This is a genomic window from Streptomyces sp. NPDC054866, from assembly GCF_053610745.1.
Genome location: NZ_JBSGZA010000002.1, coordinates 111,170 through 161,104, shown reverse-complemented (window position 1 = coordinate 161,104; position 49,935 = coordinate 111,170). Strand labels below are relative to the sequence as shown.

The window sequence follows — 49,935 nt, the reverse complement described above, 5'->3', positions numbered from 1 at the left end:
TAACCCCTCCCGCGCGGGTTGGTGGGGGGGGGGGGGGGGCCCCCCCGCGGGGGGGGGGGCCCGGGGGGCCGCCGGGGGGGGGGGGGGGGGGGGCCCCCCCCCCCCCCCCCCCCCGCCCGTCGCCAGTTGATCTACCCGTCGGTAGCATCCTGGCTATGGCTGACATGGCACAGACGCAGCAGGTTGAGGACAGCAAGCAGGCCGCCCGCGCAGAGAAGAAGGCGGCCAAGCTGGCCAAGCAGATCGGTTCCTTCGCCCAGGCGCACGGCGGTGCCGAGGGGCAGGTCGCGTACATCGGGCACGAGGGCACCCGCATCGTCCTGGTCGGCGAGGACGGCGGCTGGGGCGACCTGGTGGCGCCCACCTACGCCATCGCGCAGAGCGCCGTCGAGAAGGCCGGGATCACCGTCCACGAGGACTTCGACGGTGACTTCGCGGCCAAGGTGAGGACCGGCCCCTACGAGTGGTCGCGCATGGCGGGCATTCAGCTCGGCGGCCCGAGCAACGGCTGAGGAGCCTGAGCCCTGCCGACGCGGCAGCGGACAGACTGGCCGAAAGCAACACCTGACGCCCGGGTCACCCGTTAGGACCGTAGGAGCACGGTCCGCCTACTGGGAGCCCGGATGATCGAAACGCCGTCCCTGGTGGACCAGTACTGCCACGGTGTGCTGCGTACGGAGCTGGGCCTCGGCACCTTCGAGGCCCACCTCGGCCGCGGCGAGGGGCCTCCCGCGCCCGGCACCACCTTCTTCGACACACAGACGGGTTTCGCCGTGCGCCGCTGGTGCCCGCCGCTGCTCGGCCTGGAACCGCACTGCCCGCCCGCCCGCTATCTCGCCCGGCGCCGCGACCTGGGCGTCCTGGAGTCGGGGCGGCGGCTGCTGCGGGGGAGCGGCATCACGACCTACCTCGTGGACACGGGGCTGCCCGGCGATCTGACGGGTCCGGGCGAGATGGCGTCCACCGGCGACGCCGACGCCCACGAGATCGTCCGCCTGGAATTACTGGCCGAACAGGTGGCCGACACCTCGGGCACCGTCGACTCGTTCCTCGCCAATCTCGCCGAGTCCGTGCACGCCGCCGCCGCGAACGCCGTCGCCTTCACCTCCGTCGCGGGCGTCCGGCGCTCTCTCGCCCTGGCCCCCGAACCGCCGGGACCCGGCGAGGTGCGGGGAGCGGCGGGCCGCTGGCTCGCCGGGCGGCAGGTGGGCGGGGCGCTCCAGGACCCCGTACTCCTGAGACATCTGCTGTGGATCGCCGTCGCGTCGGGGCGTCCGCTGCAACTGCACGCGGGGGCGGGGGACCCGGAGTCGTACTTCGGCGGCTTCGCGCGGGCGACGGCGGGGCTCGGCACCGATCTGGTCCTGCTGCACGGCTATCCGTACCACCGCAACGCTGCGGACCTCGCGGGCGTCTTCCCGCACGTGTACGCCGATCTGGGGCCTGCCCTGGTGCGCACGGGGGCCCGCGCGGCCGCCGTGCTCGCGGAGATCCTGGAGCTCGCGCCCTTCGGCAAGCTGCTGTTCTCCAGCGGCGCGCACGGGCTTCCCGAGCTGCACGTGGTGGGCGCGCGGCTCTTCGGGGAGGCGCTGGGGCGGGTGCTCGGCGGGTGGGTCGCGGAGGGGGCGTGGTCGCTGCCGGACGCGCAGCGCGTTGCGGGACTCATCGCGGCGGGCAACGCCCGGCGCGTGTACGGCCTTTCGGAGAGCTGACGGCTCAGACGGCCGACAGCTGGGAGTCGCCGGTCTGGGCCGGCACATCGGCGGTCGTGTACGGCCGTTCGCGCAGCGAGAGCAGCACGCGCATCACGCCGATCCACACCACGCACGAGCCGAACATGTGCAGGCCGACCAGGACCTCGGGCAGGTCCGTGAAGTACTGGACATAGCCGATCGCACCCTGGGCGAGCAGGATCAGGAACAGGTCGCGGGTGCGGTGCAGCGGGCCCTTGGGGGCGTCGACCGCCTTGAGGACGAACCACAGGGCGAACGTCAGCGTCACCACGATCCAGGCGAGCACGGCGTGCAGCTTGCTGACGGTCTCCCAGTCGAAGCCCATCCGCGGCACCTCGCTGGAGTCACCGGCGTGCGGCCCCGAGCCCGTCACGACCGTGCCGACCGCGATGAGCAGCACGGACGCCGCGACCAGGAACCACACGAGCTGCGCCACCGCCTTGCCGACCAGCGGGCGTACGTCGCCGTCGCCCTCGCGGGTGCGCTGCCACATCGTGACGGCGACCGCGATCAGGGCGGTGGAGAGCAGGAAGTGCGCCGCGACCGTCCACGGGTTCAGGCCGACGAGGACCACGATGCCGCCGAGCACGGCATTGCCCATGACCAGCCAGAACTGGACCCAGCCGAGCCGCGTCAGGCTGCGCCGCATCGGCTTCTGCGAGCGCGCCGTGATGATCGCCCAGCCGACGGCCGCGCACAGCACGTACGTCAGCATGCGGTTGCCGAACTCGATGTATCCGTGGAAACCCATCTCGTGGGTGGCCGTCAGGGACTCGTCGGTGCACTTGGGCCAGGTCGGGCAGCCGAGGCCCGAGCCGGTCAGGCGGACGGCGCCTCCGGTGACCACGATGCACACCGTCATCGCGAGCGAGATGAGAGCCGCGTGCCGGACGGTCCGCTGCTGCGGGGTCCAGCGTTCGGCGATGAAGGCGAGCGGGTTGCGCACGGCTTGAGCGGCGTCGGCTCGGGTCACGTTTGGCACGCGCCCATCGTAGGGGGCCGCTTGTGCACGGCTTCACGAGGGGGACGTATCCGGTGCTTCTGTGACGTGACTTACGCCGGCCGCCGCAGGCCGTCGGCTACTCCCAGCGGAAGAACCTGCCCGCCGCCCCGAGCCCCAACACCGCCCAGACCGCCAGGATCCCGAGGTTCCCCCACGGCATTCCCGCGCCGTCCTGGAGCACGTCCCGCAGACCGTCGGAGAGGGCCGAGATCGGCAGCAGGCCGAGCACCGACTGGGCCGCGTCCGGGAACTTGTCCAGGGGCACGACGACCCCGCCGCCCACGAGCAGGAGCAGGAAGACCAGGTTCGCGGCGGCGAGCGTTGCCTCCGCCTTGAGGGTGCCCGCCATCAGCAGGCCGAGGCCGGAGAAGGCCGCGGTGCCGAGGAGCAGGAGGAGGAGTACGGCGAAGGGGTTGCCCTGCGGTGACCAGCCGAGCGCGAAGGCGATCACCGTGAGGAGCGCGATCTGCAGGACCTCGGTGACCAGGACCGACAGGGTCTTCGCCGCCATCAGGGCCCAGCGGGGCAGCGGCGACGCGCCGAGCCGCTTGAGCACGCCGTAGCGGCGTTCGAAGCCCGTGGCGATGGCCTGGCCGGTGAACGCCGTCGACATCACGGCGAGGGCGAGGATGCCGGGCGCGAGGAAGTCCACGGCCTTGCCGTCACCCGTGTCGACGATGTCGACGGCGCTGAACAGCACGAGCAGCAGCGTCGGGATCACGACCGTGAGCAGCAGCTGTTCGCCGTTGCGCAGGAGCATCTTCGTCTCGAGTGCCGCCTGCGCGGCGATCATGCGGGGGAGCGGGGCCGCGCCCGGCTTCGGTGTGTACGTACCGGCGGCGCTCATCCGCGCAGCTCCTTGCCTGTGAGCTCCAGGAAGACGTCTTCCAGGGTGTGGCGTTCGACGGCGATCTTCTCCGGCATCACACCGTGCTGCGCGCACCAGGAGGTGACCGTGGCGAGCAGCTGCGGGTCGACCGTGCCGCTCACGCGGTAGGCGCCCGGGGTGAGTTCGGCCGCCGCCGAGTCCGGCGGGAGAGCCTTGAGGAGGGAGCCGACGTCGAGCCCGGGGCGCCCCGAGAAGCGCAGGGTGTTCTCGGCGCCGCCGCGGCACAGCTCCTCCGGGGTGCCCTCGGCGATGACCTTGCCCGCGTCGATGATCGCGACCTCGTCGGCGAGCTGCTCGGCCTCGTCCATGTGGTGCGTGGTGAGGATGACGCTGACGCCGTCGGCGCGCAGATCGCGTACGAGATCCCAGGTGGCCCGGCGTGCCTGCGGGTCCAGGCCCGCGGTCGGCTCGTCCAGGAAGACGAGCTCGGGCCGTCCGACCACGGCCATCGCGAGCGCGAGGCGCTGCTGCTGGCCGCCGGACAGGCGCCGGTAGGTGGTGCGTCCGCAGCTCTCCAGGCCCAGGCGCTCGATCAGCGCGCCCACGTCCAGGGGGTGCGCGTGCAGCTTCGCCATGTGCGACAGCATCTCGTCGGCGCGGGCCCCGGAGTAGACGCCGCCGGACTGGAGCATCACGCCGATGCGGGGCCGCAGCGCGCCGGCCTCGCGGACCGGGTCGAGGCCGAGGACGCGGACCGTGCCCGCGTCCGGCCTGCGATAGCCCTCGCAGGTCTCGATCGTGGTGGTCTTCCCCGCGCCGTTCGGCCCGAGGACCGCGGTGACGGTGCCCGCGCGGACCCGGAGGTCGAGGCCGTCCACCGCGGTCTTCTTGCCGTACCGCTTGACCAGTCCTGTGACCTGGACGACGGACTCATTTCCCATGGCGGGAAGTCTAGAGAGGGGGAGGAGGGGCGTGGCCAGGGGGCTGTCAGCCCGCCCACTCGGCCCGCGAGCGATGGGTCTCCAGCCACCTCTGTGCGTACGCCACCGCGTCGGCCACCGGGAAGAGCCGGGCCGTCGCCGCGCCCACCGTGCCGCGCACCACGGGCCGGTCCCGCTCGAAGTCCGAGCCGAGTTCGTCGAAGCGCTCCTCGGAGATCGAGGTCTCGCGCACCGTCGTCCAGCGGCGTCCCTCCGGGGTCATCACCGCGAAGGAGTTCTCGACCTGGGGGGCGGGGAGCCGGTACTCGGCCAGGTGGAAGGCGGTGCAGGAGTCGAAGCCCGCGCCGAGCAGCAGCACCCGGGCACCCGATTCCTCCAGGCGGGCCAGCGGGCTGCGCTCACCGAGGCGGCAGTCCAGCGCGTGCCCCTCCAGGAGAGCTGCCGCGCGGGGGCCGACTGCGGCGAAGGAGGTCTGCGGGTGGGCGCTGCGCAGGGCGCCGGGCCAGGTCCGTACGGTCTCGGGGATCACGCCGACGCCTCGGGTGGGGGCGGTGCGGGGGTCGTAGGCGGGGATGGACGCGCGGATCTCGGGCCACCAGGACTCGGGCACGGGCGGGTTCCCCCACTCGGCCGGGTCGGAGTTGTCGCTGGACTGCGTGGGGACCACCAGGGTGCCCTTTTGGCCCAGTACGTCCTGGAGTGCCTGGACGACGGCGACCGGGCCTCCGCTGACCCACCCGAGGGCGCTCAGTGAGGAGTGCACCAGGAGGGTCTCCCCGGGGCTCACACCGAGCTCGCGGAGGTCGGTCGCGAGGGACGCGCGCGTACACAAAGGCCCGGTGGGAGGGGGTGTCGACATGGTCAGGGAGTCTCCTCGCCCGGGCCCTCACGCGCCACCGTTTTGATCGATCAGTGATCATTTCCGCAGGTCAGCTTAGGTATGCCTAAGTGATGCAGCGCACCGCACCTTGATCCGGACGCGGGTTGTCAGGCTCTGAGGAATTACGCAACAATGGCGTTGTGAAAAACGTTGGCGAGGCTCCGCAGGAGGAACTCGCGACCGGGGAGCGATCGACACGCAACCGGGTCGCGCGCTCCATCCTGGACCACGGCCCCTCCACGGTGGCCGACCTCGCCGCGCGCCTCGGCCTGACCCAGGCCGCCGTGCGCCGGCACCTCGACACTCTCGCCCATGAGAACGTCGTCGAGCCCCGTGAGCAGCGGATCTACGGCGCACGCACCCGCGGCCGCCCCGCCAAGGTCTTCGCGCTCACCGACTGCGGCCGGGACGCCTTCGACCAGTCGTACGACAAGCTGGCCGCCGACGCCCTGCGCTGGATCAGCGAGCGGCACGGCGAAGGAGCGGTCGTCGAATTCGCCCGCGAGCGGATCACGGCCCAGGCCGAGGTCTACCGCAAGGCGATGGACGCGGCGCCCCCCGAGCGGCGCACGGAGGCCCTCGCGAAGGCGTTGACCGCCGACGGGTACGCTGCTACGGCTCGCAGCGCGCCGGTAGGTGAGCAGCTGTGCCAGCACCACTGCCCGGTCGCCCACGTCGCCGAGCAATATCCACAACTTTGCGAGGCGGAGACGGAGATCTTCTCCGCCCTCCTTGGGACACACGTCCAGCGGCTCGCCACCATCGCCCACGGCGACGGCGTCTGCACGACCTTCATCCCCCGCAACGCCCCGCAGCCCCCACAGACCACCGACAACGCATCCGCAAGCACGGCCGGGAGGAACCCCGCATGACGCTCCCCACGGAGACTGCCCACCCCGAACTCGAGGGTCTGGGCACGTACGAATACGGCTGGGCCGACTCCGACGTGGCCGGGGCCTCCGCCAAGCGCGGCATCAACGAAGACGTCGTCAAGGACATCTCGGCCAAGAAGTCCGAGCCCGAGTGGATGACGAAGCTGCGCCTCAAGGGCCTGCGGCTCTTCGACAAGAAGCCCATGCCCAACTGGGGCTCGGACCTGTCGGGCATCGACTTCGACAACATCAAGTACTTCGTGCGGTCCACGGAGAAGCAGGCCGAGTCCTGGGAGGACCTGCCCGAGGACATCAAGAACACGTACGACAAGCTCGGCATCCCCGAGGCGGAGAAGCAGCGCCTCGTCGCCGGTGTCGCGGCCCAGTACGAGTCCGAGGTCGTCTACCACCAGATCCGCGAGGACCTGGAGGAGCAGGGTGTCATCTTCCTCGACACGGACACCGCCCTGAAGGAGCACCCGGAGCTCTTCAAGGAGTACTTCGGCACCGTCATCCCCGTCGGTGACAACAAGTTCGCCTCGCTGAACTCCGCCGTGTGGTCCGGCGGCTCGTTCATCTACGTCCCCAAGGGCGTGCACGTCGAGATCCCGCTCCAGGCCTACTTCCGCATCAACACGGAGAACATGGGTCAGTTCGAGCGGACCCTGATCATCGTGGACGAGGACGCCTACGTTCACTACGTCGAGGGCTGCACGGCGCCGATCTACAAGTCGGACTCGCTGCACTCCGCCGTCGTCGAGATCATCGTGAAGAAGGGCGGCCGCTGCCGCTACACGACGATCCAGAACTGGTCGAACAACGTCTACAACCTGGTCACCAAGCGCGCCGTGGCGTACGAGGGCGCGACCATGGAGTGGATCGACGGCAACATCGGCTCCAAGGTGACGATGAAGTACCCCGCCGTCTACCTCATGGGCGAGCACGCCAAGGGCGAGACGCTGTCCATCGCCTTCGCGGGCGAGGGCCAGCACCAGGACGCCGGTTCCAAGATGGTCCACATGGCGCCCAACACCTCCTCCAACATCGTCTCGAAGTCCGTGGCGCGTGGCGGTGGCCGCACCTCCTACCGCGGTCTCGTCGAGATCGGCGAGGGCGCGGCCGGATCGAAGTCGAACGTCCTGTGTGACGCGCTGCTCGTCGACACGATCTCCCGCTCGGACACGTATCCCTACGTGGACGTCCGCGAGGACGACGTGTCCATGGGTCACGAGGCGACCGTCTCCAAGGTCTCCGACGATCAGCTCTTCTACCTGATGAGCCGCGGTCTGACGGAGTTCGAGGCCATGGCGATGATCGTCCGCGGCTTCGTCGAGCCGATCGCCAAGGAGCTGCCCATGGAGTACGCCCTGGAGCTGAACCGGCTGATCGAGCTGCAGATGGAGGGCTCGGTCGGTTAAGACCGGCCGACCGTCCCCCGCAGCGACTGACTTCTTGACCCAGAGAGAGAGCACGACGACAGCCATGGCTGAGGCTCAGAACATCCCGGTGGGATCCACCACCGCCGGATCGATCGCGGTGGCCGCCGAGTCCACCGTCGCGACCCGCATGAGCGCTCCCCCGTCCTTCGACGTGGCGGACTTCCCGGTCCCCCACGGTCGCGAGGAGGAGTGGCGGTTCACGCCGCTCGAGCGCCTTCGCGGGCTGCACGACGGCACGGCGGTCGCCACCGGCGGCATCCGCGTCGAGGTGAGCGCCCCGGCGGGCGTGACCCAGGAGACCGTCGGCCGTGACGACGCGCGCGTGGGCAAGGCGGGCAAGCCCGTCGACCGCGTGGCCGCGCAGGCCTACAGCTCCTTCGAGAAGGCCTCGGTGGTGACCGTCCCCAAGGAGACGGTCCTGACCGAGCCGATCCGGATCGCCGTGCACGGCGAGGGCGGCACCGCCTTCGCGCACCAGGTCATCGAGGTGGGCGCGTTCGCCGAGGCCCTCGTCGTCATCGACCACACCGGTGACGCCGTGCTCGCGGCCAACGTCGACTACCTCCTGGGCGACGGCGCCAAGCTCACCGTCGTCTCCGTCCAGGACTGGGACGACAAGGCCGTGCACGTCGCGCAGCACAACGCGCTGATCGGCCGGGACGCCTCCTTCAAGTCGGTCGTCGTGACCTTCGGTGGCGACGTCGTACGCCTGCACCCCCGCGTCGAGTACGCGGGCACGGGCGGCGAGGCCGAGCTCATCGGCCTGTACGTCACCGACGCCGGCCAGCACCAGGAGCACCGCCTCCTGGTCGACCACAACCAGCCGCACTGCAAGTCGAACGTCGTCTACAAGGGCGCGCTCCAGGGCGACGACGCCCACGCGGTGTGGATCGGCGACGTCCTCATCGAGGCCGCGGCCGAGGGCACGGACACGTACGAGATGAACCGCAACCTGGTTCTGACCGACGGCGCCCGCGTCGACTCCGTGCCGAACCTCGAGATCGAGACCGGCGAGATCGTCGGAGCGGGCCACGCCTCGGCGACCGGCCGCTTCGACGACGAGCAGCTCTTCTACCTCCAGTCGCGCGGTATCCCGGAGGACGAGGCGCGCCGCCTGGTCGTCCGTGGGTTCTTCGCCGAGCTGATCCAGCAGATCGGCCTGCCCGACATCGAAGAGCGCCTCCTCACCAAGATCGAAGAGGAGCTGGAGGCGTCGGCCGCATGACCTATGTACGCGCCTGTGGCCTGAGCGAGCTGTCGGAGGACACCCCGAAGCGGGTGGAACTCGACGGCACGCCGGTCTCGGTCGTCCACACCGAGGGCGAGGTGTTCGCGATCCACGACATCTGCTCGCACGCGAACGTCTCTCTCTCCGAGGGCGAGGTGGAGGACTGTCAGATCGAGTGCTGGCTGCACGGCTCCAGCTTCGACCTCCGCACCGGCAAGCCGTCCGGCCTTCCCGCGACGCGCCCCGTCCCCGTATACCCCGTAAAGATCGAAGGGGACGATGTGCTCGTCTCCCTCACCCAGGAGTCCTGAGGCACATGGCAACGCTTGAAATCCACGACCTGCACGTCACCGTCGAGGCCGACAACGCCACGAAGGAGATCCTCAAGGGCGTCGACCTCACCGTGAAGCAGGGCGAGACGCACGCCATCATGGGCCCGAACGGCTCCGGCAAGTCGACGCTCGCCTACTCCATCGCGGGTCACCCCAAGTACACGATCACGCAGGGCACCGTCACCCTCGACGGCGAGGACGTCCTTGAGATGTCCGTCGACGAGCGCGCCCGCGCCGGCATGTTCCTGGCCATGCAGTACCCGGTCGAGGTCCCCGGCGTCTCGGTCTCCAACTTCCTGCGTACGTCGGCGACGGCGATCCGCGGCGAGGCCCCCAAGCTGCGCACCTGGGTGAAGGAGGTCAAGTCCGCGATGGAGCAGCTCCAGATGGACCCGGCCTTCGCCGAGCGCAACGTGAACGAGGGCTTCTCCGGCGGTGAGAAGAAGCGCCACGAGATCCTCCAGATGGAGCTCCTCAAGCCGAAGATCGCGATCCTCGACGAGACGGACTCCGGCCTGGACGTCGACGCCCTGCGTCAGGTCTCGGACGGCGTCAACCGCGTCCGTGAGACCGGCGAGGTCGGCACCCTGCTGATCACGCACTACACGCGCATCCTGCGCTACATCAAGCCCGACTTCGTGCACGTCTTCGCGAACGGCCGCATCGCCGAGTCCGGCGGCGCCGAGCTCGCCGACAAGCTCGAGGCCGAGGGCTACGAGGCTTACACGAAGGGTGGCGTATCCGCGTGACAGTGGCCCACCAGGGGCTCTCCGGCCTCCTCGACACCGAGGCGATCCGCAAGGACTTCCCGATCCTGGATCGCACGATCCACGACGGCAAGAAGCTCGTCTACCTGGACAACGCGGCGACGTCCCAGACGCCGCGCCAGGTGCTCGACGTACTCAACGAGTACTACGAGAAGCACAACGCCAACGTCCACCGCGGTGTGCACGTCCTCGCGGAGGAGGCCACGGCGCTCTACGAGGGCGCCCGTGACAAGGTCGCGGCGTTCATCAACGCGCCGAGCCGCGACGAGGTGATCTTCACCAAGAACGCTTCGGAGTCGCTCAACCTCGTGGCCAACATGCTCGGTTGGGCCGATGAGCCCTACCGCGTGGACCACGAGACCGAGATCGTCATCACGGAGATGGAGCACCACTCCAACATCGTGCCGTGGCAGCTGCTCTCGCAGCGCACGGGCGCGAAGCTGAAGTGGTTCGGTCTCACGGACGACGGCCGGCTCGACCTGTCCAACATCGACGAGATCATCACGGAGAAGACGAAGATCGTCTCCTTCGTCCTGGTCTCGAACATCCTGGGCACGCACAACCCGGTCGAGGCGATCGTCCGCCGCGCGCAGGAGGTCGGCGCGCTCGTCCTCATCGACGCCTCGCAGGCAGCCCCGCACATGCCGCTGGACGTGCAGGCACTTCAGGCCGACTTCGTGGCCTTCACCGGCCACAAGATGTGCGGCCCGACGGGCATCGGCGTCCTGTGGGGACGGCAGGAGCTCCTTGAGGACCTCCCGCCCTTCCTCGGCGGCGGCGAGATGATCGAGACCGTGTCGATGAGCTCGTCGACGTACGCTCCCGCGCCGCACAAGTTCGAGGCGGGTACGCCCCCGGTCTCCCAGGCCGTCGGCCTGGGCGCGGCCGTGGACTACCTCTCCGCGATCGGCATGGACAAGATCGCCGCTCATGAACACGCGATCACCGAGTACGCGGTCAAGCGCCTCCTGGAGGTCCCCGACCTCCGGATCATCGGCCCGGCATCGGCCGAGGACCGCGGCGCCGCGATCTCCTTCACGCTCGGCGACATCCACCCGCACGACGTGGGCCAGGTCCTGGACGAGGAAGGCATCGCGGTCCGTGTGGGTCACCACTGCGCCCGCCCGGTCTGCCTGCGTTACGGAATTCCTGCGACCACGCGAGCGTCGTTCTATCTGTACTCCACGCCCGGCGAGATCGACACTCTCGTCGACGGCCTGGAGCACGTACGGAACTTCTTCGGCTGAGGGGCTGACCGGGAACGTGAAGCTGGATTCGATGTACCAGGAAGTCATCCTGGACCACTACAAGCACCCTCACGGGCGCGGTCTGCGCGATGGCGACGCCGAGGTGCACCACGTCAACCCGACGTGCGGCGACGAGATCACGCTGCGTGTGAAGTACGACGGGTCGACGATCGCCGACGTGTCGTACGAGGGCCAGGGCTGCTCCATCAGCCAGGCCAGCGCGTCCGTCCTGAACGACCTTCTGGTCGGCAAGGAGCTCGCCGAGGCGCGGAAGGTCCAGGAGGTGTTCCTGGAGCTGATGCAGTCCAAGGGCAAGCTGGAGCCGGACGACGCGATGGAGGAGATCCTTGAGGACGCCGTCGCGTTCGCCGGGGTCTCGAAGTACCCGGCGCGTGTGAAGTGTGCTCTGCTGAGCTGGATGGCGTGGAAGGACGCGACGGCGCAGGCACTCGGTACCGACGACGTCGCTGAGAGGAAGACCGCATGAGCGAGAACGAGACCCTGACCAAGCCGGCCTCCGAAGAAGAGGTCCGCGAGGCGCTGTACGACGTGGTCGACCCCGAACTGGGCATCGACGTCGTCAACCTCGGCCTGATCTACGGCATCCACGTCGACGACGCGAACATCGCCACGATCGACATGACGCTCACCTCGGCGGCCTGCCCGCTGACGGACGTCATCGAGGACCAGGCGAAGTCCGCCACCGACGGCATCGTCAACGAACTCCGGATCAACTGGGTCTGGATGCCGCCGTGGGGCCCGGACAAGATCACGGACGACGGCCGCGAGCAGCTTCGGGCGCTCGGGTTCAACGTCTGAGACACGTACCCATGGTTCGGCCCCCCGCGCTTCGGCGCGGGGGGCCGAACTTGTTTTCAAACTGCTTCTACGTTTCTACGTTTCTACGGCGCGGGCCGCGGGGCCGATGAGGCTTCCGTCAGGGTGTGCGCCAGGCCCTCCTTGCGGATGCGGCGGTCGATGTACAGCAGGGCGGTCACCAGCGGCAGGAACACCGTGGCTGCCAGCTGGGTGAGGAAGCTGCCGACCAGGCCGAGGACGGCGTACAGGCCGAACTGGGAGCGCAGTTGGTCCAGGAGGTAGGCCGACGCGGAGTCGTCAGGGTCGACCGGGGGCGGGGTGGGCGCGGCGAACTGCAGGGGGAGGCGCAGGGCGAGCGAGACGCCCACCACGATGAGGCCCGCGAGCAGCGAGATGCCGAACGTGCGCCACCAGGCGCCGCGCACCAGCCGCACGGAGCGCCGCAGCGCCGTGAAAGGGCCCGCCGTCTCGAAGACCGCGGCCGCCGGGGCGAAGGCGAACAGGACGTACAGCCAGGCCGCGAGCGGCATCGTCACCAGGAACAGCGGGAAGACCAGGCCGATGGGGATGAGCGACTGGGTCATCATCAGGAAGAGGACCGAGAAGAGGAGCAGCGCGAAAGCGGCCACCGGCAGCATCAGGATGAGCGAGAGCAGCAAGGTCACCGCCAGCACGGACGGTGTCCGTGGCCACGCTCTGCGCCAGACCGCGCCGAGCGTCGCAGGGCGGCCGAGTACCGCTTCGTGCAGCGTGGCGGCGCACGAGGCCTGGACGAACGAGTTGACGACCAGCGTGGCGAGCATGAACAGCAGCCACGCCAGGCCGAACGCGACGAGGATCGGCCTGCCGTCGTCCCAGGAGAAGTCCGCGCCCGGTTCGTACATGGCGCTGACGTGCTCCTGGGTCGCGACGTAGGCGAGCCCGAGGGCAGCCACGAGACCGACGGCGAGCAGGCCGTAGGCCGCGGCGGCGGTGCCGAACAGCGGCTTGGCGTAGTGCCGCATCGTCGCGAACGCGCCGCCGATGATGTGGTTGGCGCCGAGCGGCGCGAGGGGGACGACGCCAGGCTTCGGCGGCGGTGGCGGCGGTGCCCAGCCCCAGCCAGGCGGCACGCCGTACGGACCCGGCGGATACGAACCCGGCGGATGCGGCCCTGGATGCGGCCCTGGATACGGCCCCTGGGGTCCCCACCCCGATGTGTCTGACATCGCTCTCCCCCCACAGTGATCGCGTCACCTTAACCGGTTTCCCCGCCGACGTTGCGTACGCCCGTACACAACGTTATGTACACTCGTACACATGGGATACGGACTGCTGGCCGCGGCGATCGCGGCGGAGGTGGCCGGGACGACGGCCATGAAGTACAGCGAAGGGTTCAGCAAGCTCTGGCCCTCGCTGATCACCGTCGTGGGATATGTGATCGCCTTCACGCTGCTCGCGCAGACACTGAAGACGCTGTCCGTCGGCACCGCCTACGCGATCTGGGCGGGGATCGGGACCGCCGCGGTCGCCGCCATCGGGATGCTGTTCCTGGGGGAGTCGACCAGCCTGGTCAAGGTCGCGGGGATCGGCCTCGTGATCGCCGGTGTCGTCGTGCTCAACCTCGGCGGTGCGCACTGATGGCCCGCCGGTACGACCCCGAGCGGCGCCAGCGGATCATCGACGCCGCGATCCGGGTGGTGGCGGACAAGGGGATGGGCGGGCTCAGCCATCGCTCGGTCGCCGCGGAGGCCGACGTACCGCTCGGTTCGACCACGTACCACTTCAAGACACTCGACGAGCTGATGGTGGCCGCGCTGCGGCAGGCCAACGAGGGCTTCGCCAAGGCCGTCGCCGCGCGCGGTGCGCTCGACGACCCGCGGGCCGACCTCGCCGACGAGCTTGCCGCCATGCTCGGGGAGTGGCTCGCGGGCGACCGCACCGAGCTGGAGCTGGAGTACGAGCTCTATCTTGCCGCCCTGCGCAAGCCCGCGCTGCGGCCCGTCGCCGCCGAGTGCGGCGACGGGTTCGCCGAGGTCCTGCGGCGGCGCACCGACCCCGTCACCGCGCAGGCGCTGGTCGCGCTCGTGGACGGCATCTCTCTGCAGGTGCTGCTCACGGGGGCGCGGTACGACGAGGCGTACGCGCGCGAGGTGTTCAACCGGCTCCTCCCGGCGAAGGGGGCGGACGGCACCGCGCCGGAGCCCGGACCCTGAGACCGGTTCGCTCGGGAGCCCGGACCCTGAGACCGGTTCGCCCGGGTGGTGTGCCGCCGGTTAGGTTTTCCCCATGACCGACACGAACGCTTCCCGCACCACCGGCGCCGTCGCCGCAGGCCTCGCCACCGTCACCGCCGACGGCACCGTCCTCGACACCTGGTTCCCCGCGCCCGAGCTCGTCGCCGAAGCGGGCCCCGCAGGCACCGAGCGGCTCACTGCCGAGCGCGCCGTGCAGCTGCTCGGCGAGGGCGCGGCCAAGGCCATCGGCCAGGACGCCCGCCGCGGCGTGGAGACCATCGCCGTACGTACGGTCATCGCCTCCCTGGACGAGAAGCCGGTGGACGCCCACGACGTCTACCTGCGCCTGCACCTGCTCTCGCACCGCCTGGTCAAGCCGCACGGTGTGAACCTGGACGGCCAGTTCGCCTTCCTGGCCAACGTCGCCTGGACCTCGCTCGGCCCGGTCGCCGTGGACGACGTCGAGAAGGTTCGGCTCAACGCCCGCGCCGAGGGCCTGCACCTCGCCGTGACCTCCGTCGACAAGTTCCCGCGCATGACGGACTACGTCACCCCGAAGGGTGTCCGCATCGCCGACGCCGACCGCGTGCGGCTCGGCGCGCACCTCGCCGAGGGCACGACCGTCATGCACGAGGGCTTCGTGAACTTCAACGCGGGCACGCTCGGCACCTCCATGGTCGAGGGCCGCATCTCCGCCGGTGTCGTCGTCGGTGACGGCTCCGACATCGGCGGCGGCGCCTCCACGATGGGCACCCTCTCCGGCGGCGGCAACGTCCGTATCGTCATCGGCGAGCGCTGCCTGATCGGCGCCGAGGCGGGCGTCGGCATCGCGCTCGGCGACGAGTGCGTCGTCGAGGCCGGGCTCTACGTCACCGCCGGGTCCCGCGTGACCATGCCCGACGGGCAGATCGTCAAGGCCCGCGAGCTCTCCGGCGCCTCGAACATCCTCTTCCGCCGCAACTCGGTCACCGGCGCCGTCGAGGCCCGCCCGAACAACGCGGTGTGGGGCGGCCTGAACGACGTGCTGCACAGCCACAACTGAGCACCGCTGAAGCGACAGAGCGCCTTCCGGATCTTCCGGAGGGCGCTCTTCGCGTGGTGAGGGCGAATCCCGCGGGTGCAGGCATAGCCGACGGCATCCGGGACCGTCTTCATGGGTGAGGGGGGCAGCAGGCCCGCCAGGGAGCGAAGGTGACGATGGATGCGCAGGCACAGGAGAGCTTCCGGGAGTTCGTGGAGACCCGGACGTCGGCGCTGCTGAGGACCGCCGTCCTGCTCAGCGGCGGCGACCGGCACGCGGCCGAGGACCTGCTGCAGAACGCGCTGGTCAAGGCCGCGGGCCGCTGGCACAGGATCGACGACCCGGAGGCGTACGTCCGGCAGATCCTCTACCGGCAGCAGGTCAGCCGCTGGCGCCTGAAGTGGCCCCGGCGCGAAATGGCCGTCGCCGAGCCGCCGGAGAGCGCCGTACGGGACGGCGCGGGCGCCGCCGAGCTGCGGATCGTGATGCGGGCCGCGCTCGCCCGGCTCACCACGCGGCAGCGCACCGTACTGGTCCTGCGCTACTTCGAGGATCTGCCGGAGGCCGACGTGGCCCGGCTCCTGGGCTGCTCCGTCGGCACCGTGCGCAGCACCACGCACCGCTCGCTCGCCAAGCTGCGCGGTCTCGCCCCCGAACTGGCGGCGCTCGACGGGCCGGATTCCGGCACCGGCCGGCAGCCGTCCCGTGACCACTCGTCCGCGTCGCCCGTGTCGTCCGTGTCGTCCGTGGAGGTACAACAGTGAAGGTCGAAGAGCTGGTCCGCGCGTCGCTCAGGGAGCAGGCGGACGACGGCGTACGGCCCCCGGCCGGTTTCGCCGACCGGGTGCTCACCGTGAGGCGGCGCCGCAGGACCCGGGCCATCGCGGGCCTCGCGGTCGCCACGGCCGCGGTGGTCGCCGCCGCGGTGGGCGTTCCCGCGCTCGACGGGGGCGGCGATGACGTACGCCCGGCGAGCGAAAGCCAGCCCGGCGATGTCGTCGCCCACCCCGACCAGTCACCGCCCCGCGACCTGATCGCGGCGGGGAACACCGCGCTCGCCGCGTTCTACACGACCAGGACCACCGATCAGCCGGACGGCGACCAGCTCCTCACCCGCACCTACGGGCTGCTCGACCAGAAGACCGGGAAGTACGAGAAGGCGCCCAAGAAGTGGGCCTGGATCGACGTAGCGCCCGGCATGCGGACCGCCGCCGTCCTGGAGGGCGAACTCCCCGCGAGGCGCATCGGCCTCCTCGACCTGATCACCGGCAAGGTGGAGCGCTGGATCCCGGTGAATCACCAGGTGGCGGGCGTCAGTTGGTCCCCGGACGGCAGCAAGCTGGTCGCCACCGCCTACAGCAAGAACCCCGACCGGCTGATCGACCTGCCCGGCGACCACCCCGACAACGACCCCCAGCCGCACGGCAGTCGCACCGGGTTCTTCGTCGTCGACGCCTCGTCGGGCGACGTCGGCACCTTCCGTGAGCTGCCCCAGAAGACCGCGGGCGACTTCGGCTTCTTCGACGGGAACCCGCGCGAGGACCTGCGCTGGAGCCGTGACGGCAAGCTGCTCTACGTACAGCTGGCGACGGGTGGCGACGGCGAGAACCGCGCCTGGTACACGCTGAGGGGCGACAAGACGAAGGCGCCCGCGGCCGAGCGGTACGCGGGCTGGCCCGAGGCGGGCCTGTCGCCCGACGGCAAGCTGCTGGCCAGTGACGGCGACGCCAAGGGCTCACCGGTCCTCGACCCGGGGACCGGCAAGGAGATCACCAAGGTGCCGGGGCAGCAGCTGCTCGCCTGGGCCGACAACAAGCGGATCATCGCCTGGGGCTGCGACCCCAAGAAGTGCAGCGGCAAGGGCGAGTTCCGCAACCAGCTCCTGCTGGTCACGGTCGGCAGCAAGAAGGTCGTGCCGCTCAGTGACTTCCGTAAGGCGTCCGATGCCTATCCGGGGCGCTGGAGCCCCATGTTCGCCGCCCGCTGAGCCCTACCGGAGCGCCTCGTACGCCGCCACAAGCCCGTCGGTCGCCTCGCGGCCGGCGGGTCGCAGCGGTGCGCGGACCGGGCCGCCGGGGAGGTCGAGCGCACCGAGCAGCGCCTTGGAGGTGACCGTGCCCGGAAGGCCCGATCCCATCATCAACTCGATGAGCTCCATGGCCTGTTGCTGGAGCAGCCGGGCCCGCGCCGTGTCGCCCGCGTCGAACGCGTCGAGGATGGAGCGGAGTTGGCGCGGCACGACGTTGGCCACCGTGCTGATGTAGCCCGCGCCGCCCACCGCGTACAGCGCGAGGATGAACTCGTCGCAGCCCGTGTAGTACGCCAAGTCGGTCCGTGACATCACCTTCTGAGTGCCCATCAGGTCGTACGCGCAGTCCTTCACGGCGACGATCCGCGGATGCTCCGCGAGGCGCAGCATCGTCTCCGGCTCGATACGCGTCCCGGTGCGCCCCGGGATGTCGTACAGCGCGAGCGGAAGTCCCGACGCGTCGGCGACCTCCAGGAAGTGCGCCTCGACGGCGTCCTGCGGCGGCTTGCTGTAGTAGGGCGTGACCACCAACAGGGCGTCCGCGCCCGCCTTTTCAGCCTGGAGCGCCATCTCGACGGTGTGCCGGGTGTCGTAGCTGCCGACGCCTGCGACGATCGAGGCCCGGTCGCCGACCGCCTCGGCGACGGCGCGCACGAGCGCGGCCTTCTCGCTGTCGGACGTGGTGGGGGACTCGCCGGTGGTGCCGGAGAGCACGAGCCCGTCGCAGCCGTCGGCCACCAGGCGCTCGGCGAGCAGCTGGGCGCCGTCGAGGTCGAGCAGACCGTCGTCCGTGAAGGGCGTGACCATCGCGCAGAGGGCGCGGCCGAGAGGAGGAGGCGCTGATGAGGGTGAGGTCATAGAGGCAGTGTCGGGACGCCGACGCTGAAGCTCCACTTAATTCTTCTACGAGATGCGCGGAAGGAACGCTAAGAGGTGGCCGCGAGCAGGGCGGGACCTAGTGCCAACTCGCCCCCGTATGGGCCACCATGGGCCGACGGTAGTCGACGGACGGCCGCGCGGCGGCCGGCCACAGGAGGCGTCATGAGGCTGGGCAAAGCACTCGCCACCGGGATGGCCGAGGAAGACCCGCAGGAGCGGCTGCGGCGACAAGACCTTGAGCAGCGCGCGGAACCCGAGCCCGAACCGGCGGTGACGGCCGAGGAGCCCGCGGCCGAGGTCCCCGCGGTCCGATGAGGCTGCGGCTCCCCGCGGAACGCCCGAAGGAGCCGCCGACCGGATACAAGATCGCCCGGCTCGCGCTGTCCCAGGACGGCGCGAGGGCGGGGTTCACCGGCGTCTCCCTGGGCGCGGCCCTGCCCTACGGCGCGCTCGACGAGGCCCACTGCGTCTACGGGCGGCGGCACGCGGCCCCGCACCGCCGCTGCGACTGCGGCTTCCACTGCGTCCACGAACGCGCCGCCGCGGAGGCGCTCCTGTGCACGGCCGAGCACCGCGGGGCCGCGCTCCTGGAGGTGACGGTGCTCGGCGCGTACATCCGGTTCGAGCGCGGCTTCCGGTACGCGCGGCAGCGGGTGCGCGCGGTGACGGTGCGGCCGTGCGGCTGCGGGGCGCGGGCCTCGGTCCTCATGGACGCCGGGTGGGGCAGGCCCGGGTGGCGGGTGGTCGAGGGGGCGTGCGGATCCTGCGCGGGCAGGCGTACGTCGCTGCGGCTCGCGGAGTTCGCCCGCCTCGCCGGGGAGGGCCTCACCGTCACGGGGGCGCGCCCCGAGTCCGTGCCGGGGTCGCCCTCCGAGGCCATGGGGGTGCCGGAGCTGGTCGCGGAGGCGGCGCTGCTCCAGGCCCGGCTCGACCTGTTCCAGGGCGAGTTGGCGCGCCTGGCGGGGGAGGAGCGGAGCTAGCGGCGAGGGGTGCGACGCGGAGTGTGGCACGGCGGTCACCACCGCGTTGACGTGCCCTGACTCCGGGGGGAGGCTCTGGCCATGACGACGCATTCGTACGCACGCTACGTCGCGATCGGCGACAGCCAGACGGAAGGGGTCGGCGACGGCGACGAGACCCACGGCTACCGCGGCTGGGCCGACCGGCTCGCCGAGATCCTGGCCGAGGGGAACCCGGAGTTCGGATACGCGAACCTCGCGGTACGGGGCAGGCTGACGGCCCGCATCAAGGCGGAGCAAGTGGCCCCGGCCCTCGCGCTGCGCCCGGACCTGGTCACGGTCATGGCGGGCATGAACGACCTGGTGCGCCCCGGCTTCGACGCGACCCGGGTGGCCCGCGACATCGAGGACATGTTCACCGAGCTGACCGCGGCGGGCGCGCGCGTGGCCACGGTGACATTCCCGGACATCGGACGGATCTCGCCGCTCGCGCGCAGGGCGCTGCCCCGCGTCCTCGACCTGAACGCCCGCATCCGGGCTGCGGCGGACCGCCACGGGGTCGTCGTCCTGGACACGTTCCCGCACCGGGTCACCACGGACCCCCGCCTGTGGAGCACCGACCGCCTGCACGCGAGCCCGCTGGGGCACGCCCGGATCGCCGCCGGCATGGCGGACGCGCTGGGCATCCCCGGCCACGAGGACTGGATACGGCCGCTGCTGCCCCCGCCGCCTCCGGTGTCCACGCTGCGGGCGGTGGCGGCGGAGGCGGCGTGGTTCGGGGGGTTCATGGGCCCGTGGCTGTGGCGGCGCGTCAGAGGGCGCTCGTCGGGCGACGGGCGCGAGGCGAAGCGCCCGGAACTCGTCCCGGTGGCCTCTCCTGAACGGGCTTGACCTCAAGCAAACTTGAGGTCGCAGTGTGTACGTGACTGGGCGCAGCGCCCTCTCGCACACACCGAAGGAGCAGGTCATGAAGGCACACGTCGACGCCACCACCCTCCCCGACCCGGCCCGCGCGGACGGCGGGCTCGTCTTCCTCAGCACATGGAGCACGGGTACGCCGGAGCGGCAGCGGGCAACGGTCGACGCGATCGCCGAGGCCTGGCGGAGCCGTCCGTGGCCGCACGAGGGGCTGCTCTCGTACACCGTGTACGCCGGTGCGGACGGCTCGACGGTGGCGCACCGCTCGCACTGGCGGGACGACGAGGCGTACCAGGACTTCTTCGCCCACGGCAGGGACGAGCGGAACGCCGAGATCGACGAGGCCGTGCCGGGCATCGAACGGCTCGGGCTGCACAAGACGCGGCTGCGGGACGGCGTCGCGCGGGCGGCCGGTGACGACCGGGCGGCCGGGGCGATCGTGATCACCGAGGGCGAGGCCGAAGTTCCGGAGGCGGCGCCGGGCCTCATCTCCGTCCACTTCCACGTGACGACGGACGGCGAGCGGGTGATCAGCTACGCGGAGTGGGAGAACGGGGAAGGGCTGCCCGAGGAGGGCAGGTACCGCTTGGCGTACGCGATCGAACCGCGTTGATCTCTCACGGTTCGTACCGCTTCCCCGGCCCCACCACCGCCCTGGACGGGAAGGGGCGTCGGTGGGATGTTGAAGCGATGGGGGACGCCAGGGGGGAGTCGTCATGACCGAGGGCAAGGAGTTCGAGATCGCGCGGGAGTTTGAGGTCGACGCCTCACCTGTCGAGGTCTGGGACGCGTTCACCACCGGCACCGGCGGCTGGCTGTGGCCCATGGCGGAGTACGAACCCCGGGAGGGCGGCGCAGCCCCCTTCGGCGGTGTCGTCACCCACTGGGAGCCACCGCACCGCCTCACCGACCGCGTCGACGACCCCGAAGGCCTCCCGCCGGGCCAGACCCGCAACCAGCTCGACCGCACGATCGAGCCCCGCGACGGCGGCCGCCGCTCCTGGGTGCGCTACGTGCACAGCGGCATCCTCACGGACGACTGGGACAGCCAGTACGACGGAGCCACCAAGCACACCGACTTCTACCTGCACACCCTGCGCCAGTACCTGACGTACTTCACGGGCCTCCCCGTCACCTTCACCAGCCTCGAAGGGCCCGCCCCCTCCGCCGCCCCGGAGGCCTTCGCCAAGCTGGGCCGGCGCCTCGGCCTCCCCGACGACGCGGCGGAAGGCGCCCGCGTACGCGTGGACGCCCCCGGCGAATCCCTCGACGCGATGGTCGACTTCCGCAGCAGGCACTTCATCGGCCTGCGCACGGACACCGCGCTCTACCGCTTCTTCGGCCGCAACCACTTCGGTGCCCCGGTGGGCATCAGCATCCACGACTTCGCGCCGCAGGCGGACGCCAAGGGCACCGAAATGGCGTGGCGGGACTGGCTGCTCAGGCTCTACGCGTAACCCCTGGCTACGGCTTGAACCTCAGCACCTGCGGATCGTGATCACTGTTCTGCTCGGCGAACTCCGCGTTGATGTGCACGCTGTCGTACGCGAAGCCGTCGCCCACTCCCGGACTCGTCAGAATCTGGTCGAGGACCTGGGAGTTCCCCTGGTAGACGTACGAGTAACGCTCCGACCGGGGAAGGGACTTCACGGCGGACTTCAGCGCGCCGCCCTCCTCCAGCGCGGCCGTCGTCGCCGAGAACTCGAAGTCGTTCACGTCCCCCACGACCACCACGTCCGCGCTCTTCTGCACCTTCCGCACGTCCCGCACGAAGGCGTTCACGGCCTGGGCCTGCCGCAGCCGCTTCGCCTCCGACGACCGCACCGGCGGCTGGTGCCGTGACGTGAGGCCCTCGTCGCCGCCCTTCGACCCGAAGTGGTTGGCGACCACGATCACACTGCGCCCCCGGAAGGTGAACTCTCCGGCCAGCGGCTTGCGGCTGTCCGCCCACGCGGTGTTCGCGGGGTCGATGCGCCCGGGGGAGAGCGTCAGGGCGGCGCGCCCGCCGGAGGAACGTACGACATCCGTGCCTGTCGTCGCGTCCCCCTCGCCCCGGTCCGTGAAGGAGACACGCTCGGGGTTGAAGAGGAACACCTGGCGGATGTTCCCGCCCGGCTCCCCGCCGTCCTTGTTGTTCTCCGGGGCGATGGAGCGCCACTCGTACCGGGGCCCGCCCGCGGCGACGATCGCGTCCGCGAACTTCTTCAGGGTCGCCTCCGCCGAGACGGTCCCGTCGTTCTTCGCGCCGTTGTCGTCCTGGATCTCCTCCAGGGCGAGGATGTCGGGCGAGGCGAGATTCGAGACGACGGCACCGGCCAGCGCGTCGAACTTCGTCTGCGGATCACCGGGGTCGAGGTTCTCGACGTTGTACGTCGCCACGGCGAGCTCACCCTTGGCCTGGCGCCGCGTCTTCTCCCGCACGAGGCCCTTGTCCGTGACCTTGCCGAGCGTCCGCGCGACCAGCGTGTAACCGCCGAACTGGTTGAAGTCCAGGGGTCCTTCGGCGCCACCGGAAAGCGCGTCGCCGACGTTCGCCTTCGGGAAGGGCCGCTCGGAGACCGGGGCCAGCTGCTGGATCTGAAGGCGTCCGGTGTTCTGGTCGTCGTAGGACTTGTACACCGTGCCGCCGCGCCGGTTCGGGTTCTCGTGCGGCTTCACGGTGACCCACAGCTCCGAGTACGGATCCGTGGCGCCGACCACGCGCGAGGTGCCGACGCGTACGTTCATGCCCTCCAGGGACTCGTACAGGTCCAGGGCGTACGAGCGGGGCTTCAGGGGCAGTGCGTTGATGCTGCCGCCCTGTGCGGGGTCGCCGTCGGGCGCGTACGCGGAAGGCACCGACTTGGCGTTCACCGTGACGGGCGCGGGCAGCGCGTTGCCGGACGACTCGACCGTGACCGTCGGCTTGGTGAGCTGGGTCAGGGACTGGTTGCCGGACGACTCGCCGCCGGGCACGTACTCGCCGACGGTCCCGGAGACGCGGACCGCGTCACCGGCCTTCACGGTCAGCGCGGCCGACCCGGTGTAGACGAAGACGCCCTCGCTGGTCGCGGGGTCGGCGTCGGCCTTCGGGTCCTGGATCCAGAAGCCCTTCGAGCCGTACGTACGGACGCCGGTCACGATGCCCGTCACGTCCGTGACCTGCTGACCCACGAGGGGCGAGAGGCGGGTGGTGCCCTGGATGTCGTGGACGCGCACGTCGGCGGCGGACGCGGACGAGGAGCTCACGGCGAGCAGACCGGCCGCGAGGGCGGTCGCCACGACGGTGGAGACGGCGGCGGATCTCACGGCGGGCCGGGTGGCACGGGATATGTGCGGCATCAAGGAACTCCGGATGAGGGTGAGGTCGTATGAAGCGGGTGAGAGCGTGCGGGGTGGACCGGTGGGCGCCCAGCGCTCTACGCGCGTCAATCTCTTGTGTGCCCAGGGGAGTTGTCAAGGTTCGGCGGGTGTTCTCACCGTGTATGTCTTCTGACAGGGACATGAACCGGGCGGCATGCGTCCAAATCCGTCTAGGCTTCGACCCAGCGACCCGTTGCATTGCCCCGGAGGAGAACCAGCCCATGTCCGTAAGTCCCGCCACCCTGCCGCCGGTGCTGCTGCACTCCGAAGCGGAACTCGCGCGGGCCGCGCTCGCCACGCCGCTGCTCTCCCGCGCCGCGCGGCTCGCCCGCTGGGCGGGCCCCGAGACGCGCGTCGGCGCGGGCGGTGAGCTCGTCGAGGAGCAGCTGCCGGCCGCCGCGGCCGAGCTGGGCCTCGAAGCGGACGACCCGGACGCCGCCGCGTACGCGAGCGAGGCCTGGCGCGTGGCCGTCGACACGGGCCTGGTGGACGTCACGGACGCGGACGAGCCGGCGGGCCCCGACGGAGCCGACGCGCCGGGCACGGTGACCGCGGGCGAGGACCTCGCCGCGCTCACCTCCGGCAGCCCGCAGGACATCCTGGCCGTCTGGCTCGGCGCCCTGGACACGGTGTACTCGGACGCGACCGTGCCCGACATGGACAACCTCCTCGACGTCCTGGAGGAGAACGGCGAGATCGACTTCGAGGAGCTCGGCTGGGACCCGCAGGCGGAGGCGGACTTCCTGGACGGCGTGCTCGGCAACCTCTACCTGCTCACCGCGGGGGAGGCCGGGGCGGGCGAGGGCCCGGTGCCGCTGCCCGCGCTCGCCGCGTCGATGATCGTGCCCGACGACATGGGGGAGCCGACGGACGACATCCTGGAGCAGGTGTCGGACGCGATGATGAAGCTCGACGACCAGTTCCGGCTCTTCGAGCCGCTCGGGCTCGTCGAGTACCAGCCGGTCGACGAGGCCCTCATGGTGGACATCGACGAGGCCGAGGCGCCGCTGCCTGACGACGACGAGGACGTCACCCGGTACGGCATGGTCAAGCTGACCCCCCTCGGGGTGTACGGCATCCGGGCGCGGATGCTGGAGGCGGGTGTGGACGCCCCCGCGGTCGGTGATCTCGCGGACAAGGGCGCCGACGCGCTGCTGGAAGGGACGGCCGGTTTCCCGCAGGCCGCCGCGCAGGCCGAGATCGAGCAGTGGCTCGCCCGGCACGAACCCCTCGCCGCGGCACGGGAGTTGCTGGCCGCCGCGCGCGGCGGGGACGAGGGGGCGCCGCTCAGGCGGCTCCGGTGCCAGCAGGCGCTCTCGCTGGTGGGCGGCGAGGCGGAGCCCGCGCTGCGTGAGGTGCTCGACGACGCGGAGCTCGGTGGGCTCGCCCGGGTGTGGCTCGCCGAGCACGGGGCGGCCGACGTGCCCGCGCCCTCCGAGGCGATGGTCTTCTGGCTGACCATCGACACGATCGCCGCGCAGCTCGCCGCCGAGGGCAACTCCGATGAGCTGCAGGGTCTCGTGGAGGGCCTCTCCGAGCAGCACAGCGGGTTCTTCGCCGCGGCCTGGCGGGTCGAACACCCCGCCACCGCGGACGTGTTGGAGGCGATGGGGCGGCTGCACCCCGACAAGAAGGTGGCCAAGGAAGCGCGCAAGGCGGCGTTCAAGGCCCGTTCGCAGCAAGGGATCTGACGCGCCGAAGCCGGTCGGGCCGGGATCCCGGCCCGACCGGCTCGGTGCCGGTTCAGCTCAGCACTGACGTGGCGTCAGCACTGGTACAGCGTCGTGTGCTTGAACGACGACGTCCCGCCGTTGAAGCCGTACGTCCCCCGGTATGCCGGAGGGTTCTGGTACTCGCCGACGATCGTGATCGTGTCGGCGCAGGAGCCCTGGCCCACGCGCTTGGCGTCCAGGCGCATCGTGTCGCCGATGAGGCCACCCGTGATGTCCCACGGAGCGCCGCAGATGCCGGAGGTGATCTGGCCGCCGGTCACCACGTGCGGGTAGGTGTTCGGGTTGAACTTCACCTCGATGGCGAAGGTGATCGCGCCGTTGTGCAGCTCCAGCTTGCAGGTGGTGGCCACCGCCTCGGCGGACACGTCCTGGGGCGCGGCGAACGCCTCGTCGCGCGTCTTGACCTCGGCGCCCTGCGGGTTGTGGAAGCGGTGCTCCGCGCGGGCCTGGCCCTTCTGCTTGCGTGCCTGAGTGGTCATGAAAGCCCTCCTCTCGTGGTGCGACCGGTCAGGCCAGCTGTTCGGAGACCTCGACCCGCAGCAGCGCGCGGACGTTCTCCAGGTGGTTGAGCACGGTGACGGTCGAGGAACCGGCGAACAGCAGTCCCATCGCGACGTTGTCGAGCGAGGTCACCAGGGACCCCGAGTCGCCGCCCGCCGAGATGTTCGTCGTCAGGATCTGGTCCTTGAAGCGGGCCGTGCCCGCCGTGCCGTAGTTGACGTCGATGGTCGCGTCGACGGCGATGATCCGGCCGAAGGAGATGTTGGTCGTGCGGCCGGTCTTCTTCACCAGGTCGCCGACCGCGACGTTCGCCTTGCGGCGCCAGGCGCGCGGCGCGCCGCTGCAGTACGTCTCGCGGGTCGCGTCCTGGAAGTCGACGGTGCCGAGCGCCGCGTCGACGACGTTGTTGTGCCGCTCCAGCGGAATCTGCGGGGCGAACTGGATCGTGATGAAGCGCTCCAGGGTCGCGATGCGGTCGGCCGGGTCCTGGCCGCCGTCGAAGACACCCGGCTGCACGATCGCGCTGCCCAGCTGGGCGCGGTTGGAGTCGGCGAGCACGTGGTTGTTGGAGAGGATGTAGAACTTCGCCGGTACGCCGAGGCCGGGGCCCGGCGGGTCGACCGAGGCGCCGGGCAGGAAGTCGTAGACCACGCTGCCGAGCGTGCCCGCCGTCACGCGTACGTTGCCGACCGAGAAGCCGGAGGGGCACGGGCGCATCCGGCGCTTGAGGAGCTGCGGCTCGAACGCGCCGAGTCCGCCGAGCTCTTCGAGCATGGGCTGCGAAAGGCCCGCGAGCTGTTCGCTCACGCCGCCGTCCGGGCCATAGGTCGCCGAGCGGTCGTCCGTGCGGCCGCCCTTGCGCTGCTGGCGCTGCGCGGCGACGTGGCCGACGGCGACGACGTCGGTGGGGGTGCCGTCGTCCATCTGGGAGGGGATGACGTCCCGCTCCGGGAGCATGGACTCCGGAACCTTCTGGGTCACGAACACGATGACCGCGGGTTCACCGGTGGGCTCTCCGTCGATCCACTTCACGCCGTGGCCGAAGCCGACGACGTTGGCCAGCGACGTCTGGGGGCCCAGGAAGTCTCCTGTCGCCTGCTGGCGCGAGCTGTCGCTGAGCTGACCGCCGGTGGGTCCTCGCATCAATTCGGGCTGGCTCACCACGCCAGACCACCTCTTCCCCTTGGTTGAAGGGTGGAGTTCCGGTCGGCTCGCGCAGGCCGTCCTACTGGGCCGCGGGCTCACCGATGGCGAGCACGCGCACGGGGACGCCTTCGAGCGCTTCCGGAATCACGTCTTCGTCCCGGAGCCGGTCACGGGGCACCTTGCGGGTGACGAACACGACGATCACGTCCGCCCCGGTGTCCTCGTCCTTCCCGATGCCGACGCCGGTGACATTGGCCAGCTTCATCAGCCGGTCCTCATGGAGGCTGCGTGCCTGCTGTGCGTCCACGCGGCTCGCCTCCCCCAACGGGTGATGCAGGTAGGTGATGTCTATTGCCGTGTGGATGGCGGGTCAAGGCATTCCACACGAAATCTTGGCTTTACGGGCGATCCGCGCCTGTTGACCTTGTCTACGAAGATTCTTCCGACCACTGGCTCAGGAGGCCCGGGAACCTCCGCCTCACGTGCGCAGATGTGAGGCGCCGTTGAGGTCGAGGACCGTGCCCGACGCCCACTCCGCCACCGGGGACGCGAGCCACAGCACCGCCGCCGCGATCTCCTCTGCCGTGCCCGCCCGCCCGAACGGACTCTGCGCGCGGATCGCCGCGCCCTCCTCCCCGCTCAGCCGGTGCGCGACCCTCTCCGTCTCGAAGAAACCGGGCGCGACCGACGCCACCGCGATCCCGTACGGCGCGAGCGACACCGCGAGGGACTGGCCGAGCGCGTGCACGGCCGCCTTGGTCGCCCCGTACGCCGGGTGGTCCGGCTCCCCGCGGAACGCGCCGCGCGAGCCGATGTTCACGATGCGGCCGCCCGTGCCCTGGTCGATCATCCGGCTGGCAGCCAGGTGGCTGAGGTTCGCCGTGGCCAGGAGGTTCACCGACACGTGCCGCTGCCAGAGCGCCGCCCAGTCCTCGTACGACGTGTCGGCGAGGGGGTGCGGCAGGTTCACGGCGGCGTTGTTGACCAGGACGTCCAGACCGCCGAGCGCACCGGCGGCCCGCCCCGCGACGTCCGCCGCGCCCGCCGGATCCGACAGGTCCCCGCCCACCAGCGCATGGCCCTCGCCCTCGAGCGAGGCGAGCGTCGCGCGTGCCTCGTCCTCGCGCGAGCCGTAGTGCACCGCGACGCGGTCGCCGCTCGTGGCGAAGGCCTGCGCGAGGGCTCTGCCCAGACCTCGGGAGGCCCCGCTGATCAGGACACGGCGACCGGTGGCGGGCAGGTTCATGGAAGGTGGCCCCTCGACGTCGAACAGCGTTCAACCGCTGTTTATACGCGAGCGAGAACGTGACGCCGACAGCAGCCCGGCCGAAACTGGAAGTATGCAGGCCGAGAGTCGCAGCACGTACACAGTCAGCCCGTAGCCCGCTCGTACGCGCCTCAGGAGACATCATGTCGCTCACTCGCAGGGACTTCGCCAGACGCTCCGCGGTCACCGGTGCGGGGGTCGCGCTCGCCGGCAGCGTCGGCGCGCTCGCCACCGCACCCGGCGCGCTCGCAGCCGAGGAGACGACGGAGGACGGGGCCGACGTGCTGGGAGGCGCCCCCGGCTACGGCCCCCTCGTCCCCGACCCGAAGGGCCTGCTCGCGCTGCCCGCCGGATTCTCGTACCGCGTCCTCACGCACAGCGGGAAGACGAAGCTGGAGACCGGCGAGTTCACGCCGTCCAACCACGACGGTACGGCCACCTTCGAGGGCCCGCGCGGCGTGACGCTGCTCGTCAACAACCACGAGCTGAGCGGCCCCCGCTCCAAGTGGAAGCACCCGGTCCCGCTCACCGAAGGCCTCGTCTACGACCCGGCCGCGTCCGGCGGCTGCACCGTCGTCGAGGTCCGCCGCGACGGACACGTCGCCGAGTGGGTCGGCATCGCGGGCACCGCCACCAACTGCGCGGGCGGCAGCACTCCCTGGGGCACCTGGCTGACCTGCGAGGAGACCGAGGACAAGGCCGGCCAGAACGGCATGACCAAGGACCACGGCTACGTCTTCGAGGTCGACCCCTACGACCGGCGTGCCAACCGGGCACCCAAGCCGATCAAGGCCCTTGGCCGCTACGCCCACGAGGCCGTGGTCGTCGACCCCAAGCGCGGCCACCTCTACCTCACCGAGGACGCCGACGAGCCCAACGGCCTGCTCTACCGCTGGACCCCGCCGCAGGGCTTCGAGCACGGCCGCGGCAAGCTGCGCGCCCTCGCCGACGACGCGGGCGTCCTGAAGGCGCCCAAGTGCTACGACTCCGGCGGCCGTTTCGTGGACGACCTGTCCCGCGCCACCAAGATCGGCACCGTCTACGGCGTGGACTGGGTCGAGGTGCCCGACCGCGACGCCCGCACGGTCCCGGTGCGCGAGCAGTTCGACGACGGCGACATCACGCGCGCCCGCAAGCTCGAAGGCATGTGGTGGGGCGACGGCGGCGCCTACATCGTCGCCTCGTACGCCCGCGACGAGAGCCCGGTCCAGCACGACGGCCAGGTGTGGTTCTACCACCCGGCCCGCCGCACCCTCACCCTGAAGGTCCTCCTCGGCGTCAACCAGGACCCCTCCCGGGACGGCGCCTTCGACAGCCCGGACAACATCACCGTCTCCCCGTACGGCGGCCTCGTCATCGCCGAGGACGGCAACGGCATCCAGCACCTCTTCGGGGCCACCGAGCGCGGCCGTACGTACCCGATCGCGCGCAACGAACTCAACGCGGGCACGCCCGAGAAGCCCTCCTACAGCGAGTTCGCCGGCGTCACGTTCTCGCCCGACGGCAAGACGCTCTACGCCAACATCCAGTCACCCGGCATCTTGCTGGCGATCACGGGACCGTGGCGGCGCCAGCGCCACTGACGGAAATTCCCGGGTGTCGGACGAGGTGGCGAGCGTCGTCGCGGCGAAGCTCGCGGACCCGGCGGAGGTCGCGAAGTCGCGGCAGTTCCCCTTCCGCTACCTCGCCGCGTACCAGCACGCGCCGTCGCTGCGCTGGGCGTACCCGCTGGAGCAGGCGCTCGGCCACTCGCTGGCCAACGTGCCCGCACTGCCCGGCCGTTCGCTGACCCTGGTCTTGAGCGCTTCGGCAGCCTGGGCGGCACGAACACCACCGAGGCGGTGCGCCGTTTCTGCAAGAAGCACGACCGCGCGAGTCCGGCACGGGCAACCGCCATGTGTTCGGGGGGCTTTCGGACGCGGCCTTCCGGATGGTGACGCTGCTCGAAGCGGGGGCTTCCAGCGATTGGCCGTGGGTTCGGAAGTGAGGCACCGGAGGGCGGGGAGAGGGCGGGGAGTTGACTTCTCCCTGCCCTCAAGCCCCTTGTCCGCAGCGGGAATTGGTATCTAACATTTCAGTGCATGGGAGCCATGCAACCGGTGCGCCGCACCCTCCTCAGGGACCAGGCGTACGCATCGATCCGTGACGCGATCGTCGGCGGTGACATCCCGCCGGGCAGCGTCGTGCGGGACGCCGACCTCGCCGCGTCGCTCGGCCTGTCCCGCGCGCCCGTCCGTGAGGCGTTCGCGCGGCTCGTCGACGAAGGCCTCCTGGAGACCAAACCGCAGAGCCACACCCGCGTGACGCCGCTGGACGCGGCCGACGTCAGGGACGCAGCCGCCGTCGTCCGCGCCATGCACGAGCTGGCCGCCCGCAGCGCGGTGCCCCGCCTGGAGCCCGCGCACCTCTACGCCATGCGGCAGGCCAACCGCCGGTTCGCGGCGGCCGTCGCGTCCGGCGACGTGGAAGAGGCACTGCGGGCCGACGACGACCTGCACGGCGTCCTCGTCGCCGCCTGCGGCAACAGCGCGGCGGCGGCCACGATCGCCCGCTACACCCCTCTCATCCGCCGCCTGGAGAGGCAGCGCTTCGGTGAGGGCGTGACCTGCGGCTCCGCCGAACTGCACGAGCGTCTCATCGACGCGTGCGCGGACGGCGACCCGGAAGCGGCGGCGGCCGTCACCACGGAGATCTGGCGCGTCCTGGAAGACCTCGCCCACCCCTGAACCTCCCGGAGGCCCCCGTGCCCGCAGCGTCCGCACCGTCCGCGCCCCTCGACTCCTACGCCCGCTACCCCCTCCTCTTCGGCCCCTCGCCCGTCCACCCCCTCGACCGCCTCACCCACCACCTCGGCGGCGCCACGCTCTGGGCCAAGCGGGAGGACTGCAACTCCGGCATCGCGTACGGCGGCAACAAGACCCGCAAGCTGGAGTATCTGGTCGCCGACGCCCTCGCCCAGGGCTGCGACACCCTCGTGTCGATCGGCGGCGTCCAGTCCAACCACACCCGCCAGGTCGCGGCCGTGGCCGCCCGCGCCGGGCTCAAGTGCGTGCTGATCCAGGAGAGCTGGGTCGACTGGCCCGACTCCGTCTACGACAAGGTCGGCAACATCCTCATCAGCAGGCTCGCGGGCGCCGACGTACGCCTCGTACGCGCCGGATTCGGCATCGGCATCAAGGAGAGCTGGGAGCGGGCGGTGCGCGAGGTCGAGGAGGCGGGCGGCAGGCCGTACGCGATCCCGGCGGGCTGCTCCGAGCACCCTCTCGGTGGCCTCGGCTTCGCGGGCTGGGCGTACGAAGTGGCCGAGCAGGAGGAGGAATTGGGGGTGTTCTTCGACACCGTCGTGGTCTGCTCGGTGACCGGGTCCACACAGGCGGGCATGGTCGCCGGGTTCGCCGCGCTCGCCGAGGAGGGCGGCCGCCCCCGCCGCGTTCTCGGCATCGACGCCTCCGCCGATCCCGGCCGCACCCGCGAGCAGATCGCCAGGATCACGCGCGGGACGGCCGAACTCATCGGCGTACAGGCACAGGTCAAGGATGCCGACATCGAGCTGGACGCGCGCTACCACGCGGGCACCTACGGGCTCCCGGACGAGGCCACCCTCGACGCGATGCGGCTCGCCGCCCGCACGGAGGGCATGGTGACCGACCCGGTCTACGAGGGGAAGTCGATGGCCGGGATGATCGACCTGGTGGACAGGGGAGAGATCCCGCGCGACGCGACCGTCCTGTACGCCCACCTCGGCGGGCAGCCCGCCCTGAATGCCTACAGCGCCTTGTTCTGATCGGGGCGCCTGGGGCACACATGTGCGCGCGGTGCCATGGGGCAATTACGTAACGCTACGGGGAATGGGAAATTGTGTGTCGGTTTGATGCCGATGTGAGGACCGTGTGAGCTCGGAGCATGGTGCGCCGGGGTCCGGAGGGCGCATACTCAGAACATGACGAGGCCCCCCGGTACCCGACGCCACCTGCCGAACAGCCCCTTTAACGTTCCGCCGCCGCCCGCACCGCCCATCGAGCAGTTCGCCGTGGGCGACCGGGTCTCGCACGACCAGTACGGACTCGGACGCATCGTCGGAGTCGAAGGCGAGGAAGCGGTGGTCATCGACTTCGCGGGCCGCCAGGGAAGGTTCCTGAGCCCGTACCCCAAGCTGGCCAAGCTCTGATCCGCTGATCTGCGTACGACAAAGGGGCGGCCGCCGGGAGGAGTCCTCCTGGCGGCCGCCCCTGCACATGCCCGCCGCGGCTACAGCGCCTGCGCCGCGGGCTTCACCATTCCGCGCACGGTCCGTGACTTCACGAAGTCACCCATGGCGGTCATTTCCCACTCGCCCGTGAACTGCTTGATGAGCTTGGCCATCATGACGCCCGTCTGCGCCTCGGCGTTCGTGAGGTCGAAGCGGACGAGCTCCTCGCCCGTCGCCGCGTCGAGCAGACGGCAGTACGCCTTGGCGACCTGGGTGAACTTCTGGCCCGAGAACGAGTTCACCGTGAAGACGAGACCCGTCACGTCCTGCGGCAGACGGCCCAGGTCCACGACGATCACCTCGTCGTCTCCGCCGCCCTCACCCGTGAGGTTGTCGCCGGAGTGCTTGATCGCGCCGTTCACGATCGACAGCTTGCCGAAGTAGCAGCTGTCCACGTGGTTGCGCTGCGGGCCGTACGCGATGACGGAGGCGTCGAGGTCGATGTCCTTGCCGCCGTACGCGGGCTCCCAGCCCAGGCCCATCTTGACCTGCGAGAGGAGCGGCTTGCCGCCCTTGACCAGGGACACGGTCTGGTTCTTCTGGAGGCTGACCCGGCCCTTGTCCAGGTTGATCTTCCCGGCACCGGGCGTGGGCGCCGGGGGAGCGGCGGGCGCGGCCGGTGCCGCGAGGCGGGGGTCCGCGACCGGCGGGGGCGGGCCCTGAACCGGGGCGCCGGACGGCGGCGCCATCGGGGCGGCGGGCGCCGCGGCGGCCGGAGCGGCCGGGGCAGCGGGCTCCTCGACCGAGACACCGAAGTCCGTCGCGATGCCGGCCAGCCCGTTCGAGTACCCCTGACCGACGGCGCGCGCCTTCCACGCGCCGTTGCGCAGATAGACCTCGACGATCACCAGGGCGGTCTCGCCGCCGAGCTGCGGGGGCGTGAACGTGGCGAGGACGGAACCGTCGTCCGCGTTGCGGATGGTGGCGGTGGGCTCGATGCCCTGGAAGGTCTGGCCCGCCGCGTCCGGGCTGGCGGTGACGACGATCTTCTCGATGCCGGCGGGCACGGCGGTGGTGTCCACCGTGATCTTGTCGGGGGTCGTACCGCCACCCGACTGGTAGGTCACACCGGGGCCCGAGGGCTGGTTGAAGAAGATGAAGTCGTCGTCGGAGCGCACCTTGCCGTCGGCGGTGAGCAGCAGGCCCGATACGTCGAGCCGCACCGGAGCGGCGACGTCCACCGCCACGCGGGGGGCGGAGAGGGGGATGTTCGAGCCGGGTGTCATAGCGGTCATGTCCGGGGTAACGAACGTCCCGGCTTTGCCGTTCCCTTACCTACAGAACTTTTCTTCCCCAACCCCGCCCCTTCCCGAAAACCCGCGGCGCCTGAGGACCGGGGGCTGGGGCGGAGCCCCAGCCCCACAGGGTCCGCCCCTACGGCAGCACCACGATCTTCCGGCCGACACCGGAGGCGAACCGCTCCAGAGCTTCGGGGTACGCCGTCAGCGGCATCCGGTCGCTGATGAACACGTCCGGGTCGAGGACGCCGCAGGCGAACAGCTCCGCCGCCCGCTCATAGCTGTGCAGCACCGCCATCGAACCGGTGATGGTGATCTCCTGGTTGTAGATGCGGTACGGATCGATGCTGACCCGTGTCGCGTAGTCGGCCACCCCGAACTGCAGGAACGTGCCGGCCTTGGCGACTCGCCCCAGACCGTCCTGGATCGCGTTCGCGTTCCCCGTGGCGTCGACCACGATGTCCCATCCCTGCGGCCGGTCGAGCTCGTCGGCGCCCGCGGCCGATCCCGAGACGCCCAACTGCCGCGCGGTGGCGAGGCGGTCCGGGTTGAGGTCCACGACGTCCACGCTCGCCGCACCCGTCCGCTTGGCGAGTTCCAGCATCATCAGGCCCATCGTCCCGGAGCCGTAGATCAGGACGTGGGCGCCCAGCCGGACGCGGAGCACGTCGTAGCCGCGTACCGCGCAGGACAGTGGTTCGATGAGGGCCGCGTCCTGGGTGCGTACGTTCTCGGGGAGCCGGACGCAGTTCGCGACGGGCGCGACCGCGTACTGGGCCGCGCCGCCCGCCGTGGTGACGCCGATCGCGGCCCAGCGCTCGCAGAGGTTGTTGTGGCCGGTGCGGCAGTAGCGGCACTCGTAGCAGTAGAGCGAGGGGTCGACGGCCACCCGGTCGCCGACCGCGAGCTCCGTGACCTCGCGGCCGAGCCCCACGACCTCCCCGGCGAACTCGTGCCCCGGCACCACCGGCAGCGTGGGCGCGAACTCGCCCTGCAAGATGTGCAGATCGGTCCCGCACAGACCGCACGCGGCGACCTCGACGACGACCTCGCGCGGCCCCGGAGTGGGGTCGGGCACCTCGCCGACGACAGCCTTGCCGACGGACTCGATGATGGCGGCCTTCACTTGACGGCTCCCAACGACAGGCCCTGGACCAGCTTGTCCTGGGCGGCGAACCCCGCGGCGAGCACCGGCAGGGAGATCACGAGCGACGCGGCGCACACCTTGGCCAGGAACAGGCCCTGGCTGGTGATGAAGCCGGTCAGGAACACGGGCGCGGTCTGGGCGACGACGCCCGTGAGTACCCGCGCGAAGAGGAGTTCGTTCCAGCTGAAGATGAAGCAGATCAGGGAGGTCGCCGCGATCCCCGGCAGCGCGATGGGAGCCACCACGCGCGCGAGGATGGTCGGCAGCCGAGCCCCGTCGATCTGCGCGGCCTCGATGATCGCGACCGGCACCTCGGAGAGGAAGGACTGCATCATCCACACCGCGATCGGCAGGTTCATCGACGTGTAGAGGATGACGAGCAGCCAGATGTTGTCGAGCATCTCGGCGTTCTTGGCGAACAGGTAGATCGGAAGGAGGCCCGCCACGACCGGCAGCATCTTCGTCGACAGGAAGAAGAACAGGACGTCCGTCCACTTCTTCACCGGCCTGATGGACAGCGCGTACGCGGCAGGCAGCGCGAGGACGAGCACAAGGAGGGTCGACGCGACCGACGCCACGGTGGAGTTGATGAGCGCGGGCCAGGGGCTCGCGCCGCCGCCCGTACCGAAGAAGTCGCGGTAGCCGTCCAGGGTGAGCGAGGCGGCGAGCGAGGGCGGATTGGTCGCGGCGTCCTCCTCCGAGTGGAAGGAGGTCAGCGTCATCCAGGCGATCGGCAGGAAGAACAGGAGGCCGATGAGCCAGGCGGCGAGGCCGAGGCCCGCAGAGCCACGGATGGGGAAGCGGCTCCCCGGCTTGGTACGTATACGCGTCACGGCAGTGCTCATGCGCGGGACGCCTCCTCACGGAACAGGGACGAGACGACCCGCAGCGCGAAGGTCGCGATGATGATGGAACCGATGACCACGAGGACACCGGCGGCGGACGCCAGACCGTTCTCGTGGGCCTGGTAGAAGCTCTGGTAGACGGTGTAGGGCAGGTTGGCGGTGCCCAGGCCGCCCGAGGTGATCGTGAAGACGGCGTCGAAGTTCTGCACGATGTAGATCGAGCCGAGCAGCGCCCCGAGCTCCAGATAGCGGCGCAGGTGCGGCAGCGTCAGATAGCGGAACACCTGCCAGTTGCCCGCCCCGTCCATGCGGGCCGCTTCGATGAGCTCACTGTCGCGGCTCTGCAGCCCCGCGAGCAGGATCAGCATCATGAAGGGCGTCCACTGCCAGATCAGGGAGGCCTCGATGGCGATCAGCGGGGTGTTGGAGACCCAGTCGGGCTGGGTGGCGCCGTCACCGCCCACCCAGTGCAGCAGGCCGTTGAAGAGCCCGTACTCGGGGTTGTAGAGCACGTGCTTCCACAGCAGCGCGGCGGCCACGGGCACCAGCAGGAACGGCGCGATGAGCAACGTACGCACCAGGCCGCGCCCCCGGAACTTCCGGTCGAGGAGCAGGGCGAGCCCGAGGCCGATGACGAGGCTCGCGAGCACGACGGTGGCCGTGAGCACGATGGTCGTCAGGACGGACTTGCGCAGGTCGGGGTCGGTGAGGACCTCGGAGTAGTTGTCGAATCCGGCGAAGCTGCGGGCGTCGGGGTAGAGGGCGTTCCAGTCGAAGAAGGAGATCACCAGCGTGGCCACGAACGGCAGCTGGGTGACGACGACCATGAAGATCAGGGCGGGCAGGAGCGGGGCCCTGGTGGCCCAGGCGCGCAGCCGTCCTCCGGGGGGCTTGGCTCCGGACACGCGTACGGTCCTGGGCGCGACGGTGGTGGTACTCGCGGTGGCGGTCATCGTCCCTCGTACTCCTCGGCGATCTTCTCGGCGAGCTTCTGTGACTTCTTGAGGGCCGATTCGACGGACTGGCGCCCGGCGATGGCCGCGCTGATCTCCTGGGAGACCTTCGTGCCGAGGTCGGTGAACTCGGGGATGCCGACGAACTGGATGCCGGGCGCGGGCCGGGGCTGCACGCCCGGGTCGCGCGGCCTCGCGCCCTCGATGGCGGCGTGGGTGACGGCCTGGAAGGCGGCGGCCTCCTCGCGGTACTCGGGGTTGGCGTACGTGGAGGCGCGTTTGCCCGCGGGGACGTTGGACCAGCCGATCTTCTCGCCGACCAGCCGCTCGTACTCCTTGCTCGACGCCCAGGAGACGAACTTCCAGGCCTTGTCCGGGTTGCGCGAGGCCTTCTGCAGGCCCCAGGCCCAGGTGTAGAGCCACCCGGAGCTCTTCGTCTTCTCCACGGGCGCCGGTACGTAGCCGATCTTGCCCTTGACCGGGGACTTGGCGGATTCCAGTGAGCCTGCGGCGGCCGTGGCGTCGTACCACATGGCGGTCTTGCCCTGGGTCAGGTTGTTCAGACACTCGGCATAGCCGGACTGGGCGGCTCCGGACTCGCCGTGCTCGCGAACGAGGTCTACGTAAAAGCGAGTTGCTTTCTTGAACTCGGGTGAGTCGAGGCGGGCCTTCCACCCTTTGTCGAACCACGTCCCTCCGAAGGTGTTCACCACGGTCGTCAGGGGCGCGATCAACTCGCCCCAGCCCGGAAGCCCGCGCAGACAGATGCCCTTCATCCCGGACTCGGCGCCGTCCACATCCGCCGCGAGCTTGGCCACCTGCTGCCAGGTGGGGCGCTTCGGCATGGTCAGACCGGCCTTCTTGAACACGTCCTTCCGGTACATCAGGAAGGACGACTCTCCGTAGAAGGGCTGTCCGTAGAGCTTGCCGTCGTCCCCTGTGAGGGACTGGCGCATGGACGGCAGTACGTCCTTCTCGTCGTACGCCTTGTCCTTGCGGGTGTACGAGCCGAGTTCGTGCAGCCAGTCGTTCTTGGCGTAGATCGGGATCTCGTAGTTGCTGAGCGTGGCGACGTCGTACTGGCCCGCCTGGTTGGCGAAGTCCTGGCTGATCTTGTCGCGGACGTCGTTCTCGGGCAGGACCGTGAAGTTCACCTTGATGCCCGTTTCCTTGGTGAAGTGGGCGGCGGTGAGCTTCTGCAGTTCGACCATCTGCGGGTTGTTCACCATCAGTACGTTGATGGAGTCGCCGCCTGAACCGGTCCCGCCCGCCCCGGCCCAGCAGCCGGAGAGCAGCGGGGCAAGCAGCGTCCCTGCGGCTGCCGCGGCGAGCGCGCGCGGCCTCCGTCGGCTCTGGGTTCGCATGAATGCTCCTGGACGTATAGGGACGTATGGGGTGTATTGGGGGTGGGCGAGGGCGTGCGGGATCACGAAAGGTGCCGGGGGATGGCGAGCGGGGCGGACGGGGGGTGAGTCAGACGCGGATGACCTGCGGGCCCTGGAGCGAGTAGCGGTGCGCCTCGGAGGCGGGCAGCTGCGTACTCGTGACGATCGCCTCCACCTCGCCGACGTGCGCGAACCTGCAGAAGCTCGTCGCACCGAACTTGGTGTGCACACCCGCGAACACGGTGCGCCGCGAAGCGCGGATGGCCTGCGCCTTCACCTCGCTGACCGCGGGGTCGGGGGTGGTCAGGCCGTGCTCGCGGGAGATGCCGTTGGCCCCGATGTAGGCGAGGTCGATCACGAACCCGGCCAGCATGCGCGTCGTCCAGTGGTCGACGGTCGCGAGGGTGCCGGGGCGGACGCGGCCGCCGAGGAGGAGCACGGACATGTTGTCGGCCTCGGCGAGGGCGCCTGCGGTGGCCAGGGACGCGGTGACGATCGTCAGGGAGCGGCCCTTGGCGGCTTCGGGGAGGGCCTCGGCGATGAGCTGCGGGGTGAAGCCTTCGTCGACGAAGACGGTTTCGGCGTCGCCGAGGAGGTCGGCGGCGGCGGTGGCGATCCTTCGCTTCTCCGGGACGTGCATGGTGGTGCGGAAGGCGAGGGTCGTCTCGAAGCCGGCGCTCTCCACGGGGTACGCGCCGCCGTGGGTGCGGCGGACCAGGCCGTGGTCCTCCAGGGCGCGGAGGTCGCGGCGGACGGTTTCCTTGGCGACGCCCAGCTTGGTGGCGAGTGCGGTGACGTCCACGGAGCCGGAGGTCCGTGCCGCCCGGACGATTTCCCGCTGGCGCTCTTCCGCGGTCATGGCTGCCGCCTCCTTCCCTCGCTGTGCCCGTTCGGGCCTCTGGGGGAAAGTTCTACAGCGGGGGGCGGTACGTGAACAGGCTCGGAGCGGGGGTGATGGTGCCCGTCTCTGCCCGTTTGGCGGGGCCATGGCCTGTGGTTCGGGCTCGGGGTGTGCCCGTTCGGGGGGTGGGGGGTGCCCGTTCGGTGCCCGGGTGGGGGTTCGGGGCTTTCTTTTCCCCAACCCCGCCCCTTCCCAAAAACCCGCTCGGCGCGGGGGCCTTGCGTGCCGTTGATCACCGGCTTCGCCGAGTTCGTCCTCAAACGCCGGACGGGCTGGAATTCCCGCCGGTCCGGGGAAATCTTTCAGCCGTCCGGCGTTTGAGGACGCCCCCGCGCAGCGGGTTTTCGGGAAGGGGCGGGGTTGGGGAGGAATCCCTTAATACGGCCACACCGGCGGGCTAGTGCAGAAGTGACCCCCCAGATTCGCGTGGTCCGGGTTCCCGGGATCCAACTCCCCCTGCTCAGCGACCAGCTTCTCCGCATACTGCTCAGAATCATCCCGCGGCTCATAACCCAGCGCCCGCGCCGACGAAAGATCCCACCACAGCCGCGTGTTCGCGGACGACCCGTACACCACCGCATGCCCCACCGCGGGAGCGGTCAGCGCCGCGTGGAAGAGACGGGCCCCGTCGCCGGGACTCATCCAGACCGACAGCATCCGCACACTCGTCGGCTCCAGGAAGCACGAACCGATCCGCACCGAGACCGTCTCCAACCCGTGCTTGTCCCAGTAGAACTGGGCGAGGTCCTCACCGAAGGACTTCGAAAGGCCGTAGAACGTGTCGGGACGGCGCGGCGCGTCCACCGCGATCAGCGGATCGTCGCCGACGGGCCGCGGGGTGAACCCCACCGCGTGGTTCGACGAAGCGAAGACGACACGGCCTACGCCCTCCTCCCGCGCCGCCTCGTAGAGGTTGTACGTCCCCTCGATGTTCGCCCGCAGGATCTTCTCGAAGGAGGACTCCAGGGAGATGCCCGCGAGATGGATGACCGCGTCGACACCCCGCACGGCCTCCCGCAGCGCCTTCTTGTCGGCGAGGTCCGCCGTGATCGCGTCCGGCTCGCCCTCGATGGGCCGCACGTCGAGCAGCCGAAGTTCGTAGCCGTACGCCGGAAGCAGCCCCCGCATCAAGGTGCCGAGGCCGCCTGCGGCACCGGTGAGCAGGACGGTGCGGGGAGCGGGCATGAAGGGGTCTCCTCAGATCAGTGGCTGATCAGTGCTGCTCAGCGACTCAGCGGCTGCATTCGCGTGTACGTACAGCATTCACATCTGTAGAAATCTGCGGACACGCTAGAGATCAACGCCTCGCCGCGTCAAGTGTGTTGCGTGGACCTTGACGCTTGACCGCGGCTCAACAGGCAGCTTAGCGTGGGTGCGTTCAGAAATATGGACGTGGATCAGAAACGTGCACGCTAAGGGAGAGCCCGTGACGTCAGCACCCCTCGCCGCTCGACTCGACATCCCCAGCGGGCCGCTGTTCTTCCCGGTCACCGCCTACGCGCCGGACGGCTCCGTCGACCTCGACGTCTTCCGCGCGCACGTGCGCGCGGGCGTCGACGCGGGCGCGGCGGCCGTCTTCGCCTGCTGCGGCACGGGTGAGTTCCACGCCCTGACGCCCGAGGAGTTCCGGGCCTGCGTCGGCGCAGCCGTCGAGGAGTCGGCCGGACGGGTGCCGGTGGTCGCCGGCGCCGGGTACGGCACCGCGCTCGCCGTGCGGTACGCGAAGCTCGCCGAGGACGCGGGCGCCGACGGGCTGCTCGCGATGCCGCCCTACCTCGTCGTGGCCGAGCAGGAGGGACTGCTCCGGCACTACGCCGAACTGGCCGCGGCCACCTCGCTCGACGTCATCGTCTACCAGCGTGACAACGCCGTGTTCACCCCGGAGACGGTCGTCGAGCTCGCCCGCACCGAGGGCGTCATCGGCTTCAAGGACGGCCTCGGCGACATGGACCTGATGCAGCGCATCGTCAGTGCCGTGCGCGCGGAAGTCCCGGAGGAATTCCTCTACTTCAACGGTCTGCCCACTGCAGAGCTGACCGGACTCGCCTACCGCGGCATCGGCGTGACGCTCTACTCGTCGGCGGTGTTCTGCTTCGCGCCCGACATCGCACTCGCCTTCCACCGGGCCTTCAACGCCGGGACCGCCGAGGGCGACGCCACCGTGAACCGGCTCATCGACGGTTTCTACCGCCCCTTCGTGGAGCTGCGCAGCGAGGGGCGCGGATACGCCGTCTCCCTCGTCAAGGCGGGCGTACGCCTTGCCGGGCTCGATGTCGGCGGGGTGCGGACGCCGCTGCACGAACCCGCCGACGAGCACATCAAGCGCCTCGCCGAGCTGACCGAGCGCGGACGCGCCCTGCTGCGGGAGGAGGGCGCGTGAGCCGCGTAAGTCGTTTGAGGGCCTCCGCCTTTCTCTACCCCTGGGACGTCGTCGGCGACCCCGCAGCCCCCGCCCGCGTCGCGGACCTCGGCGTCCAGCAGGTCACCCTCGCCTCCGCCTACCACTCCACGCGCGCGCTGACCCCCCGGCACCCGCGCCACCGCATCGTCACAGCCGAGCACGCGGCGGTCCTGTACGAGCCCGACAGCCGTTGGGAGGGGCGCGAGTTGCGGCCGTACGCGGCTGGAAGCTGGGCCCCGGGTGACGCTTACGGAGAGGCCGCCGACGCGCTCGCGGGCGCCGGGCTGGAGGTGCACACCTGGGTGGTCCTCGCCCACAACTCCCGTATGGGCGCCGACCATCCGGACACCTCCGTCGTCAACGCCTACGGAGACCGCTACCCCTGGGCGCCCTGCATCGCACAGCCCGCCACGCGCGCGTACCTCGTCGACCTCGCGGCCGAGGCCGCCGTGCGTCCCGGCGCGCACGGCACCGAGCTGGAGTCCCTCGGCTGGTACGGCCTCGCGCATCTGCACGCCCACGACAAGATCGCGGGGGTGACGCTGGGCGAGGCCGGGCAGTACCTGATGTCGCTGTGCTTCTGCGCGGACTGCCGCGAGGGGTACGCCCGACAGGGCCTCGCAGCCGATGAGTTGGCGGCCGGAGTCCGCCGCGCCCTGGAGCCCGCGTGGCGGGGCGAGGAGCCCTCCGGTGGGTGGGAGGCGGTGGAGAAACTCCTGGGCGCCGAGCCGGCCGCCGCCACGCGCGCGTGGCGCGAGGAAACCGCCCGCACCCTCCAGGAGGCGGCGATCGCGGCCGTGCGCGCCGCCGCCCCCGACGGCTTCCACGTGCTGCTGCACGCCGACCCGGTGGCGTACCACTGCGGCGCCAACGCCGGAGTCGACCCGCAGCACATCCTCTCCGCGGCCGACGGCGTGGTCGTGCCCTGCACGGGCGGTGCGGACGCCCTGACGGCGTTCGCCCCGTACCGCACCGACCGCACCACCCTCGCCGCTAACTTCACCGTCGTCTCCGGCATGGGCGGCAGCCCCGCCACCCTCGCCGCCGACGCGGCGCACGCGGTCACGCTGGGCGCGGACGAACTGCGGCTCTACCACGCGGGGTTGGCGTCCGACGCGGATCTCGCGCAGGTGCGAAAGGCCCTGTCGGAGCTCAAATAGCCTCTGTCGCCCGCGAAGTGAAGACGGTTACCATCCGCGCAACCATTCGCTCCAGTACGAGGAGACAAGGTGCGCAACAAGGGGATATCGGCGCTGGTCTGTGCCGGGTTCATGGCAGGCGCGGCGGTACTGGGCGGGGCCGTGCCCGCCGCCGCGCAGACGGATGGGGGACAGGCTGCCGCGCCCGACATCAGGGAGCGCTTGGAGAAGATCCCCGGCATGAAGGTCGTCTCCGTGGCCGACAGGGAGGGTTACCCCTTCTACACGCTCACGTACGCCCAGCCCGTCGACCACGGCAACCCGCGCGCCGGCACGTTCACCCAGCGCGCCACCCTCTGGCACAAGGCCACGGACAAGCCGACCGTGCTCTACACCGGCGGCTACACCCTGGCGTCCAACACCACCGCTCTCACCAAGCTGATCGACGCCAACCAAGTCAGCGTCGAGCACCGCTACTTCGAGCAGTCACGCCCCTCGGGCACGGCCGGCTCCGACTGGTCCAAGCTCACCGTCCAGCAGGAGGCCGCCGACGAGCACCGCCTCACGCAGGCGCTGCGCGGCATCGAGAAGGGCAAGTGGCTCGGCACGGGCGCCAGCAAGGGCGGCATGACAGCGACGTACCACGAGCGCTTCTACCCCGAAGACCTTGACGCGGTCGTCGCGTTCGTGGCGCCGAACGACGCCAACAACAGGGACGACAGCGGCTACGAGCGGTTCTTCAGGACGGTCGGCACGGCCGAATGCCGGACCGCGCTCAACGCCGTGCAGCGGGAGATGCTCGTACGCCGCGAGGCGCTGCTCCCCAAGTTCGAGGCGGATGCCAAAGCGAACGGCGACACCTTCGAGGAGACGCTCGGCACCACCGACCGTGCCTACGAGTTCGCGGTCCTCGACCAGGTGTGGAACTTCTGGCAGAGCGGCACCGTCGACAACTGCCCGACCGTGCCCGACGCCGAGAAGGCAAGCGACGACGAGCTCTACGACTGGTCGAAGAAGCACGGCCTCAGCGTCTACCAGGACGAGACCCTCGGCACGAACGGCACGGGCCCCTACTACCGCCAGGCCGCCACCCAACTCGGCTGGGCCGACCTGAAGTTCAGCCACCTCAAGGACGTCCGCCGCTACCCGGACATCTACCAGCCCAACTCCGTGCTGCCCGAGGCGATGCGCGGCTCGTACAACAACAGGACCATCGCCGACGTCGACCGCTGGGTGCAGACCCGCGGCCAGCGGATGATGTTCATCTACGGCGAGAACGACCCGTGGAGCGCGGAGAAATTCACCCCGAGCCACCGCGACTCCTACCGCTACGAGGCCCCGGCCTCCAACCACGGCGCCTCCATCGCCAAGCTCCCGGCAGCCGAACAGGCCGAGGCCATCGCGACGATCAAGCGCTGGGCGGATGTGAAGTGACGCACATTTAGGGGCATTTGGTGCTGATGTCCTTGTCGCGACAGTAGTGATCATGGTTACGATCCGTACACCGGTGATCATCAAGCCGATCACCACACCGATCGTGATCGGAGACGCGGTGCGCGACAAGGAGACCGGGAGTCCCAAGAGGGCCAAGGGCGCCAAGGCGGTGTCCGCGCTGATCTGTGCCGGGGTGCTCGCGGGCTCGGCCGTGCTGGCCGGGTCCGCGCCCGCGGCGGCGCGGACCCCCGTCGGCGCGACGGGGGCCCAGGCGGACGACTTCCGCGAACGCCTGGAGAGCATCCCGGGCATGACGGTCACAGGCGTGGAGGACGTAAGGGGCCACCCCCTCTACTCGCTCACCTACGCCCAGCCCGTCGACCACCGCGACCCGGGCGCGGGCAGCTTCACCCAGCGCCTCACCCTCTGGCACAAGGCCACGGACAAGCCGACGGTCCTCTTCACTCCGGGCTACGACCTCGCCAGTGAAGTCACGCCTCTCACCGACATCCTCGACGCCAACCAAGTGAGCCTGGAGCACCGGTACTTCGAGAAGTCTCGCCCCTCCGGCCCCGCGGGCGACGACTGGTCCAAGCTCACCGTCCAGCAGGAGGCCGCCGACGAGCACCGCCTCACGCAGGCGCTGCGCGGCGTCGAGAAGGGCAAGTGGATCGGCGTCGGCGCCAGCAAGGGCGGGATGACGGCGACGTACCACGAGCGCTACTACCCCGACGACCTGGACGGGGTCGTCGCGGTCGTCGCGCCGAACGACGTCGACAACGACGATGACAGGGCCTACGAGCGCTTCTTCAGGACCGTCGGGACGCGCGAGTGCCGGGACGCCCTGAACGCCGTGCAGCGCGAGATGCTCCTGCGACGCGACACGCTGCTCCCCAAGTTCGAGGCGGAGGCGAAGAAGGAAGGCGCCACGTTCGAGGAGATCCTCGGTACCGCGGACCGCGCCTACGAGCGGGGCGTGCTGGAGCAGGTGTGGGGCTTCTGGCAGAGCGGCGGGATCGACAAGTGCCCGACCGTGCCCGACGCCAAGAAGGCAGGCGACGACGAGCTGTACTCCTGGTCGAGGAAGAACGGCATGGGCATGTTCCAGGACGAGGTCCTCGGCACCCACGGAGGCGGCCCCCACGACCGGCAGGCGGCCACGCAACTCGGCTGGGCCGACCTGAAGTTCCACCACCTCGACGGCCTCCGCCGCTACCCGGGCCTGCGGCACCCCGACTCCCTGCTCCCCCCTGCCATGCGCGGCGGTACCTACGACGGCAGGACCGTCGCCGACGTCGACCGCTGGGTGAGGACCAAGGGCGAGCGGATGCTCTTCATCTACGCGGAGAACGACCCGTGGAGCGCCGAGAAGTTCACGCCCAGCAAGCGTGACTCGTACCGGTACTTCGCACCCGGCGCCAACCACGTGAACGCCATCGAGAAGCTGCCGCCCGCCGAGCTGGCGCAGGCCGTGGCGCACGTCAAGCGCTGGGCCGACGTGAAGTAGTCCGCGGTGAAGGGGACTTGAGGAGGGGCGCGGCGATCAGCAGCCGCGCCCCCGCGAGTGCCGGCAGCAGGATGCGGTAGTCGACGGTCTCGATCAGGGCCGCGCCCAGAGCGATACCCAGTGCCGTCGGTGCGAACATCACGGTGTTCGCGGTTGCCGCCGCGCGGCCGATGAGCGCCCGCGGTGTCTCGCGCTGCACCGCCGTCATGCCCGCGATCAGCACGCAGGGCAGCCCCAGGCCGTTGGCGAAGCTGCCCACCAGGGCCGTCGCGTCGTACGGAAGCGAGTGCAGGACCGCGGCGAGCGCCGTGAGCGCGATGCCCGCCCCGCCGAAACGGCGCCCTCCGAAGCGCCGCATCAGCGCCCCCGAAGCGACGCCGATCGCGACCGAACCGGCACCCTGCACGACGTACAACACGCCTGTGTACGCGGGGGAGTGGCCGAGGCCCTCCACGACCGCGTAGACGGCTGCCCCGCTGATTCCCGACGTCAGCATCGTCAGGCCGCCCGCTGTGACGAGGGAGCGTAGTTGTGGATTGCTCCACAAGTAGCCTGCGCCTTCTGTTGTTTGGGCGCGCCATCGCAAGGCGGTGCGCGCGGGTGCGTGCTCGCGTACCCGCAGCAGCGTGAACATTCCGGCCGCGAGTACGAAGGTGGCGGCGTCCAGGAGTGCCACCTCGGCGCCTCCGTAGGCCGCGAAGAGGCCCGCTCCCGCGAGTGGCGCGATCAGCTTCACGCCCTCGTTCGCGGACATCCGCAGGCCGTTGAAGTCACCCGTCAGGTCCCTGCCGACCGCCGCCGTGACCAGGGCCGCCTCCGCCGCGTCGGTGACGGCGCCGCAGGCCCCGTACAGGAAGAGCACTGTGTAGAGGATCCACAGGGTGCCCGTGGAGTCGACGAACAGGAGGGAGGTCAGCAGGGCGCCCAGGGCCAGGTTCGTGCCGATGAGCAGGGGTTTGCGGCGGGTGCGGTCGGCGATCGTGCCCAGGAGGGGGCCGGTCAGGGCCGGGGCCCAGAGGGCGAAGGTGCAGAGCGCGGCGAGGCCGTCCGATCCGGTCAGCTCCTTCACCCAGATCCCGGAGACCAGCCACATCGCGGAGCTCCCGAAACCGGAGACCACCACCGCGCCCAGACAGAGGCTCGCGTCGCGGTTGCGCAGAACGCGCGTGATCGTGGATGTGGCGGCAGGTGTCGCAGGTGTCATGGCAGGTGATCGTGGTTCTAAGGGCCTCGGGTCGGCATAGGGCAGGTGCGGTAGATCGGCCTCTCGGCTTCGGCGATGAGTTCCGGGGGCGGGGCCGGTCTACAGGGCAGGACCGCGGTCCACTGTGCGGGGCCGCCGGGAATCGGGAGGATTCATGACAGAGGCGATCGACTTCGCGCCGCAGGCCCGGCTTGTGGCGGCCGTCGCGGAAGGCGTGAGCGACGAGCAGCTCGCGGGGCCCACGCCCTGCCCGGAGTACCGGGTGCGTCATCTGCTCGGTCATCTGGTCGGTCTGACCGGCGCGTTCCGGGACGCCGCGCGCAAGGATTTCGGGCCCCACCTCGACCAGGACCCGGGCAGCGCCGTGCCGGACGTCGGCCCCGAGTGGCGCGTAGCCCTGCCGAAGCTGCTCGACGAGCTGGCCCAGGCGTGGCGCGACCCGGCCGCGTACGAGGGCATGACCCGGGCGGGCGGCGTCGATCTGCCGGCTGCCGTCGCGGCGGCCGTGGCCATGGATGAACTCGTGGTCCATGGCTGGGACTTGGCGCGGGCGACGGGGCAGGCCTACGCGCCTGACGAGGCGAGCCTCCGTGTGGCCCAGGGGCTGCTCACGCCCCAGGAGGGCGACGACTCCGGGAACAGCCTGTTCGGGGCCGCGGTTCCGGTGCCGGAGACCGCCCCGCTCCTCGACCGCGTGATCGGTCTCAGCGGCCGGGACCCGGGGTGGGCGCCGCCCGGGGTGTAGTCCCCAGGGTTTCTCCGGATCAGGTATTGATCAGGTAAAGGGTCTCGCGGGGCAGCGTGTGATGCGCGTAGACAGTGCGCGTAGACAAGCATTGACCTGCCCTGACTCTGATCCGGAGAGAACGAACCCATGCGCAAGTCCCTACGGATGGCGGGCATCGCCGCCGCCTGCACTGTCGCCGGCGCCGCGCTGTACGGCACCGGCGCCGCCACCGCCGACAACGCATCGGCGCGGCACACCGCCGAACCCCAGAACATCGGCCTGCTCGTCGGCGAGATCGACGACTACTACGGCGCGCACCAGGACGCCGACGGCGTCTGGCGGTCCTCGCCCGACAGCCCGTACGCCAAGGACCTGGCACGCATCCAGGCGAAGGCGAAGAAGGACATCAGGAAGGCCGCCGCCGCGCACGGCGGCGGTCACGGTGCGAAGACCGGCGGCCACGGCAAGAAGCCCGCGATCGTCCTCGACGTGGACGACACCTCGCTGCTCAGCTTCGACTACGAGAAGACCACCAACTACACGTACGACAACGCCACATGGGACGCGTACGTGAAGGCGGCCAAGCGCCCCGCCGTCTTCGGCATGCCCGAACTCGTCAAGTACGCCAAGAGCAAGGGCGTCGAGGTCTTCTTCCTGACCGGCCTGAGCGAGTCGCAGCGCGAGGGCGCCGTCACGAACCTCGCCAGGGCCGGGTACGACACGCAGCTCGACACCGCGCACGTCTTCACCAAGAACAAGACGGCCCCGCCCGCCTACCTGAGCGACTGCGCCACGCCCGCCAAGTGGGAGTGCAGCACCGTGCAGTTCAAGGAAGGCACCCGCAAGCACATCGAGTCGACCGGCTACAACATCGTCGGCAGCTTCGGCGACCAGGTCTCCGACCTCGCGGGCGGGTACGCCGACAAGACGTACAAGCTCCCGAACCCGACATACTTCGTCGAGTAGACAAGCTTCGTCGATCATCCAGACGAGCTTCGCGGGGTGCCGTGCCGTTCACCGGCACCCCGCGACCGCTCACCGGCGGTCACGACGTGAGCGCCGCCGACATCATCGCCTTCGCGATCGGCGCCGCCAGGCCGTTGCCGCTGACCTCCGACCTCGCCGCGTCCGAGGACTCGACGATGACCGCCACCGCGACCTCCTTGCCGTCGCTGCCCTTGGCGTACGAGGTGAACCAGGCGTACGGCGTCTTGCTGTTGTTCTCGCCGTGCTGGGCCGTGCCCGTCTTTCCGCCCACGTCCGCGCCGCTGATGCGCGCGTTCGTGCCCGTGCCCTTCTCGACGACCGTCTCCATCGCCGACTGGAGCTGGCTCGCCGTGCCCTCGCTCATCACACGCTCGGAGTCGGCGTCGTCGAACGATTCGAGCGCGTCGCCGTTCGAGTCGGTGATCTGGGACACCATGTGCGGCGAGACCAGCTCGCCGCCGTTGGCGATCGCCCCGGTGACCATGGACATCTGCAGCGGCGTCGCCGTCACGTCGAACTGGCCGATGCCGGTCAGCGCCGTCTGGGCCTTGTCCATGTCCGAGGGGTACACGCTTTCGGACGCGCGCACCGGCACGTCCAGCTTGTCCGTGTTGAAGCCCATCTTCTCGGCCATCGCCTTGACCTTGTCCTGGCCCAGGTCGACGGCCAGCTTCGCGAAGACGTTGTTGCACGAGTACTGGAGCGCCGTACGGATCGAGGCGTCCTCGCAGGGAGCGCTCGCGCTCTCGTTCTTCAGGACCGTCCTCGTGCCGGGCAGCGTGTACGGATTCGGGCTGTCGGTCCTGGTGTCCGCCGAGCCATAGAGCCCGTCCTCCAGGGCCGCCGCCGCGACGACCAGCTTGAACGTCGAACCCGGCGGCAGCGGCTGCCGCAGCGCGCGGTTGACCATCGGCTTCTCCTCGTCCTTCAGGAGCGCCTGCCACTCCTTGGAGTCCGTGGAACCGCTGATGTCGGAGGGGTCGTACGAAGGAGTCGACACCATGCCGAGGATCCTGCCCGACTTCGGGTCGACGGCGACCGCCGCGCCCTTCTTGTCGCCGAGCGACTTGTACGCGGCCTTCTGCACCGCCGGGTCGATCGTCGTGATCACGTCACCCGGATCGGCCCGCTTGTTGGTGACCGTGTCCAGCGGGTTCTTCAGCCGGTTGTCGGTGCCGTCGAGGACGTCCTTGTAGATGCCCTCCAGCTGTGTGGCCCCGTACACCTGCGAGCTGTAGCCCGTGACGGACGAGTACAGGTCACCGTCCTTGTAGGTGCGCTTGTACTTGAGGTCGCCGCCCTTCGTCCGCTCGGAGCCGGTGACGGCGTCACCGCCCACGATGATGTCGCCCAGCGGGTTCGCGTACTGCTCGATCACGTTGCGCCGGTTCAGTTTGTCGTCCGCGAGAGCCTTCGAGTCGTAGAACTGCACCCACGTCGCCCGCGCCAGGAGGGCGACCACGAGCAGCAGCGTGAAGACCGAGGCTTGCCTGATCGTCTTGTTCATCCCGTGAAAGGACGAACGGCGCGGAGGTATTCGTTCCGTTCTGCCGGGTTTCTTAGAGATTCCTCATACTGCGAGCGACTCCTCAGACGCCGCGACCGCGGGGTCAGCCGGTGTTCATGAAGCCCGCCTCGTACGCCGCGATCACCGCCTGCGTGCGGTCGCGCGCCCCCGTCTTGGCGAGCACCGCGGCCACGTGTGTCTTCACCGTCG

The 49,935-nt window shown here is 70.3% G+C and carries 52 protein-coding genes and 1 pseudogene (1 of these 53 running past the window's edge); 32 read left to right on the top strand and 21 right to left on the bottom strand.

The window, feature by feature from the left end:
• Nucleotides 1–155 precede the first annotated feature (155 nt).
• Both ACWGI2_RS09450 and ACWGI2_RS09445 read left to right on the top strand, forming a co-directional pair.
• A complete protein-coding gene (locus ACWGI2_RS09450) occupies nt 156–512 on the top strand; it encodes a hypothetical protein (protein WP_453401306.1) in 357 nt (118 codons plus the stop codon).
• Between the two features lie 111 nt (nt 513–623).
• Nucleotides 624–1,712, top strand: coding sequence for an amidohydrolase family protein (locus ACWGI2_RS09445; RefSeq protein WP_453401305.1), 1,089 nt, complete (start codon nt 624–626; stop codon nt 1,710–1,712).
• A 4-nt stretch (nt 1,713–1,716) separates the two neighbouring features.
• Here the strand turns inward: ACWGI2_RS09445 and ACWGI2_RS09440 are convergent, their stop codons facing one another.
• The 4 genes from ACWGI2_RS09440 to ACWGI2_RS09425 all read right to left on the bottom strand — a co-directional run bounded on the left by ACWGI2_RS09440 (nt 1,717) and on the right by ACWGI2_RS09425 (nt 5,365).
• A complete protein-coding gene (locus tag ACWGI2_RS09440; protein WP_453401317.1) occupies nt 1,717–2,706 on the bottom strand; it encodes a COX15/CtaA family protein in 990 nt (329 codons plus the stop codon).
• A gap of 106 nt (nt 2,707–2,812) precedes the next feature.
• Nucleotides 2,813–3,583, bottom strand: coding sequence for an ABC transporter permease (locus tag ACWGI2_RS09435; protein WP_453401304.1), 771 nt, complete (start codon nt 3,581–3,583; stop codon nt 2,813–2,815).
• The gene (locus ACWGI2_RS09430; RefSeq protein ID WP_453694787.1) at nt 3,580–4,506 is read right to left on the bottom strand and encodes an ABC transporter ATP-binding protein; all 927 of its coding nucleotides are present in this window, start codon (nt 4,504–4,506) and stop codon (nt 3,580–3,582) included. Before ACWGI2_RS09430 ends, ACWGI2_RS09435 begins: the two co-directional genes overlap by 4 nt.
• Nucleotides 4,507–4,552: 46 nt before the next feature.
• Complete coding sequence (locus tag ACWGI2_RS09425) at nt 4,553–5,365, bottom strand: aminoglycoside N(3)-acetyltransferase (RefSeq protein ID WP_453401302.1); 813 nt, start codon at nt 5,363–5,365, stop codon at nt 4,553–4,555.
• 161 nt (nt 5,366–5,526) lie between these two features.
• Here ACWGI2_RS09425 and ACWGI2_RS09420 point away from each other — a divergent pair, with 161 nt between their 5' ends.
• From ACWGI2_RS09420 to ACWGI2_RS09385, 8 genes are all read left to right on the top strand, one after another.
• A complete protein-coding gene (locus ACWGI2_RS09420; protein WP_453401301.1) occupies nt 5,527–6,258 on the top strand; it encodes a helix-turn-helix transcriptional regulator in 732 nt (243 codons plus the stop codon).
• Nucleotides 6,255–7,676, top strand: a complete 1,422-nt coding sequence (gene sufB / locus ACWGI2_RS09415; RefSeq protein ID WP_409057041.1) for a Fe-S cluster assembly protein SufB — start codon at nt 6,255–6,257, stop codon at nt 7,674–7,676. Before ACWGI2_RS09420 ends, sufB begins: the two co-directional genes overlap by 4 nt.
• A 64-nt stretch (nt 7,677–7,740) precedes the next feature.
• Complete coding sequence (sufD, locus tag ACWGI2_RS09410; protein ID WP_453401300.1) at nt 7,741–8,922, top strand: Fe-S cluster assembly protein SufD; 1,182 nt, start codon at nt 7,741–7,743, stop codon at nt 8,920–8,922.
• Nucleotides 8,919–9,236, top strand: coding sequence for a bifunctional 3-phenylpropionate/cinnamic acid dioxygenase ferredoxin subunit (locus tag ACWGI2_RS09405; protein WP_453401299.1), 318 nt, complete (start codon nt 8,919–8,921; stop codon nt 9,234–9,236). Before sufD ends, ACWGI2_RS09405 begins: the two co-directional genes overlap by 4 nt.
• 5 nt (nt 9,237–9,241) lie before the next feature.
• Nucleotides 9,242–10,006 carry a Fe-S cluster assembly ATPase SufC gene (sufC, locus tag ACWGI2_RS09400; RefSeq protein ID WP_383335028.1) on the top strand — a complete coding sequence of 255 codons (765 nt, stop codon included), beginning with the start codon at nt 9,242–9,244 and terminating at the stop codon, nt 10,004–10,006.
• A complete protein-coding gene (locus tag ACWGI2_RS09395) occupies nt 10,003–11,271 on the top strand; it encodes a cysteine desulfurase (RefSeq protein WP_453401298.1) in 1,269 nt (422 codons plus the stop codon). Before sufC ends, ACWGI2_RS09395 begins: the two co-directional genes overlap by 4 nt.
• A 16-nt stretch (nt 11,272–11,287) precedes the next feature.
• Nucleotides 11,288–11,758 (top strand): Fe-S cluster assembly sulfur transfer protein SufU, encoded by a 471-nt coding sequence (gene sufU / locus ACWGI2_RS09390; RefSeq protein WP_453401297.1) that lies wholly within the window; start codon nt 11,288–11,290, stop codon nt 11,756–11,758.
• Nucleotides 11,755–12,090 (top strand): metal-sulfur cluster assembly factor, encoded by a 336-nt coding sequence (locus tag ACWGI2_RS09385; protein ID WP_160504340.1) that lies wholly within the window; start codon nt 11,755–11,757, stop codon nt 12,088–12,090. Before sufU ends, ACWGI2_RS09385 begins: the two co-directional genes overlap by 4 nt.
• Before the next feature lie 83 nt (nt 12,091–12,173).
• Here ACWGI2_RS09385 and ACWGI2_RS09380 read toward each other — a convergent pair whose 3' ends face one another.
• Nucleotides 12,174–13,298, bottom strand: coding sequence for a DUF7847 domain-containing protein (locus ACWGI2_RS09380; protein ID WP_453694786.1), 1,125 nt, complete (start codon nt 13,296–13,298; stop codon nt 12,174–12,176).
• A gap of 91 nt (nt 13,299–13,389) precedes the next feature.
• Here ACWGI2_RS09380 and ACWGI2_RS09375 point away from each other — a divergent pair, with 91 nt between their 5' ends.
• From ACWGI2_RS09375 to ACWGI2_RS09355, 5 genes are all read left to right on the top strand, one after another.
• Nucleotides 13,390–13,710, top strand: coding sequence for a DMT family transporter (locus ACWGI2_RS09375; protein WP_160504338.1), 321 nt, complete (start codon nt 13,390–13,392; stop codon nt 13,708–13,710).
• Complete coding sequence (locus ACWGI2_RS09370; RefSeq protein ID WP_453401295.1) at nt 13,710–14,285, top strand: TetR/AcrR family transcriptional regulator; 576 nt, start codon at nt 13,710–13,712, stop codon at nt 14,283–14,285. The genes ACWGI2_RS09375 and ACWGI2_RS09370 overlap by 1 nt, the downstream gene beginning before the upstream one ends.
• Before the next feature lie 73 nt (nt 14,286–14,358).
• Nucleotides 14,359–15,348, top strand: coding sequence for a 2,3,4,5-tetrahydropyridine-2,6-dicarboxylate N-succinyltransferase (gene dapD, locus ACWGI2_RS09365; protein ID WP_453401294.1), 990 nt, complete (start codon nt 14,359–14,361; stop codon nt 15,346–15,348).
• A 155-nt stretch (nt 15,349–15,503) separates the two neighbouring features.
• On the top strand, nt 15,504–16,091 hold the full coding sequence (locus tag ACWGI2_RS09360) for a SigE family RNA polymerase sigma factor (RefSeq protein WP_453401316.1): 588 nt from the start codon (nt 15,504–15,506) through the stop codon (nt 16,089–16,091).
• A complete protein-coding gene (locus tag ACWGI2_RS09355; protein WP_453401293.1) occupies nt 16,088–17,314 on the top strand; it encodes a WD40 repeat domain-containing protein in 1,227 nt (408 codons plus the stop codon). The genes ACWGI2_RS09360 and ACWGI2_RS09355 overlap by 4 nt, the downstream gene beginning before the upstream one ends.
• 3 nt (nt 17,315–17,317) lie before the next feature.
• Here the strand turns inward: ACWGI2_RS09355 and dapA are convergent, their stop codons facing one another.
• Nucleotides 17,318–18,214, bottom strand: a complete 897-nt coding sequence (gene dapA / locus ACWGI2_RS09350) for a 4-hydroxy-tetrahydrodipicolinate synthase (protein WP_453401292.1) — start codon at nt 18,212–18,214, stop codon at nt 17,318–17,320.
• A 183-nt stretch (nt 18,215–18,397) separates the two neighbouring features.
• On the opposite strand from dapA, the gene ACWGI2_RS09345 reads away from it, so the two are divergent.
• From ACWGI2_RS09345 to ACWGI2_RS09325, 5 genes are all read left to right on the top strand, one after another.
• A complete protein-coding gene (locus ACWGI2_RS09345) occupies nt 18,398–18,550 on the top strand; it encodes a hypothetical protein (protein ID WP_453401291.1) in 153 nt (50 codons plus the stop codon).
• Nucleotides 18,547–19,215 (top strand): hypothetical protein, encoded by a 669-nt coding sequence (locus ACWGI2_RS09340; protein ID WP_453401290.1) that lies wholly within the window; start codon nt 18,547–18,549, stop codon nt 19,213–19,215. Before ACWGI2_RS09345 ends, ACWGI2_RS09340 begins: the two co-directional genes overlap by 4 nt.
• A gap of 81 nt (nt 19,216–19,296) precedes the next feature.
• Nucleotides 19,297–20,085, top strand: a complete 789-nt coding sequence (locus tag ACWGI2_RS09335) for an SGNH/GDSL hydrolase family protein (RefSeq protein ID WP_453401289.1) — start codon at nt 19,297–19,299, stop codon at nt 20,083–20,085.
• A 76-nt stretch (nt 20,086–20,161) separates the two neighbouring features.
• Nucleotides 20,162–20,725 carry an antibiotic biosynthesis monooxygenase gene (locus tag ACWGI2_RS09330; protein ID WP_453694785.1) on the top strand — a complete coding sequence of 188 codons (564 nt, stop codon included), beginning with the start codon at nt 20,162–20,164 and terminating at the stop codon, nt 20,723–20,725.
• A 103-nt stretch (nt 20,726–20,828) separates the two neighbouring features.
• Nucleotides 20,829–21,569 carry an SRPBCC family protein gene (locus ACWGI2_RS09325; protein WP_453694784.1) on the top strand — a complete coding sequence of 247 codons (741 nt, stop codon included), beginning with the start codon at nt 20,829–20,831 and terminating at the stop codon, nt 21,567–21,569.
• Nucleotides 21,570–21,576: 7 nt separating this feature from the next.
• On the opposite strand, the gene ACWGI2_RS09320 is transcribed toward ACWGI2_RS09325, so the two are convergent.
• Nucleotides 21,577–23,433: an endonuclease/exonuclease/phosphatase family protein gene (locus tag ACWGI2_RS09320; RefSeq protein ID WP_453694783.1), complete on the bottom strand. Its 1,857-nt coding sequence runs from the start codon at nt 23,431–23,433 to the stop codon at nt 21,577–21,579.
• A gap of 242 nt (nt 23,434–23,675) precedes the next feature.
• Here ACWGI2_RS09320 and ACWGI2_RS09315 point away from each other — a divergent pair, with 242 nt between their 5' ends.
• Entirely contained in the window at nt 23,676–25,145 is a 1,470-nt protein-coding gene (locus ACWGI2_RS09315) for a hypothetical protein (RefSeq protein ID WP_453694782.1), read from the top strand.
• Nucleotides 25,146–25,219: 74 nt separating this feature from the next.
• Here the strand turns inward: ACWGI2_RS09315 and ACWGI2_RS09310 are convergent, their stop codons facing one another.
• The 4 genes from ACWGI2_RS09310 to ACWGI2_RS09295 form a co-directional block, all read right to left on the bottom strand.
• On the bottom strand, nt 25,220–25,666 hold the full coding sequence (locus ACWGI2_RS09310) for a hypothetical protein (protein WP_453401284.1): 447 nt from the start codon (nt 25,664–25,666) through the stop codon (nt 25,220–25,222).
• Between the two features lie 28 nt (nt 25,667–25,694).
• Nucleotides 25,695–26,849, bottom strand: coding sequence for a hypothetical protein (locus ACWGI2_RS09305; RefSeq protein ID WP_453694781.1), 1,155 nt, complete (start codon nt 26,847–26,849; stop codon nt 25,695–25,697).
• A gap of 64 nt (nt 26,850–26,913) precedes the next feature.
• Nucleotides 26,914–27,141, bottom strand: coding sequence for a hypothetical protein (locus ACWGI2_RS09300; protein ID WP_453694780.1), 228 nt, complete (start codon nt 27,139–27,141; stop codon nt 26,914–26,916).
• A gap of 171 nt (nt 27,142–27,312) precedes the next feature.
• Nucleotides 27,313–28,080: an SDR family NAD(P)-dependent oxidoreductase gene (locus tag ACWGI2_RS09295; protein ID WP_453694779.1), complete on the bottom strand. Its 768-nt coding sequence runs from the start codon at nt 28,078–28,080 to the stop codon at nt 27,313–27,315.
• A 164-nt stretch (nt 28,081–28,244) separates the two neighbouring features.
• Between ACWGI2_RS09295 and ACWGI2_RS09290 the strand changes: the two genes are divergently transcribed.
• From ACWGI2_RS09290 to ACWGI2_RS09270, 5 genes and pseudogenes are all read left to right on the top strand, one after another.
• Complete coding sequence (locus tag ACWGI2_RS09290) at nt 28,245–29,684, top strand: alkaline phosphatase PhoX (protein WP_453694778.1); 1,440 nt, start codon at nt 28,245–28,247, stop codon at nt 29,682–29,684.
• A 13-nt stretch (nt 29,685–29,697) separates the two neighbouring features.
• Nucleotides 29,698–30,088: pseudogene (locus ACWGI2_RS09285) on the top strand (TROVE domain-containing protein); the annotation flags it as partial.
• Nucleotides 30,089–30,182: 94 nt separating this feature from the next.
• Nucleotides 30,183–30,827: a GntR family transcriptional regulator gene (locus ACWGI2_RS09280; protein ID WP_453694777.1), complete on the top strand. Its 645-nt coding sequence runs from the start codon at nt 30,183–30,185 to the stop codon at nt 30,825–30,827.
• Between the two features lie 17 nt (nt 30,828–30,844).
• On the top strand, nt 30,845–31,885 hold the full coding sequence (locus ACWGI2_RS09275) for a 1-aminocyclopropane-1-carboxylate deaminase (RefSeq protein ID WP_453694776.1): 1,041 nt from the start codon (nt 30,845–30,847) through the stop codon (nt 31,883–31,885).
• A gap of 156 nt (nt 31,886–32,041) precedes the next feature.
• On the top strand, nt 32,042–32,269 hold the full coding sequence (locus ACWGI2_RS09270; protein WP_135329399.1) for a CarD family transcriptional regulator: 228 nt from the start codon (nt 32,042–32,044) through the stop codon (nt 32,267–32,269).
• Nucleotides 32,270–32,349: 80 nt separating this feature from the next.
• Here ACWGI2_RS09270 and ACWGI2_RS09265 read toward each other — a convergent pair whose 3' ends face one another.
• The 7 genes from ACWGI2_RS09265 to ACWGI2_RS09235 form a co-directional block, all read right to left on the bottom strand.
• On the bottom strand, nt 32,350–33,576 hold the full coding sequence (locus ACWGI2_RS09265) for a TerD family protein (RefSeq protein WP_453695698.1): 1,227 nt from the start codon (nt 33,574–33,576) through the stop codon (nt 32,350–32,352).
• A 148-nt stretch (nt 33,577–33,724) separates the two neighbouring features.
• Nucleotides 33,725–34,714 carry a zinc-dependent alcohol dehydrogenase family protein gene (locus tag ACWGI2_RS09260; RefSeq protein WP_453694775.1) on the bottom strand — a complete coding sequence of 330 codons (990 nt, stop codon included), beginning with the start codon at nt 34,712–34,714 and terminating at the stop codon, nt 33,725–33,727.
• On the bottom strand, nt 34,711–35,580 hold the full coding sequence (locus tag ACWGI2_RS09255; RefSeq protein ID WP_453694774.1) for a carbohydrate ABC transporter permease: 870 nt from the start codon (nt 35,578–35,580) through the stop codon (nt 34,711–34,713). Before ACWGI2_RS09255 ends, ACWGI2_RS09260 begins: the two co-directional genes overlap by 4 nt.
• On the bottom strand, nt 35,577–36,533 hold the full coding sequence (locus tag ACWGI2_RS09250) for a carbohydrate ABC transporter permease (RefSeq protein WP_453401275.1): 957 nt from the start codon (nt 36,531–36,533) through the stop codon (nt 35,577–35,579). The genes ACWGI2_RS09255 and ACWGI2_RS09250 overlap by 4 nt, the downstream gene beginning before the upstream one ends.
• Nucleotides 36,530–37,897, bottom strand: coding sequence for an ABC transporter substrate-binding protein (locus ACWGI2_RS09245; protein ID WP_453694773.1), 1,368 nt, complete (start codon nt 37,895–37,897; stop codon nt 36,530–36,532). Before ACWGI2_RS09245 ends, ACWGI2_RS09250 begins: the two co-directional genes overlap by 4 nt.
• Before the next feature lie 109 nt (nt 37,898–38,006).
• Complete coding sequence (locus ACWGI2_RS09240; RefSeq protein ID WP_453401273.1) at nt 38,007–38,777, bottom strand: DeoR/GlpR family DNA-binding transcription regulator; 771 nt, start codon at nt 38,775–38,777, stop codon at nt 38,007–38,009.
• A gap of 417 nt (nt 38,778–39,194) precedes the next feature.
• Nucleotides 39,195–40,004: an NAD-dependent epimerase/dehydratase family protein gene (locus tag ACWGI2_RS09235; RefSeq protein ID WP_453694772.1), complete on the bottom strand. Its 810-nt coding sequence runs from the start codon at nt 40,002–40,004 to the stop codon at nt 39,195–39,197.
• A gap of 241 nt (nt 40,005–40,245) precedes the next feature.
• Here ACWGI2_RS09235 and ACWGI2_RS09230 point away from each other — a divergent pair, with 241 nt between their 5' ends.
• From ACWGI2_RS09230 to ACWGI2_RS09215, 4 genes are all read left to right on the top strand, one after another.
• Nucleotides 40,246–41,199 carry a 5-dehydro-4-deoxyglucarate dehydratase gene (locus ACWGI2_RS09230; RefSeq protein WP_453401271.1) on the top strand — a complete coding sequence of 318 codons (954 nt, stop codon included), beginning with the start codon at nt 40,246–40,248 and terminating at the stop codon, nt 41,197–41,199.
• A 14-nt stretch (nt 41,200–41,213) separates the two neighbouring features.
• Nucleotides 41,214–42,380, top strand: a complete 1,167-nt coding sequence (locus tag ACWGI2_RS09225; RefSeq protein WP_453695696.1) for a hypothetical protein — start codon at nt 41,214–41,216, stop codon at nt 42,378–42,380.
• A 69-nt stretch (nt 42,381–42,449) separates the two neighbouring features.
• Complete coding sequence (locus ACWGI2_RS09220; RefSeq protein WP_453694771.1) at nt 42,450–43,793, top strand: S28 family serine protease; 1,344 nt, start codon at nt 42,450–42,452, stop codon at nt 43,791–43,793.
• Nucleotides 43,794–43,845: 52 nt separating this feature from the next.
• Entirely contained in the window at nt 43,846–45,300 is a 1,455-nt protein-coding gene (locus ACWGI2_RS09215) for a S28 family serine protease (RefSeq protein ID WP_453694770.1), read from the top strand.
• Here the strand turns inward: ACWGI2_RS09215 and ACWGI2_RS09210 are convergent.
• Entirely contained in the window at nt 45,275–46,504 is a 1,230-nt protein-coding gene (locus tag ACWGI2_RS09210; protein ID WP_453694769.1) for an MFS transporter, read from the bottom strand. The two genes, ACWGI2_RS09215 and ACWGI2_RS09210, sit on opposite strands and share 26 nt — an antisense overlap.
• A gap of 154 nt (nt 46,505–46,658) precedes the next feature.
• Here ACWGI2_RS09210 and ACWGI2_RS09205 point away from each other — a divergent pair, with 154 nt between their 5' ends.
• Both ACWGI2_RS09205 and ACWGI2_RS09200 read left to right on the top strand, forming a co-directional pair.
• Nucleotides 46,659–47,249 (top strand): TIGR03086 family metal-binding protein, encoded by a 591-nt coding sequence (locus ACWGI2_RS09205; protein WP_453694768.1) that lies wholly within the window; start codon nt 46,659–46,661, stop codon nt 47,247–47,249.
• 129 nt (nt 47,250–47,378) lie between these two features.
• Nucleotides 47,379–48,197 carry an HAD family acid phosphatase gene (locus tag ACWGI2_RS09200; protein WP_453694767.1) on the top strand — a complete coding sequence of 273 codons (819 nt, stop codon included), beginning with the start codon at nt 47,379–47,381 and terminating at the stop codon, nt 48,195–48,197.
• A gap of 79 nt (nt 48,198–48,276) precedes the next feature.
• On the opposite strand, the gene ACWGI2_RS09195 is transcribed toward ACWGI2_RS09200, so the two are convergent.
• Complete coding sequence (locus tag ACWGI2_RS09195; protein ID WP_453694766.1) at nt 48,277–49,725, bottom strand: peptidoglycan D,D-transpeptidase FtsI family protein; 1,449 nt, start codon at nt 49,723–49,725, stop codon at nt 48,277–48,279.
• Between the two features lie 103 nt (nt 49,726–49,828).
• Nucleotides 49,829–49,935 carry the final stretch of a response regulator transcription factor gene (locus ACWGI2_RS09190; RefSeq protein ID WP_453694765.1) on the bottom strand. 562 nt of this gene lie beyond the right edge of the window, so the window shows 107 of its 669 coding nt (coding positions 563–669); the start codon falls outside the window, past its right edge; the stop codon is at nt 49,829–49,831.

Excerpts from the sequence above, each read along its gene's own strand:
- ACWGI2_RS09450 (WP_453401306.1), top strand. The coding sequence starts at position 156 with ATGGCTGACATGGCACAGACGCAGCAGGTTGAGGACAGCAAGCAGGCC.
- ACWGI2_RS09445 (WP_453401305.1), top strand. The coding sequence starts at position 624 with ATGATCGAAACGCCGTCCCTGGTGGACCAGTACTGCCACGGTGTGCTG.
- ACWGI2_RS09435 (WP_453401304.1), bottom strand. The coding sequence starts at position 3,583 with ATGAGCGCCGCCGGTACGTACACACCGAAGCCGGGCGCGGCCCCGCTC.
- ACWGI2_RS09430 (WP_453694787.1), bottom strand. The coding sequence starts at position 4,506 with ATGGGAAATGAGTCCGTCGTCCAGGTCACAGGACTGGTCAAGCGGTAC.
- ACWGI2_RS09425 (WP_453401302.1), bottom strand. The coding sequence starts at position 5,365 with ATGTCGACACCCCCTCCCACCGGGCCTTTGTGTACGCGCGCGTCCCTC.
- sufB (WP_409057041.1), top strand. The coding sequence starts at position 6,255 with ATGACGCTCCCCACGGAGACTGCCCACCCCGAACTCGAGGGTCTGGGC.
- sufD (WP_453401300.1), top strand. The coding sequence starts at position 7,741 with ATGGCTGAGGCTCAGAACATCCCGGTGGGATCCACCACCGCCGGATCG.
- ACWGI2_RS09405 (WP_453401299.1), top strand. The coding sequence starts at position 8,919 with ATGACCTATGTACGCGCCTGTGGCCTGAGCGAGCTGTCGGAGGACACC.
- sufC (WP_383335028.1), top strand. The coding sequence starts at position 9,242 with ATGGCAACGCTTGAAATCCACGACCTGCACGTCACCGTCGAGGCCGAC.
- ACWGI2_RS09385 (WP_160504340.1), top strand. The coding sequence starts at position 11,755 with ATGAGCGAGAACGAGACCCTGACCAAGCCGGCCTCCGAAGAAGAGGTC.
- ACWGI2_RS09380 (WP_453694786.1), bottom strand. The coding sequence starts at position 13,298 with ATGTCAGACACATCGGGGTGGGGACCCCAGGGGCCGTATCCAGGGCCG.
- ACWGI2_RS09375 (WP_160504338.1), top strand. The coding sequence starts at position 13,390 with ATGGGATACGGACTGCTGGCCGCGGCGATCGCGGCGGAGGTGGCCGGG.
- ACWGI2_RS09370 (WP_453401295.1), top strand. The coding sequence starts at position 13,710 with ATGGCCCGCCGGTACGACCCCGAGCGGCGCCAGCGGATCATCGACGCC.
- dapD (WP_453401294.1), top strand. The coding sequence starts at position 14,359 with ATGACCGACACGAACGCTTCCCGCACCACCGGCGCCGTCGCCGCAGGC.
- ACWGI2_RS09360 (WP_453401316.1), top strand. The coding sequence starts at position 15,504 with ATGGATGCGCAGGCACAGGAGAGCTTCCGGGAGTTCGTGGAGACCCGG.
- dapA (WP_453401292.1), bottom strand. The coding sequence starts at position 18,214 with ATGACCTCACCCTCATCAGCGCCTCCTCCTCTCGGCCGCGCCCTCTGC.
- ACWGI2_RS09345 (WP_453401291.1), top strand. The coding sequence starts at position 18,398 with ATGAGGCTGGGCAAAGCACTCGCCACCGGGATGGCCGAGGAAGACCCG.
- ACWGI2_RS09340 (WP_453401290.1), top strand. The coding sequence starts at position 18,547 with ATGAGGCTGCGGCTCCCCGCGGAACGCCCGAAGGAGCCGCCGACCGGA.
- ACWGI2_RS09335 (WP_453401289.1), top strand. The coding sequence starts at position 19,297 with ATGACGACGCATTCGTACGCACGCTACGTCGCGATCGGCGACAGCCAG.
- ACWGI2_RS09330 (WP_453694785.1), top strand. The coding sequence starts at position 20,162 with ATGAAGGCACACGTCGACGCCACCACCCTCCCCGACCCGGCCCGCGCG.
- ACWGI2_RS09325 (WP_453694784.1), top strand. The coding sequence starts at position 20,829 with ATGACCGAGGGCAAGGAGTTCGAGATCGCGCGGGAGTTTGAGGTCGAC.
- ACWGI2_RS09320 (WP_453694783.1), bottom strand. The coding sequence starts at position 23,433 with ATGCCGCACATATCCCGTGCCACCCGGCCCGCCGTGAGATCCGCCGCC.
- ACWGI2_RS09315 (WP_453694782.1), top strand. The coding sequence starts at position 23,676 with ATGTCCGTAAGTCCCGCCACCCTGCCGCCGGTGCTGCTGCACTCCGAA.
- ACWGI2_RS09310 (WP_453401284.1), bottom strand. The coding sequence starts at position 25,666 with ATGACCACTCAGGCACGCAAGCAGAAGGGCCAGGCCCGCGCGGAGCAC.
- ACWGI2_RS09295 (WP_453694779.1), bottom strand. The coding sequence starts at position 28,080 with ATGAACCTGCCCGCCACCGGTCGCCGTGTCCTGATCAGCGGGGCCTCC.
- ACWGI2_RS09290 (WP_453694778.1), top strand. The coding sequence starts at position 28,245 with ATGTCGCTCACTCGCAGGGACTTCGCCAGACGCTCCGCGGTCACCGGT.
- ACWGI2_RS09280 (WP_453694777.1), top strand. The coding sequence starts at position 30,183 with ATGGGAGCCATGCAACCGGTGCGCCGCACCCTCCTCAGGGACCAGGCG.
- ACWGI2_RS09270 (WP_135329399.1), top strand. The coding sequence starts at position 32,042 with ATGACGAGGCCCCCCGGTACCCGACGCCACCTGCCGAACAGCCCCTTT.
- ACWGI2_RS09265 (WP_453695698.1), bottom strand. The coding sequence starts at position 33,576 with ATGACACCCGGCTCGAACATCCCCCTCTCCGCCCCCCGCGTGGCGGTG.
- ACWGI2_RS09255 (WP_453694774.1), bottom strand. The coding sequence starts at position 35,580 with ATGAGCACTGCCGTGACGCGTATACGTACCAAGCCGGGGAGCCGCTTC.
- ACWGI2_RS09250 (WP_453401275.1), bottom strand. The coding sequence starts at position 36,533 with ATGACCGCCACCGCGAGTACCACCACCGTCGCGCCCAGGACCGTACGC.
- ACWGI2_RS09245 (WP_453694773.1), bottom strand. The coding sequence starts at position 37,897 with ATGCGAACCCAGAGCCGACGGAGGCCGCGCGCGCTCGCCGCGGCAGCC.
- ACWGI2_RS09240 (WP_453401273.1), bottom strand. The coding sequence starts at position 38,777 with ATGACCGCGGAAGAGCGCCAGCGGGAAATCGTCCGGGCGGCACGGACC.
- ACWGI2_RS09235 (WP_453694772.1), bottom strand. The coding sequence starts at position 40,004 with ATGCCCGCTCCCCGCACCGTCCTGCTCACCGGTGCCGCAGGCGGCCTC.
- ACWGI2_RS09215 (WP_453694770.1), top strand. The coding sequence starts at position 43,846 with ATGGTTACGATCCGTACACCGGTGATCATCAAGCCGATCACCACACCG.
- ACWGI2_RS09210 (WP_453694769.1), bottom strand. The coding sequence starts at position 46,504 with ATGACACCTGCGACACCTGCCGCCACATCCACGATCACGCGCGTTCTG.
- ACWGI2_RS09205 (WP_453694768.1), top strand. The coding sequence starts at position 46,659 with ATGACAGAGGCGATCGACTTCGCGCCGCAGGCCCGGCTTGTGGCGGCC.
- ACWGI2_RS09200 (WP_453694767.1), top strand. The coding sequence starts at position 47,379 with ATGCGCAAGTCCCTACGGATGGCGGGCATCGCCGCCGCCTGCACTGTC.
- ACWGI2_RS09195 (WP_453694766.1), bottom strand. The coding sequence starts at position 49,725 with ATGAACAAGACGATCAGGCAAGCCTCGGTCTTCACGCTGCTGCTCGTG.